Origin of the sequence: Flavobacterium taihuense (genome assembly GCF_019351435.1) — a bacterium.
Classification (GTDB): domain Bacteria; phylum Bacteroidota; class Bacteroidia; order Flavobacteriales; family Flavobacteriaceae; genus Flavobacterium; species Flavobacterium taihuense.
In genome coordinates, this window is sequence record NZ_JAHWYN010000023.1 from 1 (window position 1) to 51,728 (window position 51,728).

Below are 51,728 nucleotides of genomic sequence, written 5' to 3' on the forward strand. Positions count from 1 at the left end.
TAGGAGGCTGGAAAGGTTATCTTTCAGAGAGAAAACCTGGCATCACAACCTTTTGGATTGGTCTTCAAAAATTCGCCGCAATTATGCAAGGCTGGATGCTTTTTAGAGATGTGTCCAGACCGTAGCTCAATTGAGTTGCTTTTTTTTATGTCCAAAATTTAAGTTTTAATGGTATATTGACGGTCTCCACTATATAAATTCTTTTTTTCTAAAGATTCTCAAAGAAATCATTTCCTTTATCATCAGTGATAATAAAAGCAGGGAAATCTTTAATAGTGATTTTACGGACCGCTTCCATTCCTAGCTCTTCAAAATCTACTACTTCAACAGAAAGTATGTTTTCTTTGGCTAAAATAGCTGCAGGACCTCCAATAGAGCCCAAATAGAATCCGCCGTAGGTTTTACAAGCGTTCATCACAGCTTTGGTTCTGTTTCCTTTGGCAAGCATCACCATACTACCTCCATTTTTTTGGAACTCTTCTACATAAACATCCATTCTACCGGCTGTTGTTGGCCCAAAACTTCCTGAAGCCATTCCTTCTGGAGTTTTTGCAGGTCCTGCATAATAGATTGGGTGGTTTTTAAAGTATTCTGGCATTGGTTTACCGGCATCCAATAATTCTTTGATTTTGGCGTGAGCAATATCACGAGCTACAATCAGCGTTCCGTTTAATTTTAAACGTGTTTTGATAGGGTATTGCGATAATTTTTTAAGAATATCGGCCATTGGCTGATTCAAATCAATCTCGACAGCGGGTTCCAAATGTGGCGCTGTTTTCGGCAACAAACGTTTTGGGTTTACTTCCAATTGTTCTACAAAAATACCGTCTTTGGTAATTTTTCCTTTTATATTTCTATCAGCCGAACAAGAAACTCCCAATCCAACCGGACAAGAAGCAGCGTGACGTGGCAAACGAATTACTCGAACATCGTGAGTGAAATATTTACCACCAAATTGTGCTCCAATCTGACTTTGTTGGCAAATCAACTGTACTCTCTTTTCCCATTCCAAATCACGGAAAGCCTGACCCGCCATGTTACCTGTAGTAGGCAAATGATCAAAATAACCTGCAGATGCTTTTTTAACGGCGGCCAAATTTGCTTCCGCAGATGTTCCTCCTATCACTAAAGCCAAGTGATACGGCGGACAAGCCGAAGTTCCCAAATCCATAATTTTTGCACGAATGAAAGCATCCAGCGATTTTTCATTCAATAACGACTTTGTTTGTTGATACAAATACGTTTTATTGGCAGAACCTCCACCTTTTGCTAAAAACAAAAACTCATACGAAGCTCCTTTTTTAGCATAAATATCAATCTGAGCCGGAAGATTAGAACCGGAATTCTTTTCCTCAAACATACTAATTGGTACAATTTGGGAATAACGAAGGTTACGCTCTTGATAAGTGTTAAATATCCCTTTGGAAAGCCATTCAGCATCATCCACACCTGTATATACGTTTTCTCCTTTTTTGGCCATTACAATCGCTGTTCCTGTGTCCTGACAAGAAGGCAACTCCCCATCGATAGCCACAACTGCATTTTGCAATAAATTATAAGCAACGAAACGATCGTTATCGGTCGCTTCCGGATCATCAAGAATCGCTTTTAATTTTTCCAAATGCGCAGTACGTAACATAAATGATACATCCTTCAACGCTTCTTGAGCCAATAACTCCAATCCTTTTGGGTCAACGGTAAGGATTTCTCTTTCTCCGAGTTTTTCCACATTTACATAATCTGAAGTAATTTTACGATATTGTGTATCGTCTTTTAAAATTGGATAAGGATCCTGGTATATAAAGTCCATAATTTGATTTTTTTTAAAGAAAGCCAAATATAAGAATTGTTCAAAGAATCATAACTGATTTATATCACCTTCCATACCAAATTGTTTGAAAACAATTAAATAATTACTGAAAACCTTCGATTTGAATTAGACAAATTGATGACAAACCTCAAAATTTAAATTATTAAACCACTTTTAATCTCTTTCTATAAATATTAACCTAAAAATCTACTCGCTTAGATTTTTATCATTAAATCAAAAAACACAATCATATAATCAGGTATTTATACGCTACTGTAATTATTTTACAACAAATACATTTGACTTTGTTATAAAATTTACAATTTAATAATTAACCAAACTAACCCAAATGGAAAAAAAATTACAAAAAATCATTGTCCTAACATTCGCCTCATCAATGTTATCATTGACAAGTTTTGCGCAAAAAACTGAGAAAGGCATCAGTCAGAAAAATTTATCAGAGAATGGATCTCCAAGTTTAATAACTTTCAATGAAAAATCAGAGTATAAAAGATCTGATTTTCAAAAGGCATTAAAAGACCAATTAAAATTAGATAATAAACAAACGTATTCTAAAATTAAAGCGGAATCAGATAAAGACGGATTTACACACGAAAAATTCCAATTATATCATGAGGGAATTAAAGTAGAATTTGCAACATACAGTATTCATTCTAAAAATGATAAAATAGCATCAATGAGTGGTGAGTATTATACTATCAACAAAGTAAATACAAAACCAACCCTTTCTGCCGAAGCTGCATTTGAAAAGGCCTTAAATCAAATTGGAGCTAAAAACTATTTATGGGAAAATCAAGCGGATGCAACTGTAATGAATTATTCCAAACCAAAAGGCGAACTTGTTTTGTTACCATCAATGGAAGAACAAGGTCTTAAACGCAAAAAAGACAATGTTCGTTTGGCTTATAAATTCGATATCTATGCCACAAATCCTATTAGTCGTGGGGATATTTATATTGATGCCGAAACTGGACAAACGTTATTTTATAATGCAACCATTAAGCATTTGGGAGAATTTAGTCATGGGGGGAAAACTGTTTCTTCAGAAAAAAAAGGAACTAACGCGGACAAAGTAAATTTTGCCATTGTTGCTGCAAATGCTGCAACACGATATAGTGGAACTCAGACATTACAAACAACTTTAAGTGGTTTGTCTTATATTTTATCGGATGGAACTAGAGGAAATGGGGTTCAAACGTATAATTCTGCAAGAACTGCAACCTATCCAACAACAAATTTTACGGATGCGGATAATAACTGGACGGCCGCTGAATTCAACAACACCAACAAAGACAATGGAGCCTTAGATGCTCATTGGGGAGCAGAAATGACGTACGATTATTGGTCAGCAGTGCATGCAAGAAATAGTTATGACAACGCAGGGGCAAAAATAAAAAGCTATGTACATTATAATTTAATTGCTGCTGGTTACCCAGACAACAACAATGCTTTTTGGAACGGTAGTGTTATGACTTACGGAGATGGAAGTGGAACTGGTGGATTTGATATTCTTACCGCACTGGATGTTGCTGGACACGAAATAGGACATGCAGTTTGTACCTATACGGCAAATCTGGCCTACCAAAAAGAATCAGGAGCCATGAATGAAGCGTTCTCCGATATTTGGGGAGCCTGTATAGAATACAGAGCAGCACCAACAAAATCAACATGGCTGATTGGTGAAGACATCGAAAGAAGAACAGGACATTTATCTTTAAGATCCATGAGCAATCCAAAAACAGAAGGGCAACCTGATACTTATGGAGGAACCAATTGGTACAATGTAAGCTGCACCCCATCAAGCTCGAATGATCAATGTGGTGTTCATAGAAATTCTGGAGTTTTAAACCATTGGTTTTACATTTTATCAGTTGGTAAATCAGGTACAAATGATATCGGAAGCGCCTATAATGTTACAGGAATTACAATTGATAAAGCTGCCAAAATTGCCTATCGTTTAGAGAGTGTGTATTTGTCAGCAAACTCAACTTATGCCAATGCCCGAACTTACGGAATTCAATCTGCTACGGATCTTTATGGAGCGGGTTCGGCAGAAGTAATAGCAACCACAAATGCTTTTTATGCAGTGGGTGTTGGAGCAGCCTATTCTGGTTCTTCTGATACTACTGCACCAACAGCACCAACAAGTTTGGCCGCTGCTGGAACCACATCAACGACTACAAATTTGACTTGGGCAGCTTCGACAGACAATGTAGCAGTAACTGGATATAATGTTTATAATGGTACTACATTAGTAACAACTGTTACAGGATTGGCTTACACTGTAACTGGTTTAACAGCAAGTACTGCCTATACTTTCACAGTAAAAGCCAAAGATGCTGCAGGTAACCTTTCTGCTGCAAGTACTGCAGTTAATGTAACGACAACGGCATCAACAATTACCTATTGTACTTCTAAAGGAAGCAGTGTTGCTTATGAATACATTGATAATGTAGCAATTGGAGGTATTGCAAATGCTACTGGTGCAAATGCAGGTTATGGAAACTTCACCAACTTAACTGGAAACTTGCCTTACGGTTCAAATACAATAATTTTGAGTGCTGCTTTTGCGAGTACAGCTTACACTGAATATTGGAGAGTTTGGATCGATTTTAATAAAAATGGAACTTTCGAAACTTCTGAGCAAATGGTAGCAGGTTCCTCTTCTCTGAGTACTAATCTTTCCTATACTTTTACTGTTCCAACAACTGCTTTGGCAGGAACTACAAGAATGAGAGTGTCTATGAAATACAACGCTGCTCAAACTGCTTGTGAAACGTTCTCTTATGGAGAGGTAGAAGATTATACGGTAAACATTGGTGCAGCAGCAATAACAGGATTTAATAATACAATTGCAAGTGAATTGGGCAATGAGAATAATTTATTTGATTATACAATTTATCCAAACCCAACTAACAGTTTCGTAAACATTAGCATGGCTGACAACAGAAAAGTTTCTTACCGAATTATCAACTATTTGGGGCAACAAGTAGATGCAGGAAAACTTTCTGAAAACGCAATTAATGTTAATAAATTAAGTACTGGTACTTATATCATTGAAATAAATGATGGTCAAAAAACAATGACTAAAAAGTTGATTAAGAAATAATTTTTCTTTTTCTAAAAACGAAAAGCCTCACATTTCTGTGAGGCTTTTTTATGCTTAATACTTTATTAAAAACAAAGCAAAAACTTCTATTTTATTGAATTTATAATAACACTGCATTTTTAAAAAAACCAACTCGCTACCAAAATAGCGGTTATCACACAAATTAGATCAACCAAAAGCATAGTACTTAAAGCGTATCGTGAATTTTTTATGTTAACCGAACCAAAGTAAACCGCAATCACATAAAAAGTACTCTCGGCACTGCATTGAAAAATACTACTTAATCTTCCCGTTAAGGAATCGGCACCAAAAGTATTCATCGAATCAATTAAAAACCCTCGTGAACCCGCAGAACTAAAAGGTCTAAGCAATGCTACCGGTAAAGCATCGGTGATTTCTTTACTTACTCCCAAATTTGAAAATCCATAAGCAATCCATTCACTAATAATTTCAAATAAACCACTGTTCCTGAACAAAGAAATAGCCACTAACATTCCTAAGACATAAGGAAAAATGGTAACGCCCGTTTTAACTCCATTATTGGCTCCAGACACAAAGGTTTCATAAACCGTTGTATTGGCTTCTGTGAATTTCTTTTCTTTAATAAAGGATAAGATCAATGTAAAAGCTATAATACCAACCAATATCAATGCAGAAAGATTGGATGTAAAATAATTTTTACCAATTAGATCCAAATGGTTTACATACATTAATAAACCCACAATTGCAGCTATCAATGTCATTAAACCGATTACCAAAGAGGCGCTTTTAAAATTAATTTTTTGCTTAATTCCAACAATCAAAAAAGCAGCAATGGTACCGATAAAAGAGGTGATAATACACGGCAACATAACATCGGCAGGATTGGTCGCATTTGCAGCAGCACGATAACCAATGATAGACGTTGCAATTAAGGTAAGTCCTGAGGCATGCAAACACATGAACATGATTTGAGCATCACTGGCTTTGTCCTTATCGGGGTTTATTTCTTGTAAACTTTCCATGGCTTTTAATCCAAAAGGTGTAGCTGCGGAATCCAATCCCAAGAAATTGGCGGCAAAGTTTAATGTCATATAGGAAATCGAAGGATGATTTTTGGGAATACTTGGAAACACTTTCACAAATACTGGACTCAAAACTCTAGCCAGTTTCTCTGTTGCTCCAGAAATGATTAAAAGTTCCATCAATCCACAGAAGAATGCCAAATAAGCAATAAGTGGTATGATTAAGTCGAGCAACGTACTTTTACAGGTTGGCAAAAGCCCATCTGATTTTTGAACACCACTGAAAATCTTTACGGTTTTGTTCTTATAAACGTAAGTGGTATCTGCATTAATGGTATCTCTGTTGATTATCATCGTTTGGTCTGGCGCATTTTTGATGCTGTCTTTGATAAAAACAGGAACTTGATTGATGTATTTTTCGGAAAGTAAAATAGGGTCGTCTTTTTTTCCATTCAAAATAAAATCTATCGTGTAACTATTACCCGTAAACAAACTAATTACAACAAATACAATCGAAGAAATGAAAATAGTGAGCCAAAATCTACTTAATACCATAATATATAATTTTTGTAAATGTAATAATTAATTCATAAATCATATTCGAGTATTGAGTTAAAGGAGTAAAACAAACAGTTTCAATTAATATCAGTAAAAAGAATCTTTTGTCTGATTAAAAAAGACTTCAGCTTTTTTTAAATCTTTCTATTTAATAAGAATAGTAGACGATAATAATAATTAGATATTAAATTCTAGCTAAAAATTTAATTCATGCTAAATAAAACCTATCTTTGTTTAACATTTTTAATTAAACGTTAAACAAATTATGGGCCAAATATATTTTTAGCAAAGTGGAAAAACAAAAACCGGACAACATAGTATACTCAGATGTGGAAGGATATAACGCTTATTTATTACCCTACGCCACAACAGTTGGTGCGCCAGTAATAAAAACAGATAATATAGTGGCTTGGAAAACAAGAGGAATCCATCAAGTAAATAGAGAATTTGAAGATAAATTTAGTCAGCTCAAAGAGCAGTACCAAAAATTAATGGAAGAGTATGAATGGAACGATTTAGTATATAACAGTAAATTTTCATTTGAACCCGTTATTGGCGAAATCTATCATATGTACACCTCCAATGATGGCACTAATTTCTTATCCTTAATTGGACCCCATGAATGGAACAAAGAACATATTGCCTCTTTCAAATTGAATAGCGACAAAAAATGGATTAAACTAGAGCTATCTAATGCTATTTTTCCAAATATCTAATGATTTTATATTCCATTATAGTTTACTCAAAATAAATTTACGAATGCTAAAATCTCTAAACCAACAACAACTCCAAAAACGGAACTCGACAACAGAATAATGGACTGAATTATTGAAATAACATAAGGAAAATCATGTCCTATTTGATGCCATGAAATATGAATTTGGATTGAGAGATTCAGAAGTATGAGGATAAATGAAAAAAGAACTTAGCTTTTTCGAGTTATAAATAATGGCGCAACTAGTTGAAATATACAAAACTGGCACATAGCCATGCGAACCGAAGGAATAGATTGATATAAATGCGAGCTACAAAGAGCCATCACCAATAATAAAATATCAAAAAGATAATGACAAAGACATTTATAAATTCCCAAGAAATAAAAACCTTATCCAAACAAGAAAAAACACATCTTATCAACAGTCTCGGAGGATTTAAAAGCGTTGGTTTGATTGGAACAAAATCATTAAAAGGGAATGCCAATTTGGCTGTTTTCAGTTCCATTTTTCACATTGGAGCACATCCCCCTTTGATAGCTTTGATCTTTCGCCCTTCACCCCCCGATAGAGATACTCTCATTAACATCATTGAAACTGGATTTTATACCATAAACCATGTCAATGAAACTATTTTCAAACAAGCCCATCAAACTTCGGCTAGATATAATCCATCGGTTTCAGAATTTGAAGTAACAGGTTTAACACCAGAATATAAAAACAATTTTGAAGCTCCTTTTGTACAAGAAAGCAACATACAACTGGGCATAGAATTCAAAGAAAAAATTGATATTACAATCAACAGTACTCAAATGGTAATCGGTGAGATTGTACAAATATATTTTCCGCAAGGGTGTCAATCTACTGATGGCTTTATTGATATTGAAAAAGCAAACACAATTACTTGTTCTGGATTGGATAGTTATCATAAGACGATTAAACTGGATAGACTAAGCTATGCCAAACCAAATTTAGCCATAACTTCAATTGCATCAATTTGAACAAAAGAGCCATAAATATTGTTTGGTTCAAACGAGACTTACGTTTAATAGACAACGTAGCGCTTTTTAATGCGCATCAGTCTGGATTACCTTTGTTATTGCTGTACTGTTTTGAACCTTTGGTAATGAATTATGATGATTCAGACATTCGGCACTGGAGATTTGTATATGAATCCATACAAGATTTACAACACAACTTAAAAAGTTCAACTTCAAAAATATATATTTTTCACGAAGAAGCTTCGGTTGTTTTTAAAGCAATACAAGCCATTTACGATATAAAAATTGTTTTCTCTCACCAAGAAATTGGGAATAAAATTACTTTTGATAGAGATCTGTTTTTGCAAAGTTATTTTCAAGAAAACAACATTAGTTGGGAAGAATCTCAAATGCACGGTGTTATTCGTAAATTGAAATCGAGAATAGATTGGGACAAACGATGGGAAACAGTAATGAGGTCTGAACCCAAAATGATTACTATTGACCATCTAAATTGTATCCTTTTAGATCCAAATGAATACGATGCCATAAAGGGAAATCCCCTAGACACTGAAATTACTACTCCAAATAAAAATTTTCAGCAAGGTGGAGAGAATTTAGCCTGGAGGTATCTGGATAGTTTTGTCAAAGTGCGCCATGTAAATTATAGCAAACACATATCAAAACCAGCATTAAGTCGCAAAGGTTGTAGCCGAATGTCTCCCTATCTAACGTACGGGAACATCAGTATGCGAATGATTTATCAATATACCAATCAGCATTACCAGAGTTCACCTAACAAAAGAGCAATGCTCAACTTTGTCTCGAGATTGCATTGGCATTGTCATTTTATACAAAAGTTTGAAGATGAATGTACTATGGAGTTTGAGAATATTAATAAAGCCTACAATCTTTTGGTCAAACCAAAAAACGAAACGTACATTAAAGCTTGGCAAGAAGGCAAAACTGGTGTTCCAATTGTTGATGCCTGTATGCGGTGTTTGGTAGCTACAGGATATATCAATTTCAGAATGCGAGCTATGGTGGTATCATTTTTTACTTTTAACTTATGGCAAGACTGGCGTGAACTTCATTTTCTTGCGAGGCAATTCTTGGACTATGAACCAGGCATTCATTATCCGCAAATACAAATGCAGTCGGGCACTACAGGAATCAATACCATTCGCATTTACAGTCCTATTAAAAATTCGGAAGAGCACGACCCTGAAGGAATATTCATTAAACAATGGTTGCCAGAACTAGCAGAAATTCCAGTTTCATTACTACACGAGCCTTGGAAAATGAACGCTATAGAACAACAATTTTATAATTGTGAAATAGGGAAGGATTACCCAAATCCTATCGTAAATATAGAAGAATCCAGAAAATATGCCAGTGATATTGTATGGAGTTTTCGAAAAAAAGAAGAAGTTAAAGAAGAAGGAAAACGAATTTTGAAAAAACATGTTTCGAATCCAAATTCCAAGAGAACCGTATTAAAAACAAAAAACAAAAAGAAAAAATGAGTATATTTTTGAAAGCAAACTGGGAACACATCATTATGGCCAATTATATAATTGATTCAAATTTACTCAACCCCTTTTTGCCAAAGGGAGTAGAATTGGATTTATTTGAAGGGAATGCCTACGTAAGTCTTGTTGGATTTATGTTCAAAAACACCAAGATTTTCAGTGTTCCAATTCCGCGTTTAGGAACTTTTGAGGAAATTAATTTAAGGTTCTATGTTGTTCGCAAAGAAAACAATCAAATCAAAAGAGGTGTGGTTTTTATAAACGAAACGATTCCTTATCCTATTGTTGCTTGGATGGCCAATAAATTGTACAAAGAACATTATACAGTAGTTCCTACCCGACATCAAATTCAAAAAAGGCTACATACAAACAAAGTAAATTTTGAATGGTTCTTGAATACCAAGTGGAATAGCATTTATGTGGAAGCCAAAAATGAAGCAAATCCAATGAAAGCGGGAAGTTTGGAACAGTTTATTTACGAACATTATTATGGCTATACCAAAGTAAATGCGACTAAAACATTAGAATATAAACTACAGCACCTAAGCTGGAAAACATACGCAGTTTTGGATTACTCAATTGATTGTGATTTTGAAGGTATGTATGGCAAATCCTTTTCTGTTTTGAAAAATTCGCAACCAGAAGCTGTTTTTATGGCAGAAGGTTCGTTAGTTAAAATTGAGTGGGAACGAACAGAATTAAAAGACTGAATATAAAATCCTATGGTCAATTTGCCGCAAAACACCAATCAAGATCAGGCGATACCTTATTTTAGAATTTTAAATAGTATTTATATGTGAAAGGTAAAAAACCAAAACGTACCCATTAAAGTATGTGCGGTTTACAAAAAGCCTTTTGTATGGTGCAAAAAATGAGAAAAAGTTTGAGATGAAGTTTAATACTGCAGTGACAAATGCAGAATGAATAAAATAATCTGCAGAAAACAAATGAAAAAGACTCTACGATTAATTCTTGGCGATCAACTCAACAGCAATCATTCTTGGTTCAAAACCGCTGATGATGCTATAACTTATGTCTTGATGGAAATCCGCTCCGAAACAGATTATGCCCAACATCATATTCAGAAAATTGTGGGTTTCTTTGCTTCCATGCAAAATTTTGCCTCAGAATTACAATCTAACAATCACAACGTTATCTATGTTTATTTGAATGATCCGACAAACTTACAGTCATTTGATAAAAATATTTTGGCTCTAATTGAAAAACATCATTTTAACAATTTTGAATTTCAAAAACCAGATGAATACCGATTGGACGAACTGCTGAAAAATTTCAGCAAAAAAATAGCTATACCAAGTACTATCGCCGATTCGGAACATTTTTTTTCTACAAGAGTAGAATTGAGCACTTTTTTTGAACGTAAAAAAACGTTTTTGATGGAAAGTTTCTATCATTACATGCGAAAAAAACACCATATTTTGATGGAAGGCGACAAGCCAATTAGCGGTAAATGGAACTTTGATGGTGATAATCGAAAAAAACTACCCAAAAACCATAAACCAACGACTCCATTGGTGTTCAATAATAATGTGGTAGAAATTGTAGACGAAATCAACCAAACCAATATTAAAACTATAGGAAATATTGACGCCAAAAACTTTGTTTGGCCCATTAACAGAGAACAATCGTTGCAATTATTAGATTTTTTCGCCATCGAATGTTTGCCTTTATTTGGGAGCTATCAAGATGCGATGTCGCCCAATGAATGGTCCTTGTACCATGCCAGACTATCCTTTTCGATGAATATAAAAATGATTTCACCTCAAGAAGTTATTGAAAGATGCATTGAGGAATGGCATAAACGACCAACCGAAATAGAATACCATCAATTGGAAGGATTTGTTAGGCAAATTATTGGTTGGAGAGAATACATGCGAGGTATCTATTGGAATAAAATGCCCGAATACGCTTCAATGAATTATTTTGATCACGAAGCCAAACTACCAGATTGGTATTGGACAGGGAAAACCAAAATGAATTGTCTCAGAGACGCTATTCAACAATCTTTAGATTACAGTTATGCACACCACATTCAACGATTGATGATTACCGGCAATTTTGCCCTTTTAGCAGGCATACATCCAGATGAGGTAGATCGTTGGTATCTGGGTATTTATATTGATGCAATTCAATGGGTTGAAATTACCAATACCCGAGGCATGAGCCAGTTTGCAGATGGAGGAATAGTAGGTACAAAACCCTATGTGAGTTCTGCAAATTATATTGATAAAATGAGTCATTATTGTGGGTCTTGTTTTTATAAAAAAGCACTAAAAACAGGAGACAAAGCCTGTCCGTTTAATAGCTTATATTGGAATTTCTATGATAAAAACGAAGGGAAATTAGGCAAAAACCCACGAATTGGCATGATGTATAATCTTTGGAGAAAAATGAAAGTCGAAACTAAATCTGAAATACTTGAACAAGCCGATTACTATTTGAAAAATATAAATGAGTTATGATGGAAACAGCTGTAGTTTGGTTCAAAACCGACCTGAGAATATCCGATAATGAGACTCTTTTAAAAGCAATTGAACAAAGTGATCAGATTATTCCAGTTTATTGCTTTGATGATGCTCATTTTGAATGTACTAAATATGGATTTAAAAAAACAGGGAGTATTAGAGCACAATTTTTATTAGAATCATTAAGAGATTTGGATGAAAATCTACGGAATATCGGTTCTGGTTTATTAATTGTAAAAGGAAAACCAGAGATTGAAATTCCTAAAATAGCAAAACAATTTAGTGCGCAAAAAGTCTTTTCAAAACGAGAAGTTGCATTTGAGGAACTACAAACAGAAAAGCTAGTTCAAGAAGAGTTGCTTAAAGTTAATTGTGAATTAGAGACTTTTTGTACCAGTACTTTATATAATACTGAAGACTTGCCTTTTACTCTAAAAACCATTCCAGATGTTTTTACCAACTTTAGAAAAAAAACAGAAAATGAGGCCAAGATACGAACGAAATTTAAACCTCCTGAAACGATTAAATCTCCTACGATTCCTGCATTAAAATTACCAAGTTTGGAAGAATTAGGACTAGAACCTATATCAATTGATTCTCGGGCAGCAATTCAATTTAAAGGAGGCGAGACTGAAGCTGATAAAAGATTAATGCATTATTTTTTTGAAACAAAGTTATTGTCTACCTACAAAGAAACTAGAAATGGAATGGTAGGTGCTGATTATTCATCAAAATTTTCTCCTTGGTTGGCACTGGGATGTATTTCTCCAAGAACTATTTATCATGAAATCAAAAACTACGAAAAAGAATATGGTGCAAATGAATCCACGTATTGGCTGGTTTTTGAATTACTCTGGCGCGACTTTTTTAGAATTATGTTCAAAAAATACCAAACCAAGTTTTTCTTATATTCCGGAATTCAAACCAAGAAGGAAAACTCAAAATCACTAAATGAAAGCTTGCTATGGAGCTGGATAAACGGAACAACAAAATCTGATTTTATCAATGCTAATATGTTAGAATTAAAGCAAACTGGTTTTATGAGCAATCGCGGAAGACAAAATGTAGCCAGTTATTTTTGCAACGAACTCAACATGGATTGGAGAATCGGAGCTGCCTATTTTGAACAAGAGCTCATAGATTATGATGTTTGCAGCAATTGGGGAAATTGGGCTTATCTTGCAGGCGTTGGCAATGACCCAAGAGGACATCGGTATTTTAATATCGAAAAACAAGCTGCCGATTACGACAAACAAATGGAATTTAGAAATTTGTGGTTGACGAACAAATGATTTATTTTACTAAACTTAGATAATTAGACATGAATAATCTCTTCCTCAATTAACAAATCTTCTCGTCGAAGGCGGAGGAAAATCTGAGCTACGGCAATAGTGTCTTTTTCGCAATAGGTTACAATGCGGTCAATGTCTTTGTCTACATAAAAAACATGCCCCACCTGACTGCCGTTAATATCGCCTTTTGGGGATGGAATTCCGAGTACTTTACACATTAATTTTAAGGAAGTAAAATGTTTGTAATCGCCAAATTTCCATAATTCTAATGTATCCAAATGTGGGATTTCCCAAGGTTTCTTGCCGAATAAATTCAGTTTGTTGGGAATAGCTATTTGATTGATAATCATTCGACGGGCGAGAAATGGAATGTCAAATTCTTTGGCATTGTGCCCGCACAAAACGTGTTGCGGTTGGTTGAAGTGATTGTTTACTAAATTATTGAAGTCATTAAGAATTTTCTTTTCATCTCCAAAAAAGGAAGTCACTCTAAAATTTCGAATATCGCCTTTGATTGTAAAATACCCGACCGAAATGCAAACGATTTTGCCAAACTCAGCCCAAATTCCGGCGCGGTCATAGAATTCTTCTCCAGAAAACTCGTCTTTGCGTTGGTACAATGTTTTTTGTTCCCAAAGCGATTGCATTTCGGAATCGAGTGAATTGAAGTTTTCTTCTTCTGGAACGGTTTCTATATCCAGGAAGAGTATGTTGTTGAGGTTTATTTTTTCAATCATCTTTTATAAGTTTTGCAAAACGAATATAAGAAATTTATTCAATAAATCCTTAAAACAAACTTTGTTGTGTAGTAGGATTCTCGTGTTCCAACAACCATTTTTTGCGCCATAATCCTCCTGCGTAACCCGTGAGGGAACCGTCTGTGCCAATGACCCTGTGACAAGGAACAACAATCCAAAGCGGGTTTTTTCCGTTGGCGGAAGCTACGGCTCGAATGGCTTTTACATCTCCCAAAATTTTGGACTGTTCCAGATATGTTCTGGTTTTCCCAAATGGAATTTCGAGTAAGGCATTCCAGACTTTTTGTTGGAATTCGGTTCCTTTTGGATTGAGTTTGAAATCAAAATCGGTTCGTTTTCCTTCGAAATAATCGTTAAGTTGTGTAACGGCTTCTTGCAAAACAGTCGGAATGTCTGCCGAAAGAATTCCTTCATCCGAAACAGAAATTACTGATATACCATTTTCATCTCCCATAATTGTGGCAATTCCCAAAGGGGTTTTGATATAAACTGTTTCCATAATTTTGAATAAATTGAACTGCAAAGTACACACCCGAGCGAAGGCGAACTGACGAAGTAAAGTTATTGCAAAGTTTGCAAAGAATTTTAAAAGGATGAAAATAAAAAAACCACTCGTTTACACCAATGGTTCTTGTTTTTTAGCCCTGATGAGAATGGAAAGCCTCGATGGAATAAATCAATTTTTTCTTGTGTTACAAGAGCGACCAACGGAAGCTCCTTGTGGCACAGTAGAAAAAACGATTTATGACGGAGAGCTTGTAATGGACAGCAGGAAACAGCTCCGTCCTAAAACTAATTTATTTCAAATTGAAATAAATATAAGCTTCTAATGCTTGTAATTCTTCGTCTGACATTTCCTCGGTAATCGCAAAATTAGTTTTCATTACTTCGTACTGGTTTGGGTCTACAATAGGTTCGCCGTCACCTTTTAAAAATGCGACCATATCAGCATTTTTATCTTTGTAGATCTTCGCAATGTCGTGCAGACTAGGTCCAATAAGCTTTTTGTCGGGCAAGTGACACGCGATGCAATTTCCTTTGTTTTCGAAAATTTCCTTTCCAACAATTTCAGGAGATTTAATGGTTGTAGAATCTGCTGTTTGTTGAGGCTTTCCGAAAGGTTCCTGGCTCTCTTTTTTACAACTAACCAAAACTAAGAGCGTAAAAATAATTAATAGCTTTTGCATATTTTATTTATTTAAAAGTATAGCGGCTTCTTTGGCAAAATAAGTCGAAATTAGACTGGCCCCTGCCCGTTTGATACACATTAATTGTTCCATCATTATTTTGTCATGATCCAGCCACCCTCTTTCGGCAGCAGCTTTAATCATGGCATATTCACCCGATACGTGGAAAACGGTTACAGGGACATTTACGGCATTTTTTACTTCTCGAACGATGTCCAAATAGGCAATTCCAGGTTTTACCATTACCATATCGGCTCCTTCTTCGACATCTGATAAAGCTTCTTTGATGGCTTCGATGCGATTGGCATAATCCATTTGATAGGTTTTCTTGTCTTTGGGAACGGCGACATTAGATTCTTTTGGAGCGCTGTCTAACGCATCGCGGAAAGGTCCGTAAAAGGCCGAAGCATATTTGGCCGAATAACTCATGATTCCCACATGATGAAATCCTGCTGCGTCCAATCCTTCACGCAAACGCAAAACGCGTCCGTCCATCATGTCTGATGGTGCTACAAAATCGGCTCCCGCTTGTGCGTGTGAAACAGCCATTTTCACCAAAGCTGCAACGGTAGAATCGTTTTCGACATCACCATTAGCAATGATTCCGTCGTGACCATAGATAGAATACGGATCTAAAGCCACATCGGGCATTACAATCATTTCCGGGCAAGACGCTTTGATGGCGCGAATAGCTTGTTGCATTAATCCGTTTGGACTCCAAGCTTCAACACCTTCATTGTCTTTTAAATCTTCGCTCACTTTTACATAAATATTGACTGCACGAATTCCTAAAGCGTAAATTTCTTTAACTTCTTTTACCGTCAAATCAATCGAACGACGAAAGATTCCCGGCATAGAAGGGATAACTACTTCTATGTTTTCACCTTCGGCAATAAACATCGGGAACATAAAGTCGGTTGGACTTAATGTAGTTTCACGAACTAATGAACGAATGGATTCGTTAACACGTAATCTTCTACCTCTTTGTAATGGGAACATACTAATTTATGATTTTAGATTAACGATTGCTGAATTATGATTTTAAACAAATTGGCGACAACAGAAAAAATCTGCAATCACAAATCGTTAATCATCAATCTGCAATCCAATTTTTGGGTTTTTCTAATAATTTCAATAATTTCTCTTCTTCACTTCCCGCTTCAGGATGATGGTCATATACCCATTGCACGTGCGGAGGTAAACTCATCAAGATACTTTCTATTCGACCGTTGGTTTTTAAGCCAAACAAAGTGCCTTTATCGTGTACCAAATTGAATTCGACATAACGCCCACGACGGATTTCTTGCCAAGTCCTTTGTTCTGGGGTATAGTTTAAATTTTTTCTTCTTTCTACTATTGGAACGTAGGCTTCCAGGAAACTATTCCCTACTTCGCTAACAAAGTTAAACCAATTTTCCATAGACATTTGCTTCGCCTGTTCGCTATCGCTCGGGCCTTCCGTTGCTTTACAATAGTCAAAGAATAAACCGCCAATTCCACGGGCTTCGTTTCGGTGCGCATTCCAAAAATAAGCATCACATTGTTTTTTGTATTTTGGGTAAAACTCTGGATTGTGTTTGTCGCAAGCGGTTTTACAGGTTTGATGAAAATGAACCGCATCCTCTTCAAACAAATAATAAGGCGTTAAATCCTGACCGCCACCAAACCATTGCTGAATCACATTCCCATTATCGTCATACATTTCGAAATAGCGCCAATTAGCATGAACCGTTGGTACCATTGGATTTTTTGGATGCAAAACCAAACTCAATCCACAGGCAAAAAAATCGGCTTCGCCTACATTGAACATTTTTTGCATCGCTTCGGGCAATTTTCCGTGTACTGCCGAAATGTTGACTCCGCCTTTTTCAAAAACTGCTCCGTTTTCGATTACACGAGTGCGACCACCTCCGCCTTCCGGACGATCCCAAAGGTCTTCACGAAATTTGGTTTGACCATCAACGGTTTCCAATCCTGCACAGATTTGGTTTTGAAGGTTTTGTATGTATGCGTAAAATTTATTTTTCATTCTTATATTCATATAATTCCATATCTAAGGAAAGTTCGTAGGTAGGAGTAAATTCATCAACAAGTGTTCTTTGCCAAACAAAACCATTATTTTCAGCCACTTTAATACTTGCCAAATTGGTTTTGTGTGCTATGATTTGAAGGATTTCCAAATTTAATTCGTTCAAAGCATAATTCGAAATGGCCTTCACGGCTTTCGTAACCCAACCTTTGCGTTCATATTCTTTGCCTATACAATAAGCTATTTCTGCTTGTTTGGTTTTCCAATCTACTTTTTTTAGAATGACAAGTCCCATAATAGTTTGGGTTTCCTTCTCTTTTATCGCAAATGTAAAACCAGATTTAATTTCAAATTCGATTATTTTACTTTCAATATACCTTTCGGTTGCTTCCAACGTCAAATTACTGGAAAGCGTTTTAGGAAAATACCTTTTGAATCTTTCTGCATTAGTAATCATTAATTTACTAAGACTTTTAGTGTCTCTTGTCTCTAATGGTTCAATATGGAAACCTTCTTATTTAATCATTATTAGATCTAGCGACAGCTATTTTGTTAAAAATTTCAAACGAGAAGGTCTTACTTTCCGCTTGAATATAATTGTAAATGGCAATCGCTTTTGGTGAAAAATCAAACTGACTTTCTTTAGAAAAAAGGATTAAAAAATCAGCAAATATCTCGAAATGATTCCAATCAAAATGAAGACGTTCCAAGTGAACGATTAATTCTTCTTCCGTAAACTCAGTTAGACTTTCGACATTCATCGCCAAGCCTTTTAAATCATTCTCTAGATATTGAAGGTCTTCCAAATTCCAAAACTTAGGCACATAAACCAATGACATCAACTTTTTGAGTAGATTGTCAATTCGAATACTTTCTTGGTCTCTTAAGCTTTTGTTTAGCATTTTTATTGGTTGTTGGTTGCTAGTCATCAGTTGATAGTTGATAATGATTTTTCCAACAACTATTAACTAACAACTGTCAACTATTTATTCCCGTACTCCTTCACCGCATCGATAAACGCCTTAGCATGATCTACAGGGATATTTGGTAAAATTCCGTGCCCTAAATTCACGATGTATTTGTCTTTTCCAAATTCGTCAATCATTTGGTGCACCATTTTCTTGATAACCGGTATTGGGGAAAGCAAACGACTTGGGTCAAAGTTCCCTTGTAAAGTAATATTTCCACCAGACAAATATCTTGCATTTCTTGGAGAACACGTCCAGTCTACTCCTAAAGCCGAAGCTCTACTTTTACCCATTTCGCCAAGGGCAAACCAACACCCTTTTCCAAAAACAATAACCGGCGCGTCATCTGCCAAAGCTTCAACGATCTGGTTGATGTATTTCCAAGAGAATTCTTGATAGTCAACTGGAGAAAGCATTCCTCCCCAAGAATCAAAAATCTGAACGGCATCTACTCCCGCTTTTACTTTTTCTTTTAGGTATAAAATGGTGGTATCGGTAATTTTCTGCAATAACACATGAGCAGCTTCTGGATGTGTAAAACAAAATCCTTTGGCGGTATCAAAACTTTTAGAACCTTTTCCTTCAACTGCATAACAAAAGATTGTCCAAGGAGATCCTGCGAAACCAATTAACGGTACCTCATCATTCAACATTTCTTTGGTTAATTTGATGGCATCCATCACATAACCCAATGTTTCCTGAATATTGGGAACAATCACTTTCTCCACATCTTGAATGGTACGAATAGGATTTGGCAAAAATGGTCCAAAACTCTCTTTCATCAAAACCTCGATACCCATTGCTTGTGGCACTACCAATATATCCGAGAATAAAATAGCAGCATCGGGAGCAATTCTACGGATAGGTTGCACAGTGATTTCGGCAGCCAATTCTGGTGTCTGACAACGCGTAAAAAAATCATATTTATCACGCAAGGCAATGAATTCCGGTAAATATCTTCCAGCTTGACGCATCATCCAAACGGGTGGACGTTGTACTGTTTCTCCTTTTAAAGCTTTTAAAAATAAATCGTTTTTTATCATTTTTTATTCGTTTTTTTAATTCCCCCTTCGGGGGTTAGGGGGATTACTTATATTCTTCGATTACATCTTCAATCACGTCTTCAATACTGGGTTGGTCTGCAACGATGATGTTTTTTGTTATTTTATCTAATGCCTCTGCCGTAGTTTCGCCTATACAAAAGCAAATTTCTTTTTTTATAACATTGTCTTTCAAGTAACTTTCAACACCCGAAGGGCTGAAAAACAAAATGGAATCAATTTTCTCTTTAATCTTTATTGGAGTCAATAGCGTTTCGTAAACCTGAATTTCATTGAATTTTATACCCGCCTCTTTCAAAGCTTTTGGCAATGTTTCTTTTCGTAGATTACCGCTAAAGAAAGTGTAGCTTTCCTGGCTATAAATCAAAGCGATAATTTCGGCCAAATCAGCAGCATAACCCGTGTAGGCAACCACGTTGAACCCAGCTTCGGATAATAGAATTTTCGTTTTTAGTCCAACACAAAAAACATTTTTGGTTTTCAAATTGTCAACATCTGAATTTTCCAAAACACTTTGTGCCGCATTCTGACTGGTGAAAATCAAATTGTCGTTTATAGAATTGAGTTCGAATTGTTGCTTTTTCGTCGAAATGAAATCCTCCTCGAATACATCGAAACCAGCACTTAAAAGTTGTAGTCGCTGATTATCCGACAGGGTTTTAGTAGATAATATAACCGTTTTACTCATTTTTTATTTTTTAGAATCATTCTGAAAAAAGCCACCCGAGCGATATCGAACAGGCAAAGCAATTATTTCTCTCTCAGCCCCGATGGAAGGAAAAATCCCCTCTCGTCTTTTCGACGAGAAGGATTTGGAATGAGAGCGGGAACCCATCTTTCCAAAATGCCTAATCTTTCGCTCCTTATTTTTTTAAGCTTTCTTTTATCGTTGCCATCAATTTTGTTCCGCCGTTTGCAAAAATTTCTTGAGCAGAGTTATATCCTAATTTTTTCCATTCTTCGATGGGAACTATTTTGTTGACTTCAATTTTTTGTTTTCCGTCAAGCGAAAATAAAACTCCATTGAAGTGGATGGTGTCTTCGATTTCGTTATATCTCGCCAAAGCCCCGATTGGTGCCGTACAGCCACCTTCGAGAGTTTTTAGAAATTGTCTTTCGATATGCGTACACACTTCGGTTTCTATATCATTCAGCTGTGCAACTGCATCTCGGCAAAAATCGTCGCTGGCCATAGCTACAACAACCATTGCTCCTTGCGCAGGTGCTGGAATCATCCAATCGAGATTAATATAATTTTCTGGTTTCAAGTTGATGCGTTCTAAACCCGCAGCGGCAAATATGGCTCCCTTCCAATCATTTTCCTGTAATTTTTGCATACGGGTATTCACGTTTCCTCGCAGGTCGACTACGGTGTGATTGGGATATTTATTCCACCATTGGGCTTGACGGCGCAAGCTTCCTGTGGCAATAGTTCCTGATTCGTTAAGAAAATCAAGATTTCCTTTGTGTACCAAAATATCCAAAGTATTGGCTCTTTCCAAAACAGCAGCCTGAACAATGCCAGTAGGCAAAACGGTCGGGACATCTTTCATAGAATGCACAGCGATATCTACTTGACCGTTGATCATTGCAATGTCTAGTGTTTTGGTAAAAATCCCAGTGATTCCTAGTTCGTAAAGGGGTTTATCCAGAATGATATCTCCTTGAGATTTTACGGCAATAATCTCGGTTTTATAGTCTAAATTGTTTAGCTTTTTTTGTACCGTGTGGGCTTGCCATAGTGCGAGTTCGCTATCACGGGTTCCTATTCTAATAACTTTTTGAGCCATATTATTTTTGAATCCTTTAGATATTAAGGAACTATCTGTTTTAAATTATTTAGGATAAATTGATTTTGTATTTTTCTTCGATTTCAGAGGGGGTATTCTTTGATGCTGATTGCCCTATTTGAAATACTTTCTCAATAAATTCAATACTTTCATCTACCGAGGTATTTTCGTCTTTTAAGTGACTGGCAAAATGACTAGTAATTTTTTGAATAATTCTTGCACTGATTAAATCAGCTTGTTCTTGATCAAAATTTGATATTTTTTTTCGTTGAAAAGCCAATTCACCCGCTACAATATCATTTAATTTAGCTTTCAATGCATGAATGGTTGGAGCATATTTTCGGCCATTCATCCAAGTATTAAATTCTAATTTTATGTCCTCGATAATGGCTTCGGCTGCAGGAATATGATATTTTCTTCTCTCCAAAGTGTCATCTGTAATTTGAGACAAATAATCCAAATGGATTAAGGTTACACCATCGATTTGTTCTACATCTGGATTTACATTTCTTGGAATAGATAAATCCAAAATCAATAATGGTTTTTTTAGATTCAACACAGCTTTGTCTATGGTTGGATTTTTAGCGCCAGTAGCTACAACCAATACATCTGTTTGTTGTATTTCTTCTTGCAAATTGACATAATCTTTTACAATAACATTTAGTTTTCCTGCTATTTTTTCGGCTTTGTTCTTTGTTCTGTTTACCAAAGTGATATGACCGTTTTTAGTATGTTTTACCAAGTTTTCGCAAGTATTCCTACCTATTTTTCCTGTTCCGAATAATAGAATATTCTTATCTCCAATGTTTTCAACATTTCGGATGATATATTGAACGGATGCAAACGAAACGGATGTTGCACCCGAAGAAATTTCAGTATCTGTTTTAATTTTTTTGCTCGCTTGAATAACCGAGTTTACTAAACGATCTAGGTATGTATTTACTAAATCCTGTGACTTACTTTGATTAAAAGCAATTTTAATTTGGCTAATAATTTCAAAATCGCCCAAAATCTGACTGTCTAAACCTGTTCCTACCCGAAACATATGATTGACTGCTTCTTGATTTTTGTAGATATAAGCCACTTCTCTAAATTCTTCTACGGAACCATTACTGTTTTCACAAAGTAATTTGATCAACTCATAAGGATGATTGGCAAAACCATAAATCTCCGTTCTATTGCAGGTAGAAGTGACAATTAATGATTTTATTCCTTCAGCTTTGGCTTGTACTAATAAGGCCGATTGCGCATTAGCATCTAAACTAAATTTTCCTCTAATTGTGGCATCTGCTTTTTTGTAACTTAAACCTAAAGCGTAAAAAGTGGTAGTTTTGGACATATTGAAATTTTCCATATTATACTTTCCTTAAAAAGTTTGACAAAATTATTACTTACTATTTTATAAAAACAACGCTAGAAGAACTTTTTATATCGCTGTGGAAAAAATGATTCAAAATAAGAATTCTAAATAGCATTTATTAACATTTATACTGAAATCAAGCCTTCAATAGTTTGCTGTGTAGATTGAATCTAAATAACACTTTTATTTTTGCGTTGAATATTATATACAAAAATATCGCTAAGGGTTCTGATAAAGTATCATAAGAATTGATAAATCATTCACTTTCATATAAATAATTAATGGGAATGAAAATTTTAAAAACAATCGTTTTAAAATAAAAACGCTACCTAAAAAAGGCAGCGTTTTTATAGCAGACAAAATTACTTTTGAACAATTGGAGCTCTTAATGATTCCAAAACAACAACAATATCGGTATAAAGTTCTGTATTTGCAGCAACTCCATTTGCATTGGCAGCCGCGCCAACATAGCCTTCAAATTTAGTATAATCGGCATTACTAGATTTTGTTCCCATACGGGCATTTGTCGCAGGATCGTGAGCTGCAACCATACTAAGACCTGAATAAGTATTAACCGCACTAGTACCTCCTGTGTTGAACGAGAAAAAATCGGTCAAATTATCAGATAACTTGGCAATATTAGTAGATTGGGTAGTTCCTGTTTCTGCTAATACAGGAGCGAAATGGGCCTGTAAATTACCTGCTGCATTCGATTGAATATCTGCAACAATTAATCCGATAGTTGAGTTTACCACTTTGCGGAAACTCAAACGTCCCTGTTCTATCATCTGGCCCATATTATCTGGATCAGAAACCATTTTTGTTCCGCCTAATCGCTCATAAATAGATGCTTTTGCTACCGGTGGTGCTGGAGCATCATCGTCATTGTTGCATGAAGTAAACGCTGCAGATGCAACGATTAAAACGCCTAGTGTAATTTGTGAAAAATTTTTCATTGTAAAAAGTATTTAAAGGTTAATTAAAAATTTGATTTAATGATTTAGCCATTTTATAGCTGAAACTATTTTGATCTATTGGACAAACTTGTTTGTGCGCTAAACTTGCTGGTAAAATGTAACGTTGGGCTTCATAAGGTCTTTTATTCATTAATTCGTCATAGACTTTTTTAGAATTAGTGATTTTATTGTTGTGAAAATAGACTACCACATTTCTTTTAACAATAATAGAATCAGAGGTTAACCCTCTAATTGATCTTAAATCCGAACATATTTGTTTGGCCTGAACAGAGTCTATCGTTGTTTTAAAGTCAATTCGACTCACTTGTAGGTTGGGACTTTCATAAACTGCTGGCTTGGCTGTGATAATGTGAAAAAGCATAATGCTTAGGAATAACACAACAATGATTAATCCGGACCAGAGTCCTGTTTTTAGTGTTTTGTTAATTTTCATACCGATAGTTTTTTTTAAAATTGATTGAATTTTAAAATGATATACGAGTGTTTTTTTAACTTGGTTTTTTTTGAGAGGAAAAACATTAATTTAGAATTATTTTAAATAAATCATTGCCTCTACATCCGAATCATTTTAGAAAACTCTGGAGAGATTAAACCCGAAAAACACGTCGCCTTTTGACCAATCGCCCGTTGTTCTTGCAAGATATCCCGCTTCATCGATTCCTTGGGAATTAGTAAAATGCATTTGGAAAACGTGTCCGCCGGTTTCTAAATCAAACCCGATAGATAATGGATTGTTATATATCGAATTGGAAGCTCTATTTAAATGTGCAGCATAATCGATATTTAAAGACCAGCGTTTAGCAAATTTGTATCTTCCTCCAAAACCTATAGCATATTGTGAATTACTTTGCGCTTCATTTTCTACAAAATTTTCATGAAAGAAGGTCGGTACCACTTCCAAGGAAAGTTTTTCAGTGAATTTTCTAGAAATTAATAATTGCGCTACATACGTCAATCTGTTTTCGAATTTAAGTTCAGGATAAACACTTTCTTTGAGTGTGTTGTTAATAGACAAACTATTAAAACCTACAATGGTCACTGGGAAACCACCTTTTATTTGAGGAAGCAAAGCATATTTTGCAGCAAAATCATAAGCCAACTGATTTCTGGCGGCACTCACATGAAGTCCATCCGCAACACCGTAAATAAATTTGATTTGAGTATTGGCGTTATCCAATCCGTAGAAACCCTCAAATCCATCTTGGATAGATCCAAAACGGTGTGCTACAACGAAGTATAAATCGCCTTTTGCAGCCAGTTTTGTAGATTCTAGGTTAACAATTTTTAAAGCTTTAAAAGCAGAATTTACTTTTTCTTTTGCAACAGGAATATCTACACCCGACAATAAATCATTTTGGGAGTATGTCAATAATGGATATAAAAATAAAAAGAGTACAAGATTTTTCATAAGATATAGTTTTAAGTTTTTTTGTTTTAGTTCGTCACTGAACTTTCGTCAATTTTGAATTCACCCAATAATTCATCGTATCCTAAAAAGCGTCCTTTGATTTTTAGTGTTTTACCCGATGTTATTTTTTTTGGTAAGCTGTCTTTGAATGTTGCGAATACTTTTTCTCCGAGAACAATCCCTTTGCTCGTAGCATCAATCATAGAGATTGTGGCTGTTAATTCGATGATTTTATTTTGATATTTAGTGTAAGCCGATCTTTCATTGGCTGTAAATTCGCTCTCAAGTCCAGAAATAGTAACCACATAATCCACTTTTTCTGCACTTATATCTCGATGCGCTTTATATGAATAGAGGTAAACTAAACCTAAACTTGCAATTACCAAGCAAAGCGACATTCCCAGAAGTATTTTTTTTTTCATAGCTGTTTTTTTTTAGGTGTTTGAAGTATCTACGTTAAAAACACCGCTTTGGTTTTAAAAAATTAATATGCAATCAAAAAAAACTAAACAATACTTTTTACCGTATATGTTTTAGAAATGCTTTTATGAATCATTCTTATTAATTTAAAACCAGTAGTTATGAATCCGAAAATCCTGTTAATTGCCTTGTCATGTTCTTCAATTTTTGTGGGTTGTACCGATGACAATCCAAGCACACTAATGGATAACTCTCCTATGATGGGCTTGACAACCTATAATCAAAATGTAAAATCAATCATTGACAACAACTGTGTAGTCTGTCACGCAGCAGTCCCAAAAAATGGAGCTCCTATGTCTTTAGTGACTTATGATCAAGTAAAACAAGCCGTATTAAGCCGTGGATTGCTGACAAGAATTTCCTTAGAAAACGGCAATGGTTTCTTAATGCCAAATGGTGGACCAAGAATGCCTCAAGCCACAATAGATATTATTGTTAAATGGGAGAAAGATGGATTATTAGAACAATGATTTATAACGAAATCATGAAAAAAAATTTGCTCATACCAATGCTCTTGGCTTCATTCATTATTTTTTCGCAGGAAAAAATGATGACCAAATCAGGGACCATAATTTTTGACGCTTCATTCCCTTCTTTTGACGAAGTTAAGGGAACCAACAGCAATGTGACTTTTGTTTTAAATCCGGCAACAGGAGAAATTGCGAGCTTGGCTATAATGAAAGGTTTCCATTTTAAAATCGCTTTGATGGAAGAACATTTTAATGAAAGTTATATGGAAACGGATCAATATCCAAAAGCAATTTTCCGAGGGCAAATAGAAGGATTTGATGCTAGCCGCCTGACAGAAGATTTTAAAGATTATATCATAAAAGGAAAATTGGAACTCCACGGCAAGATCAAAGATATAAGTGCCAATGCGAAAATCCGTAAAATAGGGCCTCGAATTACTGTTTTGTCAAACTTCTCGGTAAGTACAAGTGATTTTAGCGTTGCAGTTCCATCGCTCATTAAATATAAACTTGCCAGTGAAGTAAATATTAAACTCAATGCTGTTTTGATGCGTGAATGGAATTAAAAGAGGTGGTCACCACTAGACAAATAATAAGTTTAATACAAATTATTACGAGCGTTAATTTAAAACCAGAATTATGAAAACAATCATACTTATAGCAATGCTATTTTTAACAAGGGTTTGTCTTTCGCAGGAAAACATGATTAGTAAATCGGGAACGATAACTTTTGAAGCTTCTGTTGCTTCGTTTGAAGAGGTGAAAGCAACGAACAACAGTGTCACTTTTGTTCTAAATCCGTTGACAGGTGAAATTGCCAGTTTGGCTTTAATTAAAGGCTTTCGATTTAAAGTCGCTTTGATGGAAGAACATTTCAATGAAAATTATATAGAAAGTGACCACTATCCAAAAGCGATATTCAAAGGGAAAATTGATGGTTTTGATGTGAATGGATTAAACGCAAATCCCAAAAATTTTATTATAAAAGGTACGTTAGCACTCCACGGAAAATCCAAGGATATAAATGTTTCGGCAAGAATCAGCAAATCGGCTGCGGGAATAAATCTTGTATCCGATTTCTCTATAAACGCGAGCGATTTTAACATTCCGATACCCTCAATTGTAAAAAATAAAGTTTCCAATAAAATCAATATTCGAATTGCTACAGTTTTGAAATAAGGAGACAAAACAATAAAGATTTTATAAAATAGGAAGGAAGTCAACGATAAACCATCAAAAAGATTTAATTTTGAAACACTAATTATTCATTGTCATAAAAAAACGACAATCATAACTTGACTCAAGAAAATCAAAAAATGGAGGAAGAAATAAAAATTGACGATGATTTTATCTTAATTCGCTTTCAAAATAATACAGACGAAATCACTACTTTTCAACGTCCCGTTCAATTGGGATTGATTCAATTTCATTTTGGTTTGAAAGGAAATGCCAATTATATTTTTAATCAAGGAAATTATAACATAAAACTCAACGAAGAGAAAGCTTTACTTTTTTATAATGCTGAAAAAGAATTACCGCTACATGTTGAAATTGCACCAAAATCCTGGCTCATATCCATATTTGTTTCTATCAAAAAATTTCACGGATTATTTACTAGCGATGCGGAACATATTCCTTTTCTAAGTCAAGAAAACCAAGAAAAAAAATACTACAACGAAAGTGATATTAGTCCGTCGATGGCAATTGTATTGAACCAAATGTTTCATTATAACCTGAATCCATCGATCAAGAATTTGTATTACAAAGGCAAAGGATATGAATTGTTAAGCTTGTATTTTAATCGCTCCGAAGATCCAAATGCGGAACAATGTCCATTTTTGATTGATGAGGAAAATGTTTATAAAATAAAAAAAGCTAAAGAAATTATTATTGCCAACATGGCAGAACCACCAGGCTTACAGGAATTGGCAGACGAAATAGGTCTGACTTTAAAAAAACTAAAAATGGGTTTCAAGCAAATTTATGGTGACACCGTTTATGGTTTTCTTTTTGATTACAAAATGGATTACGCTCGTCAATTATTGGATAGCGGCTCTTATAATGTAAATGAAGTAGGATTGAAAATTGGCTATAGCACCGGTAGTCATTTTATCGCGGCATTCAAAAAGAAATTTGCTACTACCCCAAAAAAATATCTAATGTCTATTAATTCTCATCTTTAGATAAATTTCAAAATTTGAATAATCAACAAAAACATCAGGTTTATATATCAAACAATAATTAAAAAATAGTTAACTCTAATTTATCCAAAAGTAAGTTTAGTTACTTTTGAAACATCAAAAATTAAACACATGAAAGGCGTATTATTAGTCAATTTAGGTTCTCCAGAAAGTCCAACTCCCAAAGATGTAAAACCGTATTTAGATGAATTTTTAATGGACAAATACGTGATTGATGTTCCGTATTTATTGAGAGCACTATTGGTTCGAGGTATCATTTTGCAAACAAGACCAAAAAAATCGGCTGCCGCTTACGCAAAAATCTGGTGGGACGAAGGCTCACCATTAGTCGTCATTTCGAAAAGAATGCACGAAAAAGTAAAGCAACAAGTTGCTGTTCCTGTTGCTTTGGCGATGCGTTACGGGAATCCTTCAATGTTGGCAGGCCTTCAGGAATTGCACGACAAAGGTGTTACCGATGTAATGCTTTTTCCGCTGTATCCGCAACACGCTATGGCATCTACAACAACGATATTGGTTTTGGCCGAAGAATTGCGTAAAAAGCACTTCCCGGAAATGAAATTTACAATCGTTCCCGCTTTTTACAACAAACCCGATTATATCAAAAACCTGGCTGATTCTATCAAAAAGAGCCTAGAAAACTTTGAATACGATCATTTATTATTCTCTTATCACGGTATTCCGGAACGCCATATTCGTAAAACCGATGTAACGAAATCCCATTGCAAAATTGACGGTTCTTGTTGTAATACGCCATCGCCAGCACACGAATTTTGTTACCGTCATCAATGTTATGAGACTACAAAACAAGTAGTTAAACTTTTAAAAATTCCTGAAGGCAAATACAGTCAGACTTTTCAGTCCCGATTGGCAGGGGATAAATGGTTAACGCCCTATACTGATGTTGAAATTAACAAAATGCCGGAAAAAGGAATTAAGAATCTGGCTGTGGTAACCCCCGCTTTTGTATCTGATTGTTTGGAAACGCTTGAAGAAATTGCTATGGAAGCCAATCACCAATTCAAAGAACATGGAGGCGAAAATTTCTTAGCTATTCCCTGTTTGAATGACAGTGACGAATGGTGCGCAACGGTAAGTAACTGGATTAATGAATGGGCAAAATGATTTTAGTCCCGAAAGCTTTCAGTAGCAGATTTTAGATCGCAGATTTCTAAAAAGCATAAAATAAATATTGAACGAAGATTGTTTTCTAAATTTAACAAATCAATTCAATAAAAAAAATTGACATCGACAAAATCTAAAATCATAAATCTAAATGGCTGTAACCTCCGAAGAATTAGGATCACAAGACATAAAGAAACTCTTGATTAAACAAGCGGTTCCTTCTTCTATTGGTATCTTATTCATGTCGGTTAATATTCTTATTGATACCATTTTTGTGGGACAATGGATTGGCTCGCTTGCTATTGCTGCGCTAACGGTCGTTTTACCCATAACGTTCCTGATTTCATCATTGGGAATGGCTATTGGCGTGGGCGGAGGGTCGGTACTTTCCAGAGCTTTGGGGTCTAATGACAGAGAGAAAGCCAAACATGTTTTTGGCAATCAAATCATGATGACATTTATTTTGTCGATGGTATTTTCTGTTTTGGGATTGATTTTTAGCGAGCAAATGCTACTGCTTTTTGGTGCCAAGGGAGCGATTATGAAACCAGCGAGAGAATTTTTTATACCCATCATCATTAGTGTTCCGTTTTTGGCGCTTTGTATGATGGGAAACAACATCATTCGGGCTGAAGGTAAAGCCAAATTTGCCATGGTGGCCATGATTATTCCGGCATTTGTAAATATTGCCCTTGACATCATTTTTATAAAATTAATGAATTTAGGGGTATTCGGTGCCGCCCTCGCAACTTCCATTTCCTATTTTATGTGTTTTGTTTTTGTGCTTTGGTTTTTCGTATACAAAAGCGAACTGCAATTAAACGCAAGACATTTAAAATTTCAAACTCATATTTTAAAAGAAATTACCGAATTGAGTTTTGTGACTTTCTCCAGACAGGGAGTCGTAAGCATATTGGCCATAATATTAAACCATACTCTTTATTTTTATGGAGGAGAACATTCCATAACTGTTTACGGAATCATAAGCAGAATGCTAATGTTTGCCTTGTTCCCGATTCTGGGAATTACACAAGGCTTTTTACCTATTGCTGGTTATAACTATGGAGCCAAAAACACCAAGAGAGTTCATGAAAGCGTGATTGTTTCGATTAAATATTCAGCAATACTGGCAACCATTATCTTTGTGGCAATTTTGTTTTTCGCCCAATCCGTTGTATCCGTTTTCACCAATGACCCAAAAGTAATTGCTGAAACACCAAACGCTTTGCGCTGGGTTTTTGCCGCTTCACCTATTATAGCCATTCAGCTGATCGGAGCCGCTTATTTTCAAGCAGCCGGAAAAGCCAAAAAAGCATTATTATTGACATTAACCAAACAAGGTTTTTTCTTAATCCCACTGGTACTTATATTACCACATTTTTTAGGTATTTTTGGAGTATGGATTGCATTTCCTATTGCTGATGTGCTTTCAACCCTAATAACGGCCTATTTCCTAAAAAAAGAAATGAATATCAAACCCATAACCACAACCGATGGATTACTATAATTACCTCAAATCCCTACACCTCATCTTCGTTATTACTTGGTTTGCAGGTTTGTTCTATATCGTACGATTATTTGTATACCAAATAGAAGCTGCCGATAAACCTTCACCCGAAAAAGAAATTCTGCAAAAACAATATAAAATTATGTCGTACCGACTGTGGTACATCATTACTTGGCCATCGGCCGTATTAGCAAGCATTTTTGCTTTTTGGATGTTGTTTTTTACCGATTTGGGAAGTGCTTGGTTGAAAATGCCATGGATGCACGTCAAACTTGGCTTCGTTTTTGTGCTGTATTTATATCATTTAAAATGCCAGCAAATTTTCGGTCAATTACAAAGAGATGAAGTAAAATACACCACTAATTTTATGCGTTTGTGGAATGAAGTGGCTACCATCATATTATTTGCAGTAGTGTTTTTGGTGATTTTAAAAAATGCCGTGAATTGGGTTTATGGAGTAGTGGGTATCATCCTTTTTTCGGTTTCAATTATGCTTGGTTTTAAATTTTACAAGAGAATAAGAGAGCGAAATAAATCGTAATTATGTTTAAAAATTTTAAGATTCCTTTAATTTCATTACGTGTAAGAATCTTTCTTTCAATGGTTGTACTGATCATTGCAACCTCTCTTTTACTCATAACCATTTCCATCTTTCAATACAAAAGTGTCGCCAAAGAATACAATCAAAAGCGAATTGAAAACATGGAGCATTATGTAAAAAAGCATATCAATTATATGCTGTCCAATACCACTTATCCCCTGACAGATGAGAATATCAAATTAATCTTTAAAGATAAAATCCACGAAATATCCGATATTCAAAATACTGAAATACAAATATATTCCTTAGATGGAAAATTACTTAAATCCTCCAAAGAGTCCTTTTCGATTGCAACACAATCACCCATAATTTCAAAATTCATACTCCGATTAGTCAATTCTTCTATTGATAAGCGATTTGTGGAGGTCAAAACAGTCAACGGGATTAAATACCGATCCTCCTATAGCCTTATCAAGAATAAAAAATTCAAACCCACCGCAATCCTTAAATTACCAGATATTCCCGATGATGGTTATTATGAAAAAGAATTAAACAATTTCTTGATTCATTTGGCACAGGTTTATGCTTTAATGATTGTTATGGCATTTGGATTGGCTTATATTTTGTCTTCATTTATTACCAAACCTATTTATGATTTTGCCGAAAAACTAAGAGAAACAAGTTTGAACCAAAAGAACGAAAAAATTCCGTTTTCTGCGAAAATTAAAGAAATCAACATGCTATTGCTTGCCTACAATAGAATGATTGAAGAACTCGAAAGAAACACCATAAAACTAGCCCAAAACGAAAGAGATTTGGCGTGGCGTGAAATGGCGAAGCAAGTGGCTCACGAAATCAAGAATCCACTAACACCGATGCGGTTAACCATTCAGAGTTTTCAACGAAAATTCAATCCCGAAGACCCAAATATTAAACAAAAACTGAACGATTTCTCCGAATCATTAATCCAACAAATTGATACGATGAGTGCTGTAGCCTCAGCCTTTTCTGATTTTGCTTCTATGCCTGCCCAACAAAATGAAGTGTTAAATGTGGTAGAAGTGATAGAACTCACTTTGGATATTTTCCATGAAGATTATATTGTTTTTGAATGTGCCGAAAAAGAAATTATTTCCAAAATTGATCGTACCTAACTCATTAGGGTGATAACGAATTTGGTCAAAAATGCCACTCAAGCCATTCCAGAAAACCAAGAAACTAAAATGGTACTCGTTACCATCGAAAGAATAAAAAACGAAGTCATTATCACCATAAAAGACAATGGCACCGGAATAGATCCAGAGCATATCGATAACATCTTTGAACCCAAATTCACCACCAAAAACAGCGGAATGGGTTTGGGTCTCGGAATCATAAAAAACATCATCGAAAACTACAACGGAACAATTACCTTTGAAACAAAATTTGGCAGAGGCACCATTTTTACCGTTACCTTACCAATCATTAACCCATAATTTAAAAATAATGAACTACGAGAATCTTTTAATTACGATAGAAAACAACATCGCAACCGTTGTTATCAACAGACCAGCCAAGCTAAACGCTTTGAATATTGCAACGATAAATGACTTGCACAAAGCCATAAAAGTATTAGGTAAAAACAAAGAAATTCAAGTTATCATACTAACGGGTACTGGAGAGAAAGCCTTTGTTGCCGGTGCAGACATTTCAGAATTTGCTCATTTTACTATCGAAGAGGGAACACAACTCGCTTTACAGGGACAGGAATTGCTTTTTAATTTTATCGAAAATCTAAAAACTCCCGTTATTGCAGCCGTTAACGGTTTTGCGTTGGGAGGTGGACTGGAACTGGCCATGGCCTGTCATTTTAGAGTCGCTTCGGACAATGCCAAAATGGGACTTCCGGAAGTTTCTCTTGGAGTGATTCCGGGTTATGGAGGAACGCAACGTTTACCGCAATTGGTTGGTAAAGGACGTGCGATGGAAATGATAATGACCGCTGGAATGATTACCGCTGATGAAGCTAAACAATATGGCCTAGTAAATCACGTAGTACCACAAGCAGAGCTAATCCAATTTGCAGAATCTATTGCTAAAAAAATCATGAATAATTCACCTTTTGCTATTGGCAGAGCTATAAAAGCCATCAATGCTAATTTTGCTGAAGGCAAAAACGGTTATGAAACCGAAATCAAAAATTTTGGAAAATGTTTTGGCACGGAGGATTTCAATGAAGGAACCAAAGCGTTTTTGGAGAAAAGAAAAGCTGTTTTTACAGGGAAATAATTTTTTAGTGCTCAAGTAGTAATATGTTATAGCCTGAGCATTTACGAAACAACTTTGTTACATATTTTAAATACCATTTCATTACCTAAAAATAAAACTTATGTCATTCCAACCAATATTTGCCGAATTTTGGGAAAAAGTTAAAGAAAGCATTGAAAATAAAACTTATGCCAAATTGACTTTGGCTAAAACCATTGGCGACACTGAATTGAAAAACATTTATGTGCGTCCAGTTTTATTAGAAAATGACGTATTCAGTCTTTCTGTTACAGCCCGCTACAAAACCGAAGAAATAGAAAGTTTTCATTCGCTGGAAGAAGCATTTTTTGTTCTGGCGCCCTATATGAATAATCCATTTTTGACGGCTTTATTATTTACCACCGAAAATGACATTACTTTTAAACTCAACAAAAAACGCGTTGGAACTATTATTGAACAAGCTCCCACATTTAAGAATGCTTCGGATGTTATTCTGGAAATGAAAGAAAAAGAAATGTAGATTTCAGAAGGCAGACTACAGATAGCACTGTTATTGCAGAAATGCACAGCAGTACATCTTTACAATAATTTTTACATCTTTTAACTGATTCTAAAAAATCTTAAATCTGCAGTCTGCCTTCTGCAATCTATGACTCCCCATCCCATTCGCTATAAAACTGCGCCAGAAATCCCTGCATGTAGTGGTGTCTTTCTTTGGCTATCGCTTTACCAGTTTCAGTATTCATTTTGTCTTTTAGCAACAACAACTTTTCATAGAAATGATTGATTGTGGGTGCCTGACTGTTTTTATATTCTTCCTTGCTCATGTGTAAGTTGGGTGCAATTTGCGGATCATACATGACCCTGTTCTTGAACCCTCCATAGTTAAATGCCCTTGCGATACCAATAGCACCTATGGCATCCAAACGGTCTGCGTCTTGCACGATATTCAATTCGATCGACGAGAATGTCTTTTCAGTTTTTCCGCCTTTAAAAGAGACGTTATCTATAATTTGAATTACATGCGAAATAACAGCTTCAGAAACGCCTTCACCTTCCAAAAACTCACGAGCTACCTTTGGCCCCACTGTTTCATCTCCATCATAAAATTTACTGTCGGCTATATCATGAAGCAAAGCACTCAGTTTAATAACGGTTTCGTCACAAACCTCACCTTTAGCTATTAAAAGTGCATTTTTATACACTCGCTGAATGTGAAACCAATCGTGACCTCCTTCGGCATTGGCTAATTTTCCCTTTACAAAAAGGATTGTTTTGTTAATTAAATCCAGATTACTCATAAGCTGTTTCATTTATAAAAAAAACTGATTTTTAAAGTATAAACCTCAAAAATCAGCAATTCTTTTTTATTTTAAAAATCAATTTCAATTTCAAAAAAATCAAAAATCGTTAACCTGCAATCTTAAATATTACAATCTCGCCGGCTCTACCCATTTGAATTGGAATGATTCACTAGGAATAACCAATCGTTCAGAGATTTTAGCCATTCTAGCCGGTAACTTCATCAAGTAATCACGAGCTTTCTCGGCTTCATCTGTTAAATTACCGATTTTATCAATTTCCCATTTATCAATTAATTTTTGCATGATTTCTACATAATCGTTTGCGGTATAAACCCCAATACGTTGAGCTGAGTCAGAGAAATGTTCGAAAGCTGAACTAATTTTATTTCCTGATTCTCTCAAGAAATGTGCTGGCATCACGATTTTAGCTTTCATCATATATTGAAAAGCAAGCATCATTTCACTTGGATCTATTTTGAAAATTTCAGTGACAAAATGGCTATACGCATGGTGGTGACGCATTTCGTCTCCTGCAATCATTTTGCACATTTTGGATAATTTTTTATCTCCATAACTTTTCGCCAATTGTGACACTCTGTTGTGCGAAACATAAGTAGCCAGCTCTTGGAAACTAGTATATACAAAGTTTTTATAGGGATCTCTTCCTGTTCCAATATCGAAACCATCATTGATTAAGTGTTGAGTGGTCATTTCGATTTCACGCATGTTTACACGACCCGACAAATACAAGTATTTATTCAATAAATCACCGTGACGATTCTCTTCTCCAGTCCATTGACGTACCCATTTGGCCCAACCGTTTCTTTCCAGATTATCAACCCCTTCAACCTCCATCAACCAATTTTCATAAGTTGGCAAAGCTTCTTCGGTGATCATATCTCCTACCATTGCTACCCAAAAATCATAAGGTAAATCTTTTGAGATTTCTCTTAGTTCTTTAACTTCTTCAAGGAAATTATCGCTCTCAGAATTCGGCAAAAAATCAGAAGGTTGCCAAATTTGCTCTACAGGTATTAAGTATTGATCAACAAAACTTTCTACCTTGTTTTCTAGAAATTGCATTACTTCTAGACGAATGTTTTTTATAGACATTATTTATTAATTATTAAATTTTTATTCCGTTTACAACCGCTGATTCGGTTTTTTGCATGATATCTTTAAACTCAAAATCCTTCACTGCAAATGCTTCATGCGCAACAAAGGTAATATGATTTCCTAAACCATAGGGAAAAGTTCCATATTTTAGGAGTTTCCACGAATTATTAATACTTATAGGAACAATAAAAGCCGATGGTGCATTCTTGCATAAAATCTTCAAACCTGTTTGCGCAAATTCCTTTGGTATTCCATTACGACTGCGCGTTCCCTCAGGAAAAATTACGGCAGAACGTTTGTGTTTTTCAATATAATCCGCCATTTTTTTGATAGACGGTATCGCCTGTTTCGGATCTTTACGATCAATTAACACAGAACCTCCATGTCGCAAATTAAAAGAAACACTCGGCACTCCTTTTCCTAATTCTTTTTTACTCACGAATTTGGGATGAAATCGTCGTAAAAACCAAATTATAGCTATAATATCATACAAACTTTGATGGTTGGCTACAAAAATGATTGGCACCCCTTTTGGTATACTTTCTGTACTTTCAAAACTAAAAGTCGTTCCTAAAATGATAACGATTTTTAGCAAAATAAAATTGAGATAGTCGACACTTTTTTTATGGGCTTGATAACCAAATACGTGTAAACAAATCCATTGAATAGGATGAAAAACAACCAAAGTCAACAGCACTAATACTAAGACAATAAAAGATAAGGGATACGAAATTAACTTTTGCATACTATTAAATTTGCCACAAAAGTAAGAAATATATTTTACAGGTCTATTTATAACACCACCAATTAATCCATTCCTATCTAATTATTTGCAATACATGAATTTACAAAATTTTAATTACAATTAAATCGAATAAAAGGAAAACTTTATCCCGCTTGTAACTCTAATTGCATTCAAAAGAGCTTGTTGTGAGACTACACATTAATTGTACCTTTGCCACTTATAACTCTTCTATTTTTATATAATGAACTTCACTTATCCCAAAAACGAAAAACTCAAAAGTAAAATAACCATTGGTTTATTGTTTACCGAAGGCAAATCGGTGTCGAAATATCCTTTGCGATTGGTTTACAATGCGGGAACTTTTGGCGAAGGCGAAAAAATAAAAATAGGGGTTTCGGTTTCCAAGAAATATTTCAAAAAAGCCGTTGACCGCAATTATTTCAAAAGGGTATTGCGTGAAACCTATAGGCTCAACAAACATTTACTACTGGACGATCTCGACCAACCATATTCTTTTATGCTTTTTTACCAAAGCAAAGACCGATTGTCCTATGAAGAAATAAACACTAAAACCGTTCAGTTGTTTGAGAAATTTTTGTTGCAAATAAAAAAAGAAGAATAACGGTTCATCACATTTTCATTTAAAGAGCCACACTACTGCTTAGTAGTAATCTAAATTAATTTTGTATTTTTAAAAATAAATTACAGCCCTATGAAATCAAAATTAATTATTGCCTTTTTATTTTTTGCACTATTCAGTTGTAAAAAAGCAGATACCGAAGCTTCCGAAGATGTCTCAATACAAGCAATAAAATTACCCTCAAAAGATAAAGTTGCCGCATCAGGAGATAATTATGAAACCGCCGGCTCGCAAGACAAAATCATAGAACAAAAAATAATCAAGAATGGCAATCTTAAGTTTGAAACTAATGACTTAGAAACAACATATGAGCAAATAAAAACCGCTGTTAAGAAAGGAAAAGCCATTATTCAAAATGATAGTGAAGGAAAAGATTATGGTATGGTTTATAGGAGGTTAACCATTCGTATTCCAAATGAGAATTTTGATTTTTTTATAAAAGACATTTCAACAGGAGTTGATTATTTTGACACTAAAGAAATTTCTTCTCAAGATGTAACACAAGAATACATCGATATTGATGCTCGATTGAAAGCCAAAAAGAAACTAGAAAACAGATATCTTGAACTTTTGGCAAAGGCAACAAAAATGTCTGAAATGCTGGCTATTGAAGCGCAACTTTCGACCATTCGGGAGGAAATTGAAGCCAAAGAAGGTCAATTGAGATACATGCAAAATCAAGTCTCTTTGAGCACGATTACAATAGAATTTTACAAAACAATAGCAGAAGAAAGTGGCGTTACTATTTCCTATGGAGCCAAAGTATGGAATTCCTTTAAATCTGGATTTTACAGTATTTCAAGCTTCTTTTTGGGCTTATTAGAAATTTGGCCATTTATTATCCTAGCAATAGCCCTATTTTATTTTATACGAAAACGATTCAAGAAAAAAAACATATAATCATGCGTACCTATTTCCAAAAAAAAATCATTATTCCTGTTGTTGCTTCCGCCTTTTTATTTGTGGGGGTCAGTTTCAAAGACGACTATTTTGAGATTGCCAAACAATTGGAAATTTTCACGACGCTATTCAAGGAGTTGAACAAGAATTATGTCGATGAGACCACTCCGGCGGAATTGATGAATAACGCTATCAAGGGAATGCTGGGTTCATTGGATCCTTATACCGTTTATTTTAATGAACAGGAAGTACTCAAATTCAAAATCAACAATACGGGTGAATACACCGGAATTGGGGCATTAATCACCAGAAAAGATGATAAATTAATCATAAAAGAACCTTATAAAAATTTCCCTGCAGATAAAGCAGGACTCAAATCCGGTGATGAAATTATTCAAATTGGTGATACTCCATTGGCCGACTTCAAAGATGATGCTTCACAACTATTAAAAGGCTCCAAAAACACCAAAATTGACATCAAATACATCCGTCAAAGTAAAACCTATTCCACTGTAATTGTATTGGACGAAGTCGAAATTAAATCGGTTCCTTATTTTGCCAAGATTGACGCCAAAACAGGTTATATTGTATTGGCTCACTTCAACAATAAAGCATCAAATGAAACCAGAGACGCATTGGAACAATTAAAAAGAGAAGGTGCAGAAAGAATTGTGTTGGACTTAAGAGGAAATCCAGGTGGATTATTGAACGAAGCAGTAAATATCTGTAATCTTTTTGTTCCAAAAAATGAGATCATTGTTACCACAAAGTCAAAAATTGAAAAGCACAACAATACCTACAAAACCTCGAAAGAACCTATAGACATCACAATTCCGTTAGTAATATTAGTGAACGGACGAAGTGCCTCAGCCTCCGAAATTGTATCGGGAGCTTTGCAGGATTTGGATCGTGCAGTGGTTTTGGGAAGTCGCAGTTTCGGAAAAGGTTTGGTACAAAGACCTGTCGAATTAACCTATGGCACACAGCTCAAAGTAACCATTTCTCGTTATTACACTCCTTCGGGAAGGTGCATTCAAGCCTTGGACTATGCGCATAAAGACAAAAACGGTATAGCCATTAGAACCGATGCCAAAAACTACAATGCCTTTAAAACCAGAAAAGGACGCACAGTTTATGATGGTGGCGGAATTTCGCCTGATATCGAAATGGAAGAGACCAAGACCAGCCCAATTGCCAATGCTTTATTAAAAAACGATGGTATTTTTAATTATGCCACTCAGTATTATTACAAAAATCAAAATCTTGGTTCCAAAATTCCAGTTATTACCGATGCTGATTATGCAGATTTCAAACAATTTTTGAAAACACAAAAATTCTCTTTTGACACGGATACAGAACTGGCTTTGAAAAATACTTTGGCCACAGCCAAAAAAGAAAAACTGGATGAATCGATTGCGGTAGAATACCAACAATTGTTAGCTGCCCTTCAAAAATCAGAGAATGCTTTGTTGGATAAAAATCAAAAAGAAATCAAAGGTTTGTTACTGGATGAAATCATTAAACGCTACCAGTATCAAGAAGGATTGTACGATTACTACATCAAGAACAATCCTGAAATTAAGAAAGCGGTTAGCATTTTGAACACCTCAACGGAGTACAATTCGATTTTGAAAATTTAATGCAAAAAAGAAAACCATCACATGACGAAATAAAATTGGGTTATTTCTGGACTTATTAAAACCAAAAACAACTTAATTTAATATCTATACAATTAATTCAAAAAACAGACCAAATTACCTTCTGGCCATTTCAATATGAGGAATATCGTCTTCAAGATACATTTCACTTGTTTGTACAAAACCAAGGCTCTCGTAGAATTTTTTAAGGTATAACTGTGCGCCAATAGTAATTTGGCTTTCGCCAAAATGTTCCAAAATACCTGCAATGGCCTCATTCATCAGTTGATGGCCCCATTTTCGGTCTCTATAATCCGGATCTACCGTTACTCTTCCAATGGATGCATTCTCAAACGAAACTCCTGCTTTAAAAAGTCGGGCGTGAGCTACAATCTTATCTTCAAAAGTACCAAAAAGATGCAACGCTACTTTGTCCTTGCCATCCATATCCAGATAGACACAATTTTGCTCCACTACAAAGATCCTGCTACGCAACTGGAGTATATCATACAACTCATTTACCGTTAATGCCTTAAAAGGCTTTATTTTCCATTCTATAGTCATCGTTGGCATTCTTTATTAATATCTTATTTTAAGCTTACAAATATAAAACTCAAAACCAATAATACTATTATTTTAAAACAAAATCAATTTACCTGCACCCCTTTTATAATAGATTCCAATTCATGCATAAAATTCCGTTTCTCCCTTGAAGGAACATAGCAAAAGCCTTCCAAGAATACGATTCTTCTTTTTTGGGAATCTACAATTAAATAATTCACGAATGGGCCAAACATGAAACTATCTTTCAATCGCCACGTTCCTTTAATTTCATACGTAACTTTCCCACAAAGAGTCATTTTTAAAATATAAAGTGGGTACGATTTATCGATATACAAACAAGAATTATTCTCTTTGCCTTTAATATACAAAGTCCCGATTGAATCATGAATTTTCACAAACTGATCCAACACATTATCCTCTATACGAATACTATTAATAGGCAATTGTGTCACCAACAAACTAGTGCTTCCGCTGGCAAATTCTTTTTTAAGCCAAAGAAAACTGTCTTTTCTGACAGTATACGAATAGTCTTTTGGGATTTTTAAAATAAACTGAAATTGTCTTTGAATCGCTTTTGCATTGACTAAAGAATCCTTTAACAGCAGTTGATGTGCTTTGATTTCACCCTCTTGGATAGTTTGAATGATTTGTGGGGCCTTTTTTTCAACAATAAAGAGTAAATCTGAAAGGGACTTGCCTGTGATATGAATTACATTTTGGGGAGTTGCATATTGATTTTTAAGAATTTTAAAACGATTCACTTTCCCAACCTTAACAACAATAATTGTTCGGCTTTTGGTAACAAAGCCTTCCATCACATTGGTGGGATATTGATTCAGGTCAAATTGCGGTTCTTCTTTGGGTAAACCTTCAACGGGACCGGCAAATTTATTTCTGATGCTGTCACCAACAATGCCATTCCATAATTGATCATCAATAACTACCGAAATAGCGTTAATCTTACCTGTAGAGTGTCTGAAACTATTTTCGCTTTTCTTAGAGCAAGAAGAAAAAGAAGCAATAAGAAGTACGAATAAAATAGCAGTTTTAATCATATCATAAAATCTGAGTAGACCTCAAATATACTTCAGTTTCGTTAATTATCCTTTTATTTTTAATCCCATTCCTGGTTTTAAATCATCTCCTGAGATATTGTTCCACTTTTTCAAATCGGAAACGGTAACACCAGGATATTTTTTGGAAATGCTAAATAATGAATCCCCTTTTTGAACTAAATAATTGACATCATCATTTTTGGTTGAAACAGTAGCAATATCTTTTTTCTTAAAAGAATCTACTGAAACATTATTGGTAATAATAGCCACTTCATTTTTGGCAACAACCAATACATTTCCAATAGCTAAATTACTATTGGCTAAATTATTCCATTGCTTCAAATCGGCTAAAGAAGTACCGAATTTTTTGGCAATACTCCCAAGATTATCCCCTTTTTGCACTTCGTATTGAATATTTTTAAGTTCAGGAGTTACTGCTGCAACAGCAGTTTCATTAGTTACAGGCGTAGCATTGGCAACTTGCAATGAACTTCCTAATTTTATGTTTGGTGAAGCAAGGTGATTCCATTCTTTAATCTCTGCCACTGTAGTGTTGTATTTATTAGCAATCGTATTTAAATTATCCCCTTTCTGAACGATGTAGAAGTTCGTTGCACTGGCAGCAAGCGTATCTGTTTTATCCAAAGTTCTTTTGGCTTCCTTACTTGCAATATTAGCACTTTCTTTTGCCATTAAAGCTTTACTGCTATTTGAAGCCAATTGAGTACTACTTGAATCTAAATCTTTTTTGATGATTATTTTCAATGATCTACCCGTGGCCACAGTATTTCCTTTAAGGTGATTCCATCTTTTCAACTCAGCTACAGCAACATCATTCCTCTTAGCAATATCTCCCAAATTATCGCCTCGCTTTACTTTATAGTATTTAACTTTAGTTGTGGATGCTAATGCTGTAGTTGTGGAATCTTTGCTAAAATTTGATCTTCTTCCTTCATTTATTTTCTCCCTTTTGTCCAATTCATATTGAACATAAGCATAAATTTTATCTTCATTGGAAGTAAAAACCGCGACTTTGGAAGAAGGTAATGTCAAATAATGACTTATCCCGAAATAATATGGAATAACATTTCTTTTATAAGAAGGATTTAAGGCCTGAAGTTGCTCAACTGGAATGTCTAGTAAATTGGAAATTTGAGCAAATGACATTTCTTTTTTAACCATTACCGTATCAGTGGCAAAATGTCTGACTAAAGCTTTTTTGGGAACAATACCGTGTTCTTTGTGGTAAGTGTAAATATACATGGTCGCTAGAAAAGCGGGAACATAACCTTGGGTTTCTTTCGGTAATTTGTCTTTGATGTTCCAGAAGTTTTGTTGTCCTCCTGAACGGCGAATGGCTTTAGTTACATTACCAGGTCCCGAATTATATGAGGCTAATACCAAATCCCAATCATTAAAAACAGCATACATATTAGTCATGTATTGTGCCGCTGCTTCGGAAGATTTCAAAGGATCACTGCGTTCATCTACATAAGAATCAATATTCAAATTGTATTGTTTTCCTGTTTGGTACATGAATTGCCACAAACCGGTTGCTCCCATTCTTGAAACTGCTTTTGGATTCAAAGCCGATTCTACAACGGCTAAATATTTTATTTCCAAAGGCACATTTTGTTTGGCCAATGCCTCCTCGAAAACAGGAAAATAATATTGGGCAACCGCCATTTGATTGGCAAACGCTTTTCTGCGGTATTTAAGGAAGGACTTGATTAAATTCTCTAAACCTTGATTGTATTCGATATTAAAAGGAGATTTTGCATCCATAGCCGCCAGTCGTTCTTTCAACAATTCAGTAGGCAATTCTTTGTCAATGTCCTTATCGATATTTACGGTATTGATTTCCGTTTCCAAATTATTATAAATATCTAGAGTACTGCCTATTTGATTCATCCATAAACTATCGCTTTTTACCGTGCGATCATATTTTACAAAAGAATTTTTGATGGAATCTAAAAAAGAAATTGGTTTAGAGTTGCTTACAACTTCGGAATTTTCCACATTGTTCTGCGAAAACGCGGCTAATGTAAGCAGAAGAAAAAAAGATAAGGTGGTATTTTTTATAGTCATAACTGTAATTTCAATGTGCTATTATTCAGTTAATTACAAATCAACTCTTGCAAACTTAAAATGTATTTTCCAATTTGAGTCATAAATAATGTTAAAAATACAAAAAAATTCGATATTTAACCTAATTTTTAAACATTTGTCAGTAAATAATTTCAAAAAAAATGTATTCTATAAATTTAAACACTATTAAAATTTTCTTAAAAAAACCGTCTAGACCACAACATAAAATCTGAAAAATTTTATCTTGATATAAAAGAATTGAACTAAGGATTTTTTTATAAAGAAACACCGATTTGCAGAAATGAAACAAAAACATTCTGCTTCAGTAATTAGTATAACGCAAATAATTGACTAATAGTATCATATATACAAAAACCTTTAGTCGCAAATGAAGCAACTAAAGGTTAAATTGATTTTCAAAAAAGTATAACTAACAATTCAAAAATTATAAATTGAAGCACAAAAAGAGTCTTAGTCTAATATAGCTGCAATTCCAGGTAAAGTTCTACCTTCTAACATTTCTAACATAGCACCACCACCAGTAGAAACATAACTCATTTTATCTTCAAAACCGAATTGTTTTACGGCTGCTACAGAATCTCCACCTCCAACAAGCGAGAAAGCACCATTTGCAGTAGAAGCAGCGATATAATTTCCAAGAGCAATTGTTCCTTTTGCAAATGTTTCCATTTCAAAAACACCCAATGGTCCGTTCCAAAGTATTGTTTTGGATTCCATAATCACTTTTTCAAAAATCTCCAATGATTTTGGACCCGCATCAAGACCTTGCCATCCATCAGGAATTTCTCTAACATCTACAATTTGTGTATCAGCAGTATTCGAAAAATCGTTCGCCGCCACTACGTCAATAGGAATGTGAATTTGAACCCCTTTTTCTTTAGCCAATCTTAAAATTTCAAGTGCCAATTCTTGTTTGTCATCTTCACAAATAGAATCTCCGACTTTTCCTCCTAATGCTTTAACGAAAGTAAAAGTCATTCCACCACCAATAATCATGTGATCTACTTTGTCCAAAATATTTTCGATTACCGTAATTTTTGAAGATACTTTTGAACCTCCAAGAACAGCAGTAACTGGTTTTTCGCTGTTTTTCAAAACTTTGTTTAAGCTTTCGATTTCTTTCGCTAATAATAATCCAAAACATTTACTGGTTGGAAAAAACTGAGCTATAATTGTAGTCGAAGCGTGTGCTCTGTGTGCTGTACCAAAAGCGTCATTTACATAAATATCTCCAAGCGAAGCTAATTCTTTTGCGAAAGCAACATCTCCTGCCTCTTCTTCATCATGAAAACGTAGATTTTCCAATAACAATACTTCTCCTGGTTTCAAATTTTTAGCAGCTTCTTGCGCTTCAGGTCCTACGCAATTAGTAGCAAATTGAACTGGTACTCCCAAAATTTCAGAGGTCGTCTTTAGGATGTGTTTTAATGAATATTTGTCTTGAGCTCCCTTTGGCCTTCCCAAGTGTGACATTAAGATTACACTTCCGCCTTGTGCTAAAATAGCATCTATAGTAGGTTTTGCCGCTTCGATACGATTGGCATCGGTTACATTAAAATTTTCATCCAAGGGAACATTAAAATCTACTCTTATTATTGCCTTTTTATTATTAAAATCAAAATTATTTAAAGTCTTCATAGTTCTTTTTTTTAGTTGTTTTTGAAAGAATAACAAAGATATAACTTTTAAATAAGTATTAAATTTGAAAATTCTAAAAAAATTATGAATTTACTAACGAAATCGATGTAAATATGCTATAAGTACAAAACATTATAATTATATATGTTCCACAACTAATTTGCCATAACCAACAGAAGCCTATGATAAAAACAGATTTTTAACATCAATTTGAAATAAAAAACAAAGCGCAAATTAGTTCTGATTTACTAGATCTAATTTGCGCTTATATATTTAAAAAATAATTAACTAATCATGTACTGGACCCTGAGTACAAGGACAGTTACTAACTCCTTGCAGGAATCTAAATCCTATTGTTAAGGAATGAGTTCCTGAATTATGAGCTGCTAAATTATTGTCTAACGTAATCTGGTATGAATAACCCATCGAGAAATATCCTTTAGTAAATCCAACCATCGGACCTACCCCAAGAGGTTCTCCTATTTGGTCATTCAAAAAACGATAGGTGGCTCCTACCCAATAATAATCTTCATATCTATTGAATTTACGGTACTTTATATTCAAATCCGTATTAGAACGTCCATCACTTTGAAATAACTGATAAAAAGCAGATGGCTCCAATTCTGCTCTATTACCAATATCCAATACATATCCCGAATATAATTGATAATTGGTAAGCAAATTAGGTTCGAGCTTTGTAGTCGTAAAATCAAGATTTTTTTGCAAAATATTAGTAGCTGTAGCACTCACATAGAACTCTTTATTACGATATAAAAAACCTACTTCAAAGTTATTATTCGTCGTAGAACGATTATCCGTAATTCCAGCATCGGGATTAATGTTAGTTAAGTCAGGCAGATCAATACGAAACGAATTATAAATATACGAAAGACCAAACGAAAGATATTGTTTAGAATAATAATCCAAAATAATGTGGTGAGCAAAGGTAAGCTTACCCCCAGTTTGCTTGGTGTTCCCATTGGAATCATTATATAAAGTCAATCCCACACCAGATTGATCCAATACTCTAAAATCGACATAAAGCGCCTGGCTTCGAGGCGCATCCTTAACACCAACCCATTGCTGATATCCATTAAGATTAATTCTAAAGTTATCTCCAATTCCAGCATAACTGGGCGAAATAACATAGGGATTATCGGCCAAATATTGTGTAGCTACAGGGACATTCAACTCCTGACTGTAACCGGCTGTTACAGTCAAAAGGAAAATGCTAATTAAGATTTTTTTCATTTTATTTTTCATTTTTTGATAACTAATCACTCTCTAATGTTCATTCTACAAATGTTATCTATATAAAGTAAAGTGGCCTATAAATTCACGATCATCCTTAGAATGTCTCAATTTTAACACATACCAGTAGTCACCCATCGGCAACTCCGTACCATTGTATTTACCATCCCACGACTGTCCCGCACCAAATGTACCTACTTCACGACCATAACGATCATACACTACGAATTTAATATCTGGATAATTCTCAGTATTGGTTGGTTTCCAAGTATCATTCGTACCATCTCCTGTTGGTGTAAAAATTGGCGGTATTTTAATATCAATAAATTCAAAATATTTTGTGGCACTAGCATCACAACCATTACTATCTGTCACTGTAACAGTATAATTACCGGATTTAAAATAAATATATTTACCGTTGGACTCCATTGATTCACCGTTAATAGTATACTGATAAACTCCTGAACCTCCGGTTACAGTAGCAACAATCTCGTTTAATTCACCTAGATCAATTGTGATTGCAAGAGGATCAATTTGATCTATTGTGAACTTTTCAGAATCCTGTAAACAACCATTAGCATGCTCAGCATAAACAATATGATCTCCTGGAACAAGATTAGTAAACACATTACTGCTTTGCGGAGTTGTACTTCCATCCAAATAATATTGAATTAAAGAAAGGTTAGTATTGCTCGGATCTACAGTTACCGTAACACTATTCGCAGGTGAATTATTAACACAATCATAATTAGCATCTGCAACAGGATTTAGAACGACAGCAGGGTTTAATGTCACATAAGATTCAGTAATACATGAATTCATGTCTTTAACATAAACCGTATGCTCACCTCCAGATAGATTTACAAAATCAACTTGATTTGGAACATATGTTCCGTCAAGGTCATCTAAACTAGTACTATATGGTGCAATTCCTCCACCAATAGTAATACTAAAGGCACCTGTTTTGTCATTTACACACAACTCTTGTTTAATAGAGCTTGGAACTACTGTAATAACAATAGCATCGGGTTCGCTAACAGTCAATTGATCACTGATAAAACAACCTCTTTCATCTTGAGTTAAAATATCGTACACACCAGCTTTTAAACCAGTAAAACTTCCCGTGGTAACAAATTGATTTAAATTAGGTGAAATAGCAGATTGAATTATACCTGTTCCTCCACTAGCATTAATCACAATTTGACCATTAGAAATACCATTACAAGTTACAGGCAAAGCTGTAGCAATAGCGGCTAATGGAGCAGCTGGCTGAGAAATAATCACACCTTTTTCAAACTGACAATCACCACTATCTACACGTACGATATAATTACCTGCAGGAAGCATATCAAAATAACCTTGAGTCTGAATAGGTCGAACTGGATTTTTTGCATTGTCTAACAACGTGTACGTATAATTTGCTAAACCTCCTGTAGCAGTAGCATCAATAACTGCAGTAACATCACCATTACAATTAATAACAGCATTGCTTAAATCCAAATCCAGTGATAACGGAGTCAAGTCATTTATAGTTACGTTACCTGATATGAAACTAACGCAACCATTAGCATCTCTAACGTAATATTGATGATCTCCTAAACCAACAGAAAAAGTATCAGACGATGACGATGCAAATGAGCCCGTTATGGTTGCAAAATTACTATCAGTACTATAATCATATGGTCCAGTTCCACCAGTTGCACTTATAGTAAGTCTCGCATCCGTTTGACAAGTTTTTCCAGATGCTAATACTAATGTTGCCTCAACTTTTGTAGGTTCAGCAATCAAAATATCAGTTGTTGGTGCTGAACTACAACCAAGTCCATCAGTTACAGTTACAGAATAAGTTCCTGCTGCCAAACCTGAGAAAACAGGAGTTGTTTGAGGTGCAGAAGAAAAAGTTGGATTAGCAGAAACAAAATTTAGAATATAAGAATAATTGCCTCCTTCACCTCCTGTTGGTGGGCTCACCTTAATTTCTCCACTTGTATCACCATTACACAATAACATACTGGCTGTAGCACTGGCTGTAGCAATAATAGGTGTTGGGACACTCAATGTCACTGTTGTCGTTGCAATACAACCATTACTATCCTTAACATTAACAGTATATAATCCTGCAACTAAACCTGTGAAATAGGATTGAGTAGAATAAGCCACATTTACTGGACCTGTCAATTCAAATTCATAATTACTTGGCCATCCACCATTTGCACTTGCAGATATTGTTCCATCATTACCAGGAATACATGTAATTCGAGTATGTGTTTCGAAAATTTCCAATAAAGATGTTGGTTGCTCAATTGTGAAAATTGTTTCAACATCACAATTTGGCTTAGAAGTTAACTTAGCTTTAACAGTATAAACTCCAACAGGTAAATTTTGTATAGTAATTGGTCCTGCACTTAGTGCCGTACCGCTAACATTAACTGGCCCAGTAATTGTGTAGTCAAAAGCACCAGCATCATCAAAAGGAACCAATTGATTATCAACTAAAGTTAAATCAACATTTCCAGTGCTAGAACCATAACAAACAACATTCTTAATATTGCTGGCGATTAAATCAAATGTATTTGGCTCATTTACGTAATGAATTTTAGTTATACTACAACCAGTAATAGGATTGGTTACCGTTATAAGATAATTCCCTACGGTTAATCCTGTAAATTGACCTGTTGGAATAGGGTCAGTAACATTATAAGTACTACCTGGACCTATTCCTTTTACATTATAACTTAATGTAGGCATAGGTACTGTTGTTCCAAGAGTTGTCACATTAACCTTAATTTCTTCGTCATTGATACATGAAATAGCTTTAGTAACAGTAACAGCATTAGAAGTAGCAAAATCAATACTAACAAATGGATTGATAATAGCAGTAGTTGTTCCTAAACATCCTTTGCTATCATAAACATTGATTGTATAACTACCACCTAATAAATCGGTTTCAGTAAAAATCGGATTATCCCCTTTTTGAACTGGAATAGGATTTCCATTTCTTACAAACTCATAAATCGGGTAAACATTAGAACCTCCCGTTGGTAAACTTACCGTAATCGAAGCATAATTATTTCCATTTCCTGTCGTACAACCATATTGAACTGGTACCGGTGCAGATACCACAATTGGATTCGGCTGAATCACATCAATAGTTTGCGTAGCCTTACAATTTCTTTCAGAAGTAACAACAACTGTATAAGTACCTGCAGCTAAACCACTAAATAAATTAGAGCTTTGAGGCGTTCCTCCATTTAAACTGTACAAATACTCTGGATTATCATTTACTCCTGCTGCTGGAGTATCCATAGTTGCTGTAATAGTTCCATCTGAACCACCATTACAAGTAACGGGAGTCCTAACTAAAACAAATCCAGTAATTGGAGTCGCTAATTTTAAATCAATTGGAACAAATACTTCACATAAAGTAGTAGTATCACGAACACCTATAACATGATTTCCAGCAGGAACTGATACGAAAGGAATTGCAGTTCCAAAAGCACCTCCATCAATATTATAAACATAGTTCCCTGAACCCCCTGTAGTTGCCACTGCAACCACACCATCGCCATTTGCACAACTAGGCGAAGAAGTTACAGTTGGTATTAAAATTAATGGATTTAAAATTGTGACTGGTGTAACACCAGAAATACATCCATTAGCATCTTTCACAATCACATTATAATTTCCTGGCGCATTCACCGTAATAACATTGTCTGATTGATAACTAACTCCATCCACACTGTATAATAACACAGTGCTATATCCTGTAGCCGTCACAGTAATATCATAAGTGCCTGTTGCACTAGGACATTGCGTAGCAACAGCAGCAGTAATAACTGGATTAGCATCTTTAAGAATAGATTGTGGATTATTGGCATCACAACCATTAGCATCTTTAACATATACGATCCAATTCATATCGACACCGTTATTGGTGTCCACTGTAAATTGATCAATTCCAACAAAACTAGTTACCGAAGGAACTGGATCAGAAGCTTTAGCAATAGCATATTTGTAAGGTGCAGTTCCTCCTGCTGCTGCTATAGTAACGATAGTATTATTAGTCTTACAATTAATATTAGTTGCAGAAGAAGTTGAATTTAAAGCTAATGCAGGTTCACTAACAGCAAAATTAGTAACAGTAGCGACACAACCTGAAACACGATCAGTCACGGTGAAGGAATAACTACCTGCTGGTAATCCAGTATAACTAATTACATCGCCGGTTTGTGTAAACGCACCTGCAGCAGGTGACAAATCGAAAGTATAATTACCCGAAGTAATATAATTAGAAACTAAGAAATTCACTGCCCCAGTATTACCACCATTACAATAAACGTCATTTACTAATGCCGCAGTTACGGCAATTTTGTCTGCTTCTTCTACTAATATTGCTTTAGTGATACTACAGCCATTCTTGTCCGTTACTTTTATGATATATGTATTTGGAGCAAGATTTATAAAGTTATTTGTAGCGCTTGGAGCTGTTACAGCCGATGCCGGAGAAATAATTTGATATGTATATGGCAATACACCTCCCGTAACAGTATTTACAGTAATGGTAGCAACAGTTCCTGGTGTACTACAATAAATTGGACTAGCTGTAATAGCCATATCAGTTGGTGGTGTGTATGGATCAACAATAGCTACACCATTTACACTACAACCATTTGCGTCAAGAACCATATAGTTTATAGTTTGTGCAGTGCCCACAGAGAATGATGCTGATACTTGGAAAGTAACTCCACCATCAAAACTATAAGTATAACCAGGAGTTCCTCCTCCTGGAGTAATTGTCACTATTGCATCTTGCGATGTATTGGCTGTATCACAACCGAATGGTGTCACCAAATGTGATGCAGTTACTGCTGTTGGCTCCGTAATAGAAACAGAAATAGCAGCTGATAAACACATTTTAGCATCTCTAACTACAATAGAATAGGTACCAAATGCCAATCCTTTAAAAACATTAGAATTTTGATATGTTCCTCCGTTAATGCTGTATTGGTAAGGTGCAATTCCATTAGTAGGAGTCAATGTAATAGTTCCATCAGCACCACCAATGCAACTTACATTAGTTTGAGCAAATGTAGCCGTTGGAGTAGTATTTGGAGTTACAATAACATCTTGAGACTCTGCTTGACAACCTTGGGTA

46 protein-coding genes and 1 pseudogene are annotated in these 51,728 nt (G+C 35.1%); 21 read left to right on the forward strand and 26 right to left on the reverse strand.

Annotated features, from left to right (window positions below; all coding sequences use genetic code 11):
* Positions 1–208: 208 nt before the first annotated feature.
* Positions 209–1,810, reverse strand: coding sequence for a fumarate hydratase (locus KZH69_RS18035; protein ID WP_219318875.1), 1,602 nt, complete (start codon positions 1,808–1,810; stop codon positions 209–211).
* A 349-nt stretch (positions 1,811–2,159) separates the two neighbouring features.
* Here KZH69_RS18035 and KZH69_RS18040 point away from each other — a divergent pair, with 349 nt between their 5' ends.
* The gene (locus KZH69_RS18040) at positions 2,160–4,940 is read left to right on the forward strand and encodes a M4 family metallopeptidase (protein WP_219318876.1); all 2,781 of its coding nucleotides are present in this window, start codon (positions 2,160–2,162) and stop codon (positions 4,938–4,940) included.
* Between the two features lie 119 nt (positions 4,941–5,059).
* Here the strand turns inward: KZH69_RS18040 and KZH69_RS18045 are convergent, their stop codons facing one another.
* Positions 5,060–6,499, reverse strand: coding sequence for a nucleoside recognition domain-containing protein (locus KZH69_RS18045; protein WP_219318877.1), 1,440 nt, complete (start codon positions 6,497–6,499; stop codon positions 5,060–5,062).
* A 293-nt stretch (positions 6,500–6,792) separates the two neighbouring features.
* Here KZH69_RS18045 and KZH69_RS20730 point away from each other — a divergent pair, with 293 nt between their 5' ends.
* The 6 genes from KZH69_RS20730 (at position 6,793) to KZH69_RS18075 (ending at position 13,505) form a co-directional block, all read left to right on the forward strand.
* Positions 6,793–7,218 (forward strand): DUF2452 domain-containing protein, encoded by a 426-nt coding sequence (locus KZH69_RS20730; protein WP_219318878.1) that lies wholly within the window; start codon positions 6,793–6,795, stop codon positions 7,216–7,218.
* Positions 7,219–7,568: 350 nt separating this feature from the next.
* Positions 7,569–8,216 (forward strand): flavin reductase family protein, encoded by a 648-nt coding sequence (locus KZH69_RS18055; RefSeq protein ID WP_219318879.1) that lies wholly within the window; start codon positions 7,569–7,571, stop codon positions 8,214–8,216.
* Positions 8,213–9,721, forward strand: coding sequence for a cryptochrome/deoxyribodipyrimidine photo-lyase family protein (locus KZH69_RS18060; protein ID WP_219318880.1), 1,509 nt, complete (start codon positions 8,213–8,215; stop codon positions 9,719–9,721). The genes KZH69_RS18055 and KZH69_RS18060 overlap by 4 nt, the downstream gene beginning before the upstream one ends.
* On the forward strand, positions 9,718–10,437 hold the full coding sequence (locus tag KZH69_RS18065) for a YqjF family protein (RefSeq protein WP_219318881.1): 720 nt from the start codon (positions 9,718–9,720) through the stop codon (positions 10,435–10,437). Before KZH69_RS18060 ends, KZH69_RS18065 begins: the two co-directional genes overlap by 4 nt.
* 237 nt (positions 10,438–10,674) lie before the next feature.
* Positions 10,675–12,210 (forward strand): cryptochrome/photolyase family protein, encoded by a 1,536-nt coding sequence (locus KZH69_RS18070; RefSeq protein ID WP_219318882.1) that lies wholly within the window; start codon positions 10,675–10,677, stop codon positions 12,208–12,210.
* A complete protein-coding gene (locus KZH69_RS18075) occupies positions 12,210–13,505 on the forward strand; it encodes a DASH family cryptochrome (RefSeq protein WP_219318883.1) in 1,296 nt (431 codons plus the stop codon). Before KZH69_RS18070 ends, KZH69_RS18075 begins: the two co-directional genes overlap by 1 nt.
* A 23-nt stretch (positions 13,506–13,528) precedes the next feature.
* On the opposite strand, the gene KZH69_RS18080 is transcribed toward KZH69_RS18075, so the two are convergent.
* Both KZH69_RS18080 and KZH69_RS18085 read right to left on the reverse strand, forming a co-directional pair.
* On the reverse strand, positions 13,529–14,242 hold the full coding sequence (locus tag KZH69_RS18080) for a 3'-5' exonuclease (RefSeq protein ID WP_219318884.1): 714 nt from the start codon (positions 14,240–14,242) through the stop codon (positions 13,529–13,531).
* A gap of 49 nt (positions 14,243–14,291) precedes the next feature.
* Positions 14,292–14,762, reverse strand: a complete 471-nt coding sequence (locus KZH69_RS18085) for a methylated-DNA--[protein]-cysteine S-methyltransferase (RefSeq protein WP_219318885.1) — start codon at positions 14,760–14,762, stop codon at positions 14,292–14,294.
* A gap of 94 nt (positions 14,763–14,856) precedes the next feature.
* On the opposite strand from KZH69_RS18085, the gene KZH69_RS18090 reads away from it, so the two are divergent.
* A complete protein-coding gene (locus KZH69_RS18090; protein WP_219318886.1) occupies positions 14,857–15,093 on the forward strand; it encodes a hypothetical protein in 237 nt (78 codons plus the stop codon).
* Here the strand turns inward: KZH69_RS18090 and KZH69_RS18095 are convergent.
* From KZH69_RS18095 to KZH69_RS18155, 13 genes are all read right to left on the reverse strand, one after another.
* On the reverse strand, positions 15,061–15,450 hold the full coding sequence (locus KZH69_RS18095; RefSeq protein ID WP_219318887.1) for a c-type cytochrome: 390 nt from the start codon (positions 15,448–15,450) through the stop codon (positions 15,061–15,063). The genes KZH69_RS18090 and KZH69_RS18095 overlap by 33 nt on opposite strands.
* Before the next feature lie 3 nt (positions 15,451–15,453).
* A complete protein-coding gene (gene hemB, locus KZH69_RS18100; protein ID WP_219318888.1) occupies positions 15,454–16,449 on the reverse strand; it encodes a porphobilinogen synthase in 996 nt (331 codons plus the stop codon).
* A gap of 94 nt (positions 16,450–16,543) precedes the next feature.
* Complete coding sequence (gene hemF, locus KZH69_RS18105; RefSeq protein ID WP_219318889.1) at positions 16,544–17,479, reverse strand: oxygen-dependent coproporphyrinogen oxidase; 936 nt, start codon at positions 17,477–17,479, stop codon at positions 16,544–16,546.
* On the reverse strand, positions 17,469–17,981 hold the full coding sequence (locus KZH69_RS18110) for a GNAT family N-acetyltransferase (RefSeq protein ID WP_369410684.1): 513 nt from the start codon (positions 17,979–17,981) through the stop codon (positions 17,469–17,471). The genes hemF and KZH69_RS18110 overlap by 11 nt, the downstream gene beginning before the upstream one ends.
* 16 nt (positions 17,982–17,997) lie before the next feature.
* Positions 17,998–18,381: a hypothetical protein gene (locus KZH69_RS18115; protein WP_219318891.1), complete on the reverse strand. Its 384-nt coding sequence runs from the start codon at positions 18,379–18,381 to the stop codon at positions 17,998–18,000.
* A gap of 80 nt (positions 18,382–18,461) precedes the next feature.
* A complete protein-coding gene (gene hemE / locus KZH69_RS18120) occupies positions 18,462–19,490 on the reverse strand; it encodes a uroporphyrinogen decarboxylase (protein WP_219318892.1) in 1,029 nt (342 codons plus the stop codon).
* A 43-nt stretch (positions 19,491–19,533) separates the two neighbouring features.
* The gene (locus tag KZH69_RS18125) at positions 19,534–20,196 is read right to left on the reverse strand and encodes a uroporphyrinogen-III synthase (protein WP_219318893.1); all 663 of its coding nucleotides are present in this window, start codon (positions 20,194–20,196) and stop codon (positions 19,534–19,536) included.
* A 175-nt stretch (positions 20,197–20,371) separates the two neighbouring features.
* A complete protein-coding gene (gene hemC / locus KZH69_RS18130) occupies positions 20,372–21,298 on the reverse strand; it encodes a hydroxymethylbilane synthase (RefSeq protein ID WP_219318894.1) in 927 nt (308 codons plus the stop codon).
* Positions 21,299–21,347: 49 nt separating this feature from the next.
* Positions 21,348–22,652 carry a glutamyl-tRNA reductase gene (gene hemA / locus KZH69_RS18135; protein WP_219318895.1) on the reverse strand — a complete coding sequence of 435 codons (1,305 nt, stop codon included), beginning with the start codon at positions 22,650–22,652 and terminating at the stop codon, positions 21,348–21,350.
* Between the two features lie 368 nt (positions 22,653–23,020).
* Positions 23,021–23,614, reverse strand: a complete 594-nt coding sequence (locus KZH69_RS18140) for a globin family protein (protein ID WP_219318896.1) — start codon at positions 23,612–23,614, stop codon at positions 23,021–23,023.
* A 19-nt stretch (positions 23,615–23,633) separates the two neighbouring features.
* Entirely contained in the window at positions 23,634–24,068 is a 435-nt protein-coding gene (locus KZH69_RS18145; protein WP_219318897.1) for a hypothetical protein, read from the reverse strand.
* Between the two features lie 135 nt (positions 24,069–24,203).
* Entirely contained in the window at positions 24,204–25,043 is an 840-nt protein-coding gene (locus KZH69_RS18150) for a DUF5777 family beta-barrel protein (RefSeq protein ID WP_219318898.1), read from the reverse strand.
* 26 nt (positions 25,044–25,069) lie between these two features.
* Positions 25,070–25,465, reverse strand: coding sequence for an OB-fold protein (locus KZH69_RS18155; protein ID WP_219318899.1), 396 nt, complete (start codon positions 25,463–25,465; stop codon positions 25,070–25,072).
* A 159-nt stretch (positions 25,466–25,624) separates the two neighbouring features.
* On the opposite strand from KZH69_RS18155, the gene KZH69_RS18160 reads away from it, so the two are divergent.
* From KZH69_RS18160 to KZH69_RS18205, 10 genes and pseudogenes are all read left to right on the forward strand, one after another.
* Positions 25,625–25,993, forward strand: a complete 369-nt coding sequence (locus KZH69_RS18160; protein ID WP_219318900.1) for a c-type cytochrome — start codon at positions 25,625–25,627, stop codon at positions 25,991–25,993.
* A gap of 14 nt (positions 25,994–26,007) precedes the next feature.
* Positions 26,008–26,559 (forward strand): YceI family protein, encoded by a 552-nt coding sequence (locus KZH69_RS18165; RefSeq protein WP_219318901.1) that lies wholly within the window; start codon positions 26,008–26,010, stop codon positions 26,557–26,559.
* 73 nt (positions 26,560–26,632) lie between these two features.
* Positions 26,633–27,172: a YceI family protein gene (locus KZH69_RS18170; protein WP_219318902.1), complete on the forward strand. Its 540-nt coding sequence runs from the start codon at positions 26,633–26,635 to the stop codon at positions 27,170–27,172.
* A 137-nt stretch (positions 27,173–27,309) separates the two neighbouring features.
* Positions 27,310–28,176: an AraC family transcriptional regulator gene (locus KZH69_RS18175; RefSeq protein WP_219318903.1), complete on the forward strand. Its 867-nt coding sequence runs from the start codon at positions 27,310–27,312 to the stop codon at positions 28,174–28,176.
* A 129-nt stretch (positions 28,177–28,305) separates the two neighbouring features.
* Entirely contained in the window at positions 28,306–29,319 is a 1,014-nt protein-coding gene (hemH, locus tag KZH69_RS18180; protein ID WP_219318904.1) for a ferrochelatase, read from the forward strand.
* A 151-nt stretch (positions 29,320–29,470) separates the two neighbouring features.
* Entirely contained in the window at positions 29,471–30,826 is a 1,356-nt protein-coding gene (locus KZH69_RS18185) for an MATE family efflux transporter (RefSeq protein WP_219318905.1), read from the forward strand.
* Positions 30,813–31,367: a CopD family protein gene (locus KZH69_RS18190; RefSeq protein ID WP_219318906.1), complete on the forward strand. Its 555-nt coding sequence runs from the start codon at positions 30,813–30,815 to the stop codon at positions 31,365–31,367. Before KZH69_RS18185 ends, KZH69_RS18190 begins: the two co-directional genes overlap by 14 nt.
* A gap of 59 nt (positions 31,368–31,426) precedes the next feature.
* A pseudogene (locus KZH69_RS18195) lies at positions 31,427–32,842 on the forward strand (sensor histidine kinase).
* Between the two features lie 10 nt (positions 32,843–32,852).
* Complete coding sequence (locus KZH69_RS18200; protein ID WP_219318907.1) at positions 32,853–33,635, forward strand: enoyl-CoA hydratase/isomerase family protein; 783 nt, start codon at positions 32,853–32,855, stop codon at positions 33,633–33,635.
* A 100-nt stretch (positions 33,636–33,735) separates the two neighbouring features.
* Positions 33,736–34,134, forward strand: a complete 399-nt coding sequence (locus KZH69_RS18205) for a hypothetical protein (RefSeq protein WP_219318908.1) — start codon at positions 33,736–33,738, stop codon at positions 34,132–34,134.
* Positions 34,135–34,261: 127 nt separating this feature from the next.
* On the opposite strand, the gene KZH69_RS18210 is transcribed toward KZH69_RS18205, so the two are convergent.
* The 3 genes from KZH69_RS18210 to KZH69_RS18220 all read right to left on the reverse strand — a co-directional run bounded on the left by KZH69_RS18210 (position 34,262) and on the right by KZH69_RS18220 (position 36,779).
* Positions 34,262–34,915: an HD domain-containing protein gene (locus KZH69_RS18210; protein ID WP_219318909.1), complete on the reverse strand. Its 654-nt coding sequence runs from the start codon at positions 34,913–34,915 to the stop codon at positions 34,262–34,264.
* A 129-nt stretch (positions 34,916–35,044) separates the two neighbouring features.
* Complete coding sequence (locus KZH69_RS18215) at positions 35,045–36,031, reverse strand: acyl-ACP desaturase (protein WP_219318910.1); 987 nt, start codon at positions 36,029–36,031, stop codon at positions 35,045–35,047.
* 13 nt (positions 36,032–36,044) lie between these two features.
* Complete coding sequence (locus tag KZH69_RS18220; RefSeq protein ID WP_219318911.1) at positions 36,045–36,779, reverse strand: lysophospholipid acyltransferase family protein; 735 nt, start codon at positions 36,777–36,779, stop codon at positions 36,045–36,047.
* 241 nt (positions 36,780–37,020) lie between these two features.
* Here KZH69_RS18220 and rnpA point away from each other — a divergent pair, with 241 nt between their 5' ends.
* The 3 genes from rnpA to KZH69_RS18235 all read left to right on the forward strand — a co-directional run bounded on the left by rnpA (position 37,021) and on the right by KZH69_RS18235 (position 39,959).
* Positions 37,021–37,401: a ribonuclease P protein component gene (rnpA, locus tag KZH69_RS18225; protein ID WP_219318912.1), complete on the forward strand. Its 381-nt coding sequence runs from the start codon at positions 37,021–37,023 to the stop codon at positions 37,399–37,401.
* Positions 37,402–37,491: 90 nt separating this feature from the next.
* A complete protein-coding gene (locus KZH69_RS18230; protein WP_219318913.1) occupies positions 37,492–38,319 on the forward strand; it encodes a DUF4349 domain-containing protein in 828 nt (275 codons plus the stop codon).
* A 2-nt stretch (positions 38,320–38,321) separates the two neighbouring features.
* Complete coding sequence (locus KZH69_RS18235) at positions 38,322–39,959, forward strand: S41 family peptidase (RefSeq protein ID WP_219318914.1); 1,638 nt, start codon at positions 38,322–38,324, stop codon at positions 39,957–39,959.
* A 114-nt stretch (positions 39,960–40,073) separates the two neighbouring features.
* On the opposite strand, the gene KZH69_RS18240 is transcribed toward KZH69_RS18235, so the two are convergent.
* The 6 genes from KZH69_RS18240 to KZH69_RS18265 all read right to left on the reverse strand — a co-directional run.
* Entirely contained in the window at positions 40,074–40,520 is a 447-nt protein-coding gene (locus tag KZH69_RS18240) for a GNAT family N-acetyltransferase (RefSeq protein ID WP_219318920.1), read from the reverse strand.
* Positions 40,521–40,603: 83 nt separating this feature from the next.
* Positions 40,604–41,575 carry a DUF4837 family protein gene (locus KZH69_RS18245; RefSeq protein ID WP_219318915.1) on the reverse strand — a complete coding sequence of 324 codons (972 nt, stop codon included), beginning with the start codon at positions 41,573–41,575 and terminating at the stop codon, positions 40,604–40,606.
* Between the two features lie 45 nt (positions 41,576–41,620).
* Positions 41,621–43,663 (reverse strand): LysM peptidoglycan-binding domain-containing protein, encoded by a 2,043-nt coding sequence (locus tag KZH69_RS18250; RefSeq protein WP_219318916.1) that lies wholly within the window; start codon positions 43,661–43,663, stop codon positions 41,621–41,623.
* A gap of 471 nt (positions 43,664–44,134) precedes the next feature.
* A complete protein-coding gene (locus KZH69_RS18255; RefSeq protein WP_219318917.1) occupies positions 44,135–45,322 on the reverse strand; it encodes a phosphoglycerate kinase in 1,188 nt (395 codons plus the stop codon).
* 288 nt (positions 45,323–45,610) lie between these two features.
* Positions 45,611–46,573, reverse strand: a complete 963-nt coding sequence (locus tag KZH69_RS18260; RefSeq protein WP_219318918.1) for a PorP/SprF family type IX secretion system membrane protein — start codon at positions 46,571–46,573, stop codon at positions 45,611–45,613.
* A 54-nt stretch (positions 46,574–46,627) separates the two neighbouring features.
* Positions 46,628–51,728: T9SS type B sorting domain-containing protein (locus KZH69_RS18265; RefSeq protein WP_219318919.1), on the reverse strand; the 5,101-nt coding region annotated here is incomplete at its 5' end.

What these genes read in the sequence shown, in the direction of transcription:
- KZH69_RS18260 (WP_219318918.1), bottom strand. Translation starts at nt 46,573, where the DNA reads ATGAAAAAAATCTTAATTAGCATTTTCCTTTTGACTGTAACAGCCGGT.
- hemE (WP_219318892.1), bottom strand. Translation starts at nt 19,490, where the DNA reads ATGATAAAAAACGATTTATTTTTAAAAGCTTTAAAAGGAGAAACAGTA.
- KZH69_RS18250 (WP_219318916.1), bottom strand. Translation starts at nt 43,663, where the DNA reads ATGACTATAAAAAATACCACCTTATCTTTTTTTCTTCTGCTTACATTA.
- KZH69_RS18170 (WP_219318902.1), top strand. Translation starts at nt 26,633, where the DNA reads ATGAAAACAATCATACTTATAGCAATGCTATTTTTAACAAGGGTTTGT.
- rnpA (WP_219318912.1), top strand. Translation starts at nt 37,021, where the DNA reads ATGAACTTCACTTATCCCAAAAACGAAAAACTCAAAAGTAAAATAACC.
- KZH69_RS18090 (WP_219318886.1), top strand. Translation starts at nt 14,857, where the DNA reads ATGAAAATAAAAAAACCACTCGTTTACACCAATGGTTCTTGTTTTTTA.
- KZH69_RS18160 (WP_219318900.1), top strand. Translation starts at nt 25,625, where the DNA reads ATGAATCCGAAAATCCTGTTAATTGCCTTGTCATGTTCTTCAATTTTT.
- hemC (WP_219318894.1), bottom strand. Translation starts at nt 21,298, where the DNA reads ATGGCTCAAAAAGTTATTAGAATAGGAACCCGTGATAGCGAACTCGCA.
- KZH69_RS18045 (WP_219318877.1), bottom strand. Translation starts at nt 6,499, where the DNA reads ATGGTATTAAGTAGATTTTGGCTCACTATTTTCATTTCTTCGATTGTA.
- KZH69_RS18070 (WP_219318882.1), top strand. Translation starts at nt 10,675, where the DNA reads ATGAAAAAGACTCTACGATTAATTCTTGGCGATCAACTCAACAGCAAT.
- KZH69_RS18085 (WP_219318885.1), bottom strand. Translation starts at nt 14,762, where the DNA reads ATGGAAACAGTTTATATCAAAACCCCTTTGGGAATTGCCACAATTATG.
- KZH69_RS18075 (WP_219318883.1), top strand. Translation starts at nt 12,210, where the DNA reads ATGGAAACAGCTGTAGTTTGGTTCAAAACCGACCTGAGAATATCCGAT.
- KZH69_RS18230 (WP_219318913.1), top strand. Translation starts at nt 37,492, where the DNA reads ATGAAATCAAAATTAATTATTGCCTTTTTATTTTTTGCACTATTCAGT.
- hemA (WP_219318895.1), bottom strand. Translation starts at nt 22,652, where the DNA reads ATGGAAAATTTCAATATGTCCAAAACTACCACTTTTTACGCTTTAGGT.
- KZH69_RS18245 (WP_219318915.1), bottom strand. Translation starts at nt 41,575, where the DNA reads ATGATTAAAACTGCTATTTTATTCGTACTTCTTATTGCTTCTTTTTCT.
- KZH69_RS18220 (WP_219318911.1), bottom strand. Translation starts at nt 36,779, where the DNA reads ATGCAAAAGTTAATTTCGTATCCCTTATCTTTTATTGTCTTAGTATTA.
- hemH (WP_219318904.1), top strand. Translation starts at nt 28,306, where the DNA reads ATGAAAGGCGTATTATTAGTCAATTTAGGTTCTCCAGAAAGTCCAACT.
- KZH69_RS18205 (WP_219318908.1), top strand. Translation starts at nt 33,736, where the DNA reads ATGTCATTCCAACCAATATTTGCCGAATTTTGGGAAAAAGTTAAAGAA.
- KZH69_RS18040 (WP_219318876.1), top strand. Translation starts at nt 2,160, where the DNA reads ATGGAAAAAAAATTACAAAAAATCATTGTCCTAACATTCGCCTCATCA.
- KZH69_RS18125 (WP_219318893.1), bottom strand. Translation starts at nt 20,196, where the DNA reads ATGAGTAAAACGGTTATATTATCTACTAAAACCCTGTCGGATAATCAG.
- KZH69_RS18200 (WP_219318907.1), top strand. Translation starts at nt 32,853, where the DNA reads ATGAACTACGAGAATCTTTTAATTACGATAGAAAACAACATCGCAACC.
- KZH69_RS18080 (WP_219318884.1), bottom strand. Translation starts at nt 14,242, where the DNA reads ATGATTGAAAAAATAAACCTCAACAACATACTCTTCCTGGATATAGAA.
- KZH69_RS18065 (WP_219318881.1), top strand. Translation starts at nt 9,718, where the DNA reads ATGAGTATATTTTTGAAAGCAAACTGGGAACACATCATTATGGCCAAT.
- KZH69_RS18240 (WP_219318920.1), bottom strand. Translation starts at nt 40,520, where the DNA reads ATGACTATAGAATGGAAAATAAAGCCTTTTAAGGCATTAACGGTAAAT.
- KZH69_RS18115 (WP_219318891.1), bottom strand. Translation starts at nt 18,381, where the DNA reads ATGCTAAACAAAAGCTTAAGAGACCAAGAAAGTATTCGAATTGACAAT.
- KZH69_RS18255 (WP_219318917.1), bottom strand. Translation starts at nt 45,322, where the DNA reads ATGAAGACTTTAAATAATTTTGATTTTAATAATAAAAAGGCAATAATA.
- KZH69_RS18185 (WP_219318905.1), top strand. Translation starts at nt 29,471, where the DNA reads ATGGCTGTAACCTCCGAAGAATTAGGATCACAAGACATAAAGAAACTC.
- KZH69_RS18175 (WP_219318903.1), top strand. Translation starts at nt 27,310, where the DNA reads ATGGAGGAAGAAATAAAAATTGACGATGATTTTATCTTAATTCGCTTT.
- KZH69_RS18055 (WP_219318879.1), top strand. Translation starts at nt 7,569, where the DNA reads ATGACAAAGACATTTATAAATTCCCAAGAAATAAAAACCTTATCCAAA.
- KZH69_RS18155 (WP_219318899.1), bottom strand. Translation starts at nt 25,465, where the DNA reads ATGAAAAAAAAAATACTTCTGGGAATGTCGCTTTGCTTGGTAATTGCA.
- KZH69_RS18165 (WP_219318901.1), top strand. Translation starts at nt 26,008, where the DNA reads ATGAAAAAAAATTTGCTCATACCAATGCTCTTGGCTTCATTCATTATT.
- KZH69_RS18140 (WP_219318896.1), bottom strand. Translation starts at nt 23,614, where the DNA reads ATGAAAAATTTTTCACAAATTACACTAGGCGTTTTAATCGTTGCATCT.
- KZH69_RS18215 (WP_219318910.1), bottom strand. Translation starts at nt 36,031, where the DNA reads ATGTCTATAAAAAACATTCGTCTAGAAGTAATGCAATTTCTAGAAAAC.
- KZH69_RS18190 (WP_219318906.1), top strand. Translation starts at nt 30,813, where the DNA reads ATGGATTACTATAATTACCTCAAATCCCTACACCTCATCTTCGTTATT.
- KZH69_RS18035 (WP_219318875.1), bottom strand. Translation starts at nt 1,810, where the DNA reads ATGGACTTTATATACCAGGATCCTTATCCAATTTTAAAAGACGATACA.
- KZH69_RS18210 (WP_219318909.1), bottom strand. Translation starts at nt 34,915, where the DNA reads ATGAGTAATCTGGATTTAATTAACAAAACAATCCTTTTTGTAAAGGGA.
- KZH69_RS18150 (WP_219318898.1), bottom strand. Translation starts at nt 25,043, where the DNA reads ATGAAAAATCTTGTACTCTTTTTATTTTTATATCCATTATTGACATAC.
- KZH69_RS18095 (WP_219318887.1), bottom strand. Translation starts at nt 15,450, where the DNA reads ATGCAAAAGCTATTAATTATTTTTACGCTCTTAGTTTTGGTTAGTTGT.
- hemB (WP_219318888.1), bottom strand. Translation starts at nt 16,449, where the DNA reads ATGTTCCCATTACAAAGAGGTAGAAGATTACGTGTTAACGAATCCATT.
- KZH69_RS18235 (WP_219318914.1), top strand. Translation starts at nt 38,322, where the DNA reads ATGCGTACCTATTTCCAAAAAAAAATCATTATTCCTGTTGTTGCTTCC.
- KZH69_RS18145 (WP_219318897.1), bottom strand. Translation starts at nt 24,068, where the DNA reads ATGAAAATTAACAAAACACTAAAAACAGGACTCTGGTCCGGATTAATC.
- hemF (WP_219318889.1), bottom strand. Translation starts at nt 17,479, where the DNA reads ATGAAAAATAAATTTTACGCATACATACAAAACCTTCAAAACCAAATC.